This is a genomic window from Flavobacterium sp. FlaQc-48 (genome assembly GCF_044007335.1).
GTDB lineage: Bacteria > Bacteroidota > Bacteroidia > Flavobacteriales > Flavobacteriaceae > Flavobacterium.
Genome location: NZ_JBIPCR010000011.1, coordinates 173,015 through 214,622, shown reverse-complemented (window position 1 = coordinate 214,622; position 41,608 = coordinate 173,015). Strand labels below are relative to the sequence as shown.

Below are 41,608 nucleotides of genomic sequence, written 5' to 3'. Positions count from 1 at the left end.
TCTGAAAAGCTTCAACAGGAATTTTTAATGAATTCGAAATTTGATTTAGTATATTATCTTCAATTACATCTTTTTGCTCCAGCATAGAAATTTTCTTTTGGTTCCAGTCATTTCCCAGATCAAAAGCCAAAGCCTCCTGTTTGATTCCAAGCATTTCTCTGAAACGTTTTACGTTTCTTCCCTGATGTATTTTTTGTTCCATAATGATATATTCCGGAATTATTTATTGATTAATTTTTCAAGTCTTGCCATCATTTCATCTTTCTCTTTCAGCATACGCTCGTATAATGCAATCTTTTCTTCGTGCATCTTTAGGACTTGTTCTATAGGATTAAAAGTAGGATTGTCATTTCTCTGATATCCAATACCGTTATTACCAAAAGTATTTGCAATTACATTCACTGCCTGTTCCTCATCAAAATTCTGAAAAGCTTCAACAGGAATTTTTAATGAATTCGAAATTTGATTTAGTATATTATCTTCAATTACATCTTTTTGCTCCAGCATAGAAATTTTCTTTTGGTTCCAGTCATTTCCCAGATCAAAAGCTAAAGCCTCCTGTTTGATTCCAAGCATTTCTCTGAAACGTTTTACGTTTCTTCCCTGATGTATTTTTTGTTCCATAATGAATATCAATTTTATGAAGGCTCAAAGATAAAGCCATTTGGATGAAAAAGTATGACTTTCAAAGATAAAAAAATATCATGAAAATATCTTTTTTTGTAATAGTAAACTTTCACATAGCTGTTTGCGAATTATTTATGGAGATAGCAATTCAATATAAAACTTAAATCAATAGAATGTATTTGTTGCGGAACATTGATAATAGGTTTTCGAACCAAAGATTCATTAGTCAGATAATAATGTAAGCCGTCCCCGCTCTACGGAAATAGAATAGTTCTATGATTTGATTTTTTGTACAAAAGAATAAAAGGATACTACTGAAACTTAAAAGCTAATTTTTATCTTCGCATTTAAATGTCTCAATTTTGTTGCTATTTGGATATTCCAATCGCAAAGATATTCATGTATTTTACAATTAATAAATCCATCCCATTTATGAAATCAATTTTACCTATAATTCTCTTTTTATTTGGAGTTAATGCAATGGCGCAGGTCCCTAATACAAGTAATCCAAGACGAATATCTGGAGATACACAAGAGGTGCTAACCATAGAAGAAGGTAATGGAACCAATAATGAGTATAACGCTGGCTATTACCAGCAAGATGGAAAGTACGGTTTTGTTTATCCGGAAAATGTCAGACAAAAAACAGTTTATGATATAATTCAGTTTGCTTCCAACAATTTTATTATAAAAAAAGATGGCTTATATGGTCTTGCAGATAGGAAAGGAGCTATTGTAGGAAAAATAGAATTTGACAGTATTGGTACTGTTTCACAAAGCAATGCATTTATTGTGAAGAAGAAAGGAAAATACGGAAGCATAACTCCGGATGGAAAAACGATACTTTCTCTAAAATATGATAAAGTTCTTTATACCGGCAGCCAGAATCCAGTTTCGTTTGTAAAAACTAAAGATGGAAATGTATCCTTAATATTCAACAAGGATGAAAAAACTTTTCCTCAAAAAATTGAATATGCAGAAGTATACGCCAATTTGACGATACTAAAAGTAAATGGAAAATTTGGGGTTGTAAAGGACGAAACAATACTTCCTTTTGAATATGATAGTATATATGTGTCTGTTCCTGAAGGGTATGGCGGTTTTAACAAATCTAAAAAATCTAAAAAAATTAATCCTTTTGTTTTTGAATATTCAAAGCTAAGCAAGACAGTTCGTTTATTGACAGTTCAAAAAGCAGGTAAACTTGGACTTATAGATAGTAATTCAACTGTTATTTATCCGGCAGATAATGATCTTATAAACAATGTCGAAATGAAAAGGTACTATACCATTAAAAAGAATAATCTGTATGGAATTTACTTTATGGATACGGGCAAAAAAACCGAAATTGAATTTGATCGTGTTTATGCTGATGGTACCGGATATGTTATGGCTGATAAAAATAAAAAAGGTGGTGGTTTTAATATAAAAGGAGAACAAATTATACCGTTTGAATATGATCCGGAATTTATTGCTCAATACGGTTTTGGCCTTAAAATTACCAAAGACAAGAAAAAAGGATTTACAGATAAGAGTGGTAAAGTAATCATTCCGCCAATGTATGATGATGTTGACTCATTTTATGAAAATGGGATGGATTATTTTATAAAGGTCAAATTAGGAGATAAGGTAGGGGTTATTAACCTTAAAAATGAGAGCATCATTCCTGTAGATTTTGAATGGATAGGTGAAGAAAATGGATTTTTTAAAGTGGTCACGCCTGATCCTGATAGAAAGTTCGGACTTTATAGTAAAACCGGGAAATTGATTGTTCCTGCTGAATATAGTTGGATAACCAATAGCGAGACTCAAGACAGCAAAATAACTGTTTTAAGAAAAGAGGATCATTCATATAATTTTTTAAATCAGAAATCAGAATTTATTTTTCCTGAAAATATCAGTCAATATGGGTATGTTTTAAATCAGGAAAAATTGCTTAACCCTTTTGATGTAAGAGGAAAATCTTTATTGTTTGTGAAAGGAAAAAATGGCAAGTACGGATTGTTGAATGAAACGACAGAAGTTCTGGACGTACCAATGGTTTATGATCAGATTATTCAACGCTTTCAGAGCGAAAAAAACATTTATTTTAGTGTTAGAAAGGGCAAGAAATACGGCCTTATTAATGCAAAAAATCAGGAAATAATTCCATTTCAGTATGATTTTATCGACGTAAGTTTAATAGGATCTAATTATAATGATTTAAGTGATATCTCGTACAGTGTTGTAGTAGCAAAAGGGAAAAAAATTGGAACAGTAAATTTGAAAAACCAAGTGCAGATTCCTTTTGTTTATGATGATTTGCAGAGAATTTCTGAAAATGGACTTTTTAAAGCTAAAAAAGGAAAAGAATATCAGATTATAAATTCGAAAAATGAAGTGGTCAGCAAAGGTCCGTTTGATGAGGTTGCTAATTTCGAGCAGAATAACGGTCGTGGAACAGCATTGCAGGCGCTAACTTTTCATGACAATAAAATGAAAGTTATAAATGAAAAAGGAAAATTTCTGTCAACTGAAGTTGCCATGACTCCGCACCAGGGATATACCACTTTTGATGAATTAAAAGAAGCATTAATTACAGCGCTTGATAGTCCGGATGATACTTTTTTGAAAGATTTTTCAAATAAAATAGCACCGTCTGATCATCTTTTGTACTTCTTAAAAGATAATTTATTTAACAAGAAATCTTTAGCCATTAAAGATGTAAAATATATCAAAGAAAAGTACTATAACGATTTGTTGGAATTTAAAAGATCACGCTGGAAAAATAAATCTAATTTTGGTTACAACCATAGCTCATTAACAGATGTTGCCGATTATACTTTGGAAAAAGAAGATTATGTAACCAATGCAAGAACTAGAGATCATGCCTTTGGTGATACTCGTTTTATGGAAAAAGTTTTACGAAATGCAGTAAAGGTAAATGGTTTTTGGATTAGTACTTATTTTATGACACGTTCATTTGAAAATCGTTAAAACTTTTTCTTTTAAAAGTCTTACGGTTTTTGCAAATTACTCTAAAATATAACAAGAAAACACTTGGTATGATATGTCATACCATTATTTTAAGTCTATAGACAGCGAAATTCACCTATAAAATGGAACAAAAAAAATATTTAGTTTTTTTAATTTTTATTACACAGTTTACTATAGTAGGTTGCTTTAATAAATCTAAGGAAAAGAGAATAAGCCAAAATAAAACGGAACAACTTATCTGGGGTCAAAAGTGGTTTCCCGATAACTCTGCACGTTTAAAAGGAGCTATTATTATTGATGACAAAGGCACTTTAATTGTAGTTGGGCAGAATTTTACAGCCACTGATTCCATTGATCACCCCACAACTATAGCTAAAATTTCTCCTGATGGGATCATGCTTCAGAATAAACCAATAGGTAAAACAGGACTTTATAAAGGGAAGTACAAAAAAAACAGACCCTATAACGACTTTAATGAAGATAGGCTGGTAGAAATACTTAAAACTAATGATCAGCGTATTCTGCTTTTTGGCTATAAAACTTTTCCTGGTTTTGTGCGAAAGTTATGGATGTTGGAGATCGATAATAATTTAAATATTTTAAAAGATACTGTTTACAAGAATCTTGGCGTAACCGATACCGGAAAGATGAAGGCTTTTAATACTTCAAAAGGCTGGTGTCTTGCTTCAGGAAATTATTTTGAAGAAGCCGGGCTTTCAAGATATCGAGTACCTGTTTATGAATTTAATAATTATTTTGCCTGTACAGATACAAAGTCTTATGTAGCGGACACCGTAAAAGGCGGCTTGTTGAGCATGCGGACTTTAAATAGTGCTATTGATTACAAAGATAACCTGCTTTTATGCGGGACAGGAGCTTTAGGTAGTAGAAAAATCGATGATGACGATTTAAAATCGAAGGGTTGTATTTTTCAATATGATAGAAAGAAGAAGCAAAGTAGACTTCTGCTTCAATTTGAAGAAAATATGTATCCAGTGTATATAAAGCCAAACGCTGGACAATATTGTGTTCTATCCAGGTTCTATGAAAAAATTGATAAAGACAGTACAAATATTTATAATACAATGGTTTGTTATGATTCTGAATTTAAAGAATTGTGGCGTGACAGACAGTTAGTAGGTAAAGGTATGACTCCAAATTATGTTGCTTTTTATAAGGAGCAATGGCATGCTTACGGAACGTGTTTTAGGTCAGGTTTTATGGTTTTCTATGAGCTTATTTATGATGAAAAAGGAAAACTGCTGAATACAAAATATTCTGCCAATTCTCTGGAAGCAGATGCTGTTGGTGAAATTTCTTCTAACGATATGGTTTTTAGGCTGTTTACAGATAATGGCTGGAGAATTGATAAAATAGGATTTACAAACTAAATACTGTTTAAAGTATAGAATAATGGTTAATCGAATTTATAAAGTTTTGAAGATTTAATCTTACGGATCTTGTTAGCTGTGCAAAGATAGGTTCTTGAATCAGAGAAAAAAAACGGCTTACTTAAGACCCGTTTTTTACATTTATTTTGAGTTGAAGGTTAAACAGAATAACGGGCAAATTTAAATATACCTGTAACATTTTAGAATATCTGACGACTGATTTAAAATGTAAACGATTAGTTATGAGTAGTAAAGAAAAAAGTACAGGTGATTTTGAAGATTTTAAAATAAACACCAAAATTAAACTTTCGGCATTGTGGACTTCTGTTATGTTTTGCTATATCTACGGGGATTATTTTTCTCTTTATGTCCCGGGGAAAGTGAAAGATTTCATTACAGGGGAAACTTTGCTTGATTCTCCTTTAAAATTATTTTTAGCGGCAATTTTAATGGCAATTCCGGCTTTAATGATTTTTGCATCAGTCATTTTGAGGCCAGGAATTAACAGAGTGCTGAATATCATTTTTGGTATTATTTATACTGCAATCATGTTGTTGATAGCATGTAGTTCTATTGCGCCCTGGTGGAGTTTTTATGTGTTTTTTGCATTATTAGAAAGTATTCTCACTTTGTTAATTATTTGGTTTGCATTTAAATGGCCCAAAAAATAATAATTTAAAAAAGATACAAGGTATGAAAGCAGAGTCTAAAATGTCATTTCGAAATACAGGAAGAATAGCAGGCTTGTTATATCTGGTAGTTGTTATTACCGGAATTTTTAGTTTAGCATATGTTCCTTCAAAATTAATTGTCTGGAGTGATTCTTCCGTTACGTTTAATAATATTTTGAATTCTCAATTGTTATTTAGGCTGGGGATCATTAGTGGTTTGATTTGTTATACTTTCTTTTTATTTCTGCCTTTGGTTTTATACAAATTATTTAAGACTGTACATAAAACCTATTCCAGATATATGGTTATTTTAGCGATTGTAAGCGTACCAATTTCTTTTGTGAATATGCTTAATAAATTTGCGGTACTTTCTATAATTAACTCAAAAGAACGACAACAGGATCTAATGATGTTTTATTTGGATCAATATGACTACGGAAATTTAATTGTCCAGATATTCTGGGGGCTTTGGTTATTTCCTTTTGGATATTTAGTTGTAAAATCCGGGATTATTCCAAAATTTTTAGGTGTTTTATTAATGTTAGGATGCTGTAGTTATTTAATAAACTTCTTCGGAAATGCATTGTTTTCAAATTATTATAAACTCGGAATATCTTCTTATGTACAGCTTCCTGCTACTATTGGTGAGATCGGAACATGTTTGTGGCTGTTAATTATGGGGGTAAAAAATAAAACTATTACGGAAGATCAAAATAATGACTTAAAATGGAACTCAAATTAAGATAATGTATTTGTTGCGGAACATTGATAATAGGTTTTCGAACCAAAGATTCATTAGTCAGATAATAATGTAAACCGTCTCTGGTTGCAATTCCTTCTATTTGATGAAAAGGAAGTTTAATGTCAATTCTTCGCTTGTTTCCTGATAGAAAATCATGGCTTTTAAAATCATATAAAAGATACAAAAATGGTTTTCCTATTTTAGAGTAGCCGCAAAGTGCAATTAGTTTTTTTGATTCCAAATAAGTGGCGCCCGTTACCAAACCTTTTGTGTCAAACGTATGTTTTAGCTGTGCAACGTGATCACCTGATTTATTAGGCAGGGCGTAAATGCTGGTTTTAGATGATTTCCATTGTTTGGTGAACAGGTAAATACTGTCTTTTAAAACGATAAAAGCTTCACAATCAAAATCAGTTCGATTGGGCTTTTGAGATGAAAAATCAGTTTGATCAGAATAACGAAATGAAATGGTTTCGATATTCGGGTTTCCCTCTAAGAACGATTTTTTTTCGATTTTTAAAATATTCAGATCTTTTCGGTTTCCGGAATAGTTGTTTCCAAAATCGCCCATATATAAATGAGTGCTGTTCTGCGATATTTCTTCCCAGTCGTGATTAACGACTTTGTCTAAAATGATTTTTTTTTGAATCTTTCCCAATGAATCCAACCCGTAAATGGTTTTGTCATGATCATCATTGTGTGTCCACAATAGATGGTCAAAAGCAATTAATCCCGAAGTTTCTTTGAGTGAATCGCTTAATTGAAGTGAATATTCAGGTTTTAACTTTAGATTTTTATAGAGGCAGCTTCCATTGTTTACAGTAGCATTTGGATCATAATTTTTAGAAAGAGGATCTGTACAGCCTGAAATTTGTGCATGGGCAGAAAATGTTGTGAAGCAAAAAAATAAAATCGTTTTAATCATGGTCTGCAATATTAAATTTGCATAACATAAAAGTAAACTTTTAAAGAATAGATTCTAAATAGTATTGAAAAATATAATTTAAATACTACTTTGCGGTACCATTAAGCAGATTCATTTTTTTTAAGATTAAGCATAACGCTCCAATATGAAAATTTTACAAAAACTATCACATTATCGTATTTCGCGCTATTTTAAACTTTTATTTGTTGGTGTGGATGTGATATTGTTAAATCTGGCAATAATCTTGTCTGCATTAGCCAGGTTTGGAAGTTTAGATATACTCTTATTGAAAGAAGAAAAAACGGTTTCATTATTGGCAATTTTAATCTGGATAGCATTATTACTTCAAAATGACTCTAACAGAAGCATCAGGGTAGAAACTATCGAATCAATATTGGTAAGGACTATTAGGAAGTTAATAATTCATGCATCCTTAATTTCAATATTTGTTGTTTACTTAAATTACAATGATATTTCGAGACTTCGATTGCTTTCCTTTTATTTGATTTTCTTCGGATTATTGATGGTTTCTCGTTATTTGTCGATGAAACTTTTAAAATATATACGAGCTCAGGGTTATAATTTTAAAACTTTTATTGTCGTAGGAGCAAACGAATCAGGAGAAAAAATACGCAAAATATTAGCTAAAGACCTAACGTATGGCTATAGGTTTTTAGGTTTTTTTGATGAAAAGGCAGTTGCATCAAGTGTTGATTTAAACGCTGTTTTGGGAGGTTTTGAAACCATTCGAAAATTTGTAGCTGAAAAAAAAGTAGATGAAATGTACGTAGCCTTGCATATTGACAATATTGATGTCATCAATGAACTCACGCGAATTTGCGAGCAAAATATGGTACGGATTAAGTTTATTCCTGATTTTCAGCTGTACACAAAATCAAGCAAAGTTGAAGTTGTTTTTTATGAGAATACACCTGTTTTAATGTTTCGGACAGAACCATTAGAGTTTGCAGTAAACCGACTTGCTAAAAAAACTTTTGATATTTGTTTTTCGGCTTTTGTCATCTTGTTTGTTTTCCCCTGGTTGTTTCCTATTATAATGCTGATTATTAAAATGGAATCTCCCGGGCCTGTTTTCTTTAGACAAGAACGGGCAGGTCGCGACAAGAGGTCTTTTGCATGCCTGAAGTTCAGGAGTATGTATATTAATGATTCTTCAAATTCTAAAATTACGCAAAAAGGAGATAGTCGTATTACCAAATTTGGTGCTTTTATCCGTAAAACAAGTATTGATGAATTGCCTCAGTTTTTTAATGTTTTTTGGGGAGACATGTCTGTCGTAGGACCACGACCGCACATGGTAAATGTAGTTAAGGAATATAGTGATTTGATTGATAATTATTTAGTGCGTCAATATGCAAAACCCGGAATAACAGGATGGGCGCAGGTCAATGGTTATCGTGGTGAAACCAAAGAGTTGATTGATATGGAAAACAGGGTAGAGTATGATATTTGGTATATCGAAAACTGGAGCCTGATCCTGGATATAAAAATTATCATAAAAACCGTTATCAATATATTCAAAGGCGAAGAGAATGCCTATTAAGGCAATCAATTAGAATTTAAAAAACTGATTATTTGCAATTACTTCTTTTAGACAGGAAATGCTGCTTATTTTTATTTTTTGATCAAAAGCCTTTACATGATTGCTATGATGAATATCTGTTCCCGTAAAATCATACCTCCCTTTTTTGAGAAGTTCATCGGCTACTTTACGGATCTTTTCTCCGTAATAGCCAACTACTGACAATAAATTCAGCTGAAATAAACAGCCGGCTTTTTTTAGTTTTTCGTATTCGTCAAAATCCTGATGATAATATAAATAACGTTCCGGATGCGCTAAAACCGGAATGTATCCTGCAACTTGCAATTCAAATAACGTTTTATACAGTTGTAAAGGAGCATTTTGATAGGATATTTCTACTAAGACATAATTGTCTTTTAAGGTCAGTAGTTTTTCATTTTTAAAATGATCTTCAAACCAATCATCAAAAAAGTATTCAGCGGCAGCCTGAAAAGGAATTTTTACATTATGCTCTTCCAGTAAAAGTTTAGTTTCTGCATGTTTGGCAATAATAGTTTCAGCTGAATTATTCCAGACATAATGACTAATGTGCGGAGTAGTAATAAATTGAGAAACTCCAAAGTCCTGGAATGCCTTTCCAAGTCTTATGCTGCTATTGCTGTTTTTTGCTCCGTCATCTATTCCGGGTAATAGATGCGAATGAATGTCAATATAATTTTCTGAAATTAGATCTTTTAAAACCGGCTTTGACTGTAAAAATGATAACATGGTACAAAAGTACAGAAATATACAGGATTTATTGCGGGTAAATAAAATGTAACAAATGCAACCCGACATTTCATAATTATCTTATATTTGAAATGCTAAAAATCTAAATATTTATGAAAATTAAAGAAAACTTATACAATCAAAGGATTATTTCTATTGATGCTTTGCGTGGAATTACCATTTTTGTTATGATTTTTGTAAATGAGCTTGCCAGTATCAAAAAAGTACCACAATGGATGAGACACATGCCTGCTGATGCTGATGCAATGACCTTTGTAGATGTAGTTTTTCCTGCTTTTTTATTTATTGTTGGCATGTCAGTTCCGTTTGCATTTAATGCCAGATTAATTAAGGGAGATAGCGCCAAAACAATTTGGACACATACTTTAAAAAGAGCTTTGGCTCTTATTATTATTGGTGTTTTTATGGTCAATGCCGAGTATGGTTACGATGCTTCAAAAATGATAATCGAACCCGTGTTTTGGGCACTTTTAGCCTACGCAATGCCAATTCCAATCTGGAATAAATATGCCAGAGATTTTCCGGTCTGGTTAAAATATATACTTCAATACGGAGGAATGCTGGTTTTAGTTATACTCTATTTTTTATACATTCAGGAGGATAGCGGCAAAATTGGAATGACTCCAAAATGGTGGGGAATTCTGGGTTTAATTGGCTGGGCGTATCTTTTTACGGTAGTTTATTACTGGATAGCTGGTGGGAGATTAGGTGCAATGATTGCCTTTTTGGCAGTTTGTGTTGCTGCAAATGCTATAAACCTGACCGAAGGAGCTCCGCTGCAGCATTTACCCTGGTTTAATTTTATGGCCGGACATTTAACACATGCAGCTTTGGTTGCTGCCGGAGTCGTAATTTCATTATTGTTTTTCGATCGGAAAGTGGCCGCTAAAATTAATTGGGCTGTCATAGGTTTTGCTGTTTTGTTTTTTGTCACAGGATATTTATTAAGGCCTTATTACGGAATTTCAAAAATAAAAGGAACTCCTTCCTGGACGATGTTTTCGGCTACAATTTGTACTGTTTTATTCTATTTGCTGTATTGGTTAATGGAAATAAAAAAAATAACCAAATGGAGCAATTTCTTTATGCCCGCAGCCGCAAATCCATTGTTGATTTATATTTTACCGGGTGTAATCTATTATTTCTGTAAAGCTTTTAATATCCATATTATTCCGGGATATTTTAGAGTAGGAGTTCCGGGTATTATCTGGTCGCTGGTATTTTCGACCATTATGTTGTTTGTAATGAAATTATGTAATAAGTACAAAATTCAATTGCACTTGTAAAAGTTTTAATTGTTTCAGGTTTCACGTTCCAACAAAACCTGTAACCTGAAACAATTTTTAACGAATCCTCTTAAACGCAATAGGTCCGGTTCTTTTTTTATTGTCAACGAAAGTTCCTTCGAGCGTATTTCCGTCTTCAGATAATGTCAAAGTATGGGTTCCCGCTGTTGCCCAGCCTTTGATAGGTAAAGTAACATCTACGGTATACCCAATTCTATTTCCCATTCGTTTTCCGATACCACTTTCTACAAATTTTTGCCCTTTCCATTCTAAATAATGGGAGAAAATGACTTTTCCGTTTTGTTCAGAGATGATAACAACGGCATTTTTAACATCCGGATTTACATCTTCCCAAACGCCATTAATATCGGTTTTTGGAGCGGTAGATTTTTTTTGGCTATAGCCGAAATTGGAGCTTACTGTGATCACGAAAAATAAAAGAAAAAATTTTGTTTTCATATTTTGATTTTAATTTTGAACGATAACGGATCTTATTTCTAAAAAAGCCCCGGAAACAGGATTATAATTTACAAAATTAAATTTGCAAAGATTATGAATGTTTAGCTGTTTTCCGTCCGGCAATCCGTCTTGTTTAAAATCAGACCACGGAATTTTAATGGTTGTAAATTTATTTGGTGATGCTGCTAAATCAACTCGGGGATGTGAACCTCCATGAACGCAACCAGTTCCTTCTTTATTGCCTTCCCGGGCTTGCAATTTTATAAGTTGTGATGATTTATAAATAATGCTTACAAATTTAGAGTGATCCGATAAGTTGGTGGGAGCACCGTCATTTGAACCGGAGTCCGTAATCAAAACATTCAATTCAATTTCCCCAACAGGATTGTCTTTTGCTGTTACTTTAATTATTCCTGTTTCCTGACGTAAACGATTAAGGGCTTCCTGACTTTCTACAGCCGGGCCGGCAATATACCAGGTTGAGGTTTTGACCAGATTTAGATCTGGATGTATAACTTGTTTTATAGAAGTAAAACCACATAAGCAAATTCCAATGGTAAATAGTAATAGTGAAAAACCAGCTTCAACGAATGATTTATTTCTCATGAAAATGAAATTTTTATTCAAAATCAAAAATATGCTTTTTTATAATTTGTAATGATTTTCTTTTTTTAGTATGTAGTAAATTGCTTCTGTTTTAAAATTAATTCTAAATTTGTAAGAAGTTGTCTATGAAAACTTTACAGAATGAAAAATGTAAAATCCCTACTTATTTTATTTTTCTTTTTTCTGGCACCATTTTGTTATTCGCAAAACGATTCGATTGCAAATAATAAAAAGGATATTTTAGATGTCTTGTATAAGCTTTTTCATAAAAAGGATTCACTTCGGGTAAATCCGGATAAAAAAATAGCTTTTTCGTTACTTCCGGTACCAATAGATGCTAATAAAAATGCAGGATTAGTAGTTTCTTTTTTAACTACATTTTATTTGGGCGACAGCAATACCACAAAAATGTCACAGGTTTCTTTTTCTCCTTATTTTAGCTTTACGAAGCAATATGTTTTTCCTGTTCAATCCTATATTTATACTAAAGATAACGACTGGAACTTTATTGGCGATTATCGTTATATGATTTATCCACAGCCTACTTATGGTTTAGGCGGACATAATACAGATCAGAAAATGTCAACTCTGGATTATCAGCAATGGCGTTTTTATCAATTTGCAACCCGAAAAATAATTGGTGATTTCCGTTTAGGATTAGGATTGCTGTATGATAATTATCAAAATATTTCTGAGGAATCATATATAGACGACGAAACAGATTATTCGAAATATATGAGTGGCGATTTTTCAGATGAAAATTCTTTTGGAGTAGCCATTCAGGCCTTGTACGATTCCCGAAAAAATAATGTGAATCCTGAACAAGGTTTGTATGTAGAGGCCAATTACAGAATCAATACCAGTGGAGTAGATGGAGAAAAATGGAAATCTATTTATTTTGATGCCCGAAAATATTTCTCCTTTAATAAATCCAAACACAGGGTTTTGGCTTCCAGGGCCTTTTATTGGTCTGCTTTTGGAGGAAAACCTCATTATCTTGATTTGCCTAGTATTGGTTGGGACCGTGATGGTAAAACAGGTCGCGGATTTACCCGAAACAGATTTAGAAGTAATGCATTAATGTATTTTGAAACGGAGTATCGGACTGATATTACCCGAAATGGTTTTATCGGAGCTGTTTTTTTTACTAATATTTCTTCGGTGTCCAGGTTAGATACTTATGATTTTAAGAAATGGAACCCTGCTGTCGGAACCGGTTTACGCATCAAATGGAACAAGCAAAACAATAGTAATCTCGTCCTGGATTTTGGAGTTAGTAAAAACGATTGGTCATTACGATTGGGTTTGGCTGAAAATTTCTAACTTCCCCAAAAAATCAATTCCCTTATTTTTCATGCAATTATCCGTAATTATTCTTAATTATAATGTGCGTTACTTTCTGGAGCAATGTGTTTTAAGTGTTCAGGAAGCCATTTCGACACTTGATGCCGAAATCATTGTAGTCGATAATAATTCGTCAGATGAGAGCTGTTTGATGATGAAAACTAAATTTCCGAACGTAAAATTAATTCAGAATACAACCAATTTTGGTTTTCCAAAAGGAAATAATATTGGGGTTGAACAGGCATCAGGAAAATACATTTGCATTTTAAATCCTGATACAGTGGTTGCCGGGGATACATTTATTAAAGTTCTGGCTTTCGCCGAAAGGCAAATCAATTTAGGTATTATTGGTTGTAAGTTAATTGACGGCACCGGAGATTTTCTGCCGGAAAGCAAACGCGGAATTCCAACGCCCTGGGTTGCCTTTACAAAGATTTTCGGATTGTATAAAGTTTTTCCAAGATGGAATCTTTTTAATCAGTATTATGCGCAGCATTTGCGACAAAATGAAACAGGAAAAGTTGAAATCCTGGTAGGTGCTTTTATGCTTATGCAACGTAATTTGTATGTGGAGCTTGATGGTTTTGATGAAGAATGTTTTATGTATGCAGATGATATCGATTTATCATATCGTGTATTACAAAAACAAAAAACAAATTATTACTTTCACGAAACGACCGTTTTACACTATAAAGGTGAAAGCACGGTGAAAGATGAAAAATACATGAAACGCTTTCAGAGCGCCATGAATTTTTTCTACCAAAAACATTTTAAGAAATCCTGGTTTTTTGAGTTTTTTATTCAAATTGGAATCTGGTTTTTCTCTTTTGTAAAAATGTTTCAGGGAAAAACAAAAGTAAATCCTTTGCCTGAAATAGCTGTTTTTTACTCTTCAAATAAAAAAATGTCTGAAAAATTGCCTTCTATTTTAAAAAATAAAGTACTCTTTTGCGATTTCAAAAAAGAAAAAATGGTAAATTCGTGCCTGATTTTTAAGGGTAAAAAGGTTGAGATTATTTTAGATAATCAGTATGTTTCGTTCAAAAAATGTATCAAAATCATAGAAACTCTTAAAGATAAGAACATTACTTTTAAGATTTTCCCCAAAAACACAAATTTTATTATTGGGAGCAATTCCCGAAATGACAGGGGGCAAATTATAAAAATTGAGTAAAAAATTATATTAAGTGTAATTTATATTTAAAATATTCAGTAATTTCGCAATCAGAAAATCAAAATCATCCTTTAGATTAACAATATGGCAAGATTTGAATTAAAGCTTCCTAAAATGGGAGAGAGTGTCGCTGAAGCAACTATTACGAACTGGTTGAAAGAAGTAGGGGACAAAATTGAAGCTGATGAAGCTGTATTAGAAATTGCGACTGATAAAGTTGACAGTGAAGTACCAAGCGAAGTTTCAGGAATTTTAGTTGAACAATTGTTTGGTAAGGACGATTTAGTTCAGGTAGGACAAACCATTGCAATTATTGAAACTGAAGGCGATGCACCGGTTGCAAAAGCGACTGAGGAAGTTGCCGCTCCTGCAGAAGTTGCTGCTATAGAACACACAATCGAAACGGCTAAAGAAACGGTTGCTGCTCCGCAAGACTTTTCAGGATCAGATAAATTCTTTTCTCCATTAGTAAAAAATATTGCGAAAGAAGAAGGTATTTCTGTTGCTGAATTAGAAAATATTTCAGGTTCAGGAAAAGACGGTCGTGTAACAAAAGAAGATATTTTAAAATATATTGAAACCCGTACATCGGGTGCTGAAAGTCAAAAAGCTGTGGTTGCTGCACCAAAAGTGGCAGAGCCGGCAGCTCAGGTAGCTCCGGTTCAAAAAAGCCAGCAAGCGGTTCCGGTTTCTGTAAATGGAGGTGATGAAATCATCGAAATGGACAGAATGCGTAAACTGATTTCAGGATACATGACAGCTTCGGTACAAACATCGGCTCACGTACAATCGTTTATAGAAGTTGATGTAACGAATATTGTCAAATGGAGAGAAAAAGTTAAAACCGCATTCGAGAAAAGAGAAGGTGAGAAATTGACTTTTACACCCATCATGATGGAGGCAGTTGCAAAAGCATTGAAAGATTTTCCGGGAATGAATATTTCTGTTGATGGTGATTATATCATCAAAAAGAAAAATATAAATTTAGGAATGGCTGCGGCTTTACCAAACGGAAACTTAATTGTTCCCGTTATTAAAAATGCAGACCAGTTAAATTTAGTAGGGATGGCAAAGGCAGTGAACGATTTAGGAAACCGTGCAAAAGCAGGAAAACTAAAACCGGACGATACACAAGGCGGAACATATACGGTAACGAATGTGGGGACTTTTGGAAGTGTTTTTGGAACCCCAATTATCAATCAGCCACAAGTTGGGATTCTGGCCCTTGGCGCGATTCGTAAAGTGCCTGCCGTTATTGAAACTCCGGAAGGTGATTTTATAGGAATCCGTCAAAAAATGTTCTTGTCGCATTCTTACGATCACAGAGTAGTGGATGGGGCTTTAGGTGGAAGTTTTGTGAAAAGAGTAGCAGAATATTTAGAAGCGTTTGATGTAGACAGGGATTTCTAAATTTCGTAAAAATAAATTCAAACCCGGAAAATTTTAATAATTTTCCGGGTTTTTTGTTTTGTAAGAAAAGGTTAAGAAAACGGGTGGCAGCTTTCTTCCGTGGCAATTTTAAAAGTTAAAATCTTAAAATTGACCTGATTTTGGGTTAAAAAAATCAAGAATAAAAGAGGAAATTCGGCTTTAAAAATTACATTTGTAATCTTATAAAAATTAAAAATGGAACTCAAACTCAACAAACCAATTTGCTTTTTTGATCTTGAAACAACCGGAATTGATATCGGTAAAGATCGAATTGTAGAAATTTCGATATTCAAAGTTTTTCCCAACGGAAATAAAGAAAGTAAAACCTGGTTAGTGAATCCTACGATTCCAATTCCGCCTCAAACAACCGCCGTACATGGCATTACAGATGAAAAAGTAGCCAATGAACCTACTTTTGCAGAACTGGCACCACAAGTTCATAATATGATAAAAGATAGCGATTTGGGAGGTTTTAATTCAGATCGTTTTGATATTCCGTTGTTAGCAGAAGAATTGCTTCGCGCCGGAGTTGATTTTGATATGAAAAATAAAGTTTCAGTAGATGTGCAGACTATTTTTCATAAAATGGAAGAACGTACTTTAAGTGCTGCATTGAAGTTTTATTGTGGCAAAAGTTTAGAAAATGCCCATTCAGCAGAAGCAGATACCATGGCAACTTATGAAATTTTAAAAGCGCAATTGGATCGTTACCCTGAATTAGAAAATGATATGAAATCATTATCTGAATTTACGACCCGTAAAAAAATTGCTGATTTTGCCGGAATGATTGCTTTTGATAAGGATAATGAGGAAGTTTTTACTTTCGGAAAGCACAAAGGTGCCAAAGTCGATAAAATCCTTGAAACCGAACCGGGATATTTCAGCTGGATTCAAAACGCTGATTTTCCATTGTATACCAAAAAGGTTTTAACAGCAATTAAATTAAGAAAGTTAAATACAAAATAAGGTTCTAAGGCGCTAAGGTTCTAAGGTTCTGAGTTTTTTCTGTTCAGTTTCTTAGCAACTTAGTCACTTAGTAGCTTAGCAACTCATAAAAGAATGAAAATAATCTGTATCGGTAGAAATTATACCAATCATATTGCGGAATTAAAAAACGAACGACCAGCGGAACCCGTAGTCTTTATGAAGCCGGATTCGGCAGTTTTATTAAAGCAGCATCCGTTCGTAATCCCCGAATTTTCTGAAGAAATTCATCACGAAATAGAGATAATTGTTAAAATTAATAAAGTTGGAAAGTATATTGAGCCTAAGTTTGCACATAAGTATTATGATGAGATAAGCGTGGGTATTGATTTTACTGCCAGGGATTTACAAGATAAACTGAAAGCAAAAGGACTGCCCTGGGAAAAGGCAAAAGCTTTTGATGGTTCAGCGGTAATTGGAGACTTTTTACCAAAAACCGATTTTATTTCTATGGAAAATCTTACATTTGAATTAACGAACAATTCTAAAACAGTTCAAAAAGGGAATACAAGTTTGATGCTTTGGAAAATTGATGAGCTTGTTTCATATGTATCGCAATTTTTTACTTTAAAAATTGGGGATATTATTTTTACAGGAACTCCCGAAGGTGTTGCGTCTGTCAAACCAAATGATGTTTTAGAAGGCTTTTTAGAAGATAAAAAATTATTCAGAATACAAGTAAAATAATGGCTTTAAAATACAACCTTTCGAAAGTATATGCACTTTCAGATAATGATCCTGAATTTGTAAACGAAATTCTAAAATTATTTGTTACTGAAGTTCCTGAAGATTTAAAACAAATCAAAGAAGGAATTAAGAAAAAAGATCATAAGTATGCTTATTCGTATGCGCACAAGATAAAACCAACATTAGATTTAATGGGATTAAATGTCGCTTTTGAAGAAATTCTGCAAGTCGAGGCCTGGACAAAGGCCGAAGGCAAGAAAAAAGAAATTATCGAAACTTTTAAGAGTATTAAAGTGCAGGTAAAAGAAGCGATCAAAGAAATTAAAAAAGACTTTGATTTGTAAAATTTGAGCATGCCTCAATTCCTGCTTTTTTTTAAATGAGAGCAGGAATTGAGTTGTCCTGATAAATATTGGGGCACCCTTTCTTTTGTTCCGGGAAAATTTCGTGTAACGAGTTCTTGCCTTTTGTTATAAAAGGATTTCGTTTTCTACCCCTCACGAAAATCGGGACTGCCATAACCTACTTTCTACTAATGTCTTACTAAATAAGTACGTAAAATATTTAATTACTATGAAAGCAACTATCATTACCATTGGAGATGAAATTTTAATTGGCCAGATTGTCGATACAAATTCAGGGTTCATTGCAAAATCACTAGACCGGATCGGGGTCGAAGTTCATGAAATGATTTCGATAAGCGATGATAAAAAACATATTTTAGATACGTTCGCACAATTGCAAAACAAAGTGGATGTTGTAATTGTTACTGGTGGTTTAGGGCCAACCAAAGATGATGTTACTAAAAAAACCTTCTGCGAATATTTCGATGATGAATTAATTGTAAATCCGGATGTTTTGGCCCATGTGACAGAATTGATCGAAGGTTTTTATAAACGTCCAATTTCACAATTAAATAAAGATCAGGCTTTAGTTCCGTCAAAATGTACTGTTTTGCATAATAAAGTAGGAACAGCGCCAGGAATGTGGATGAAAAAAGAAGATACGGTATTTGTTTCGCTTCCGGGAGTTTCGTATGAAATGAAATATCTGGTCGAAGAAGAGATAATTCCTAAAATTGTCAGGGAATATGAACGTCCGTATATCATCCATAAAACCATTTTGACATACGGACAGGGCGAGAGTCTGGTGGCAGAACGTATCGAAGACTGGGAGAATAATTTACCTGAATTTATCAAGTTGGCGTATTTGCCAAATCCCGGCAGAGTACGATTAAGAATGACGGCAAGAGGTACAAATAAAGAAGTGCTGGAAGCTGCAATCGAGGAAAATGTGAAATCTTTAGATGCTATAATTCATGATATTATAGTAGGGTATGAAGAAAATGAAACAATAGAATCTGTAGTTGGGAAAATTTTAACCAGACAAAATAAAACAATTTCGACTGCTGAAAGTTTTACAGGTGGTAAAATTGCTTCGGTTTTGTCAGCGGTTCCCGGAGCTTCTAACTACTTTAAGGGCAGTATAGTTTCGTATGCGACAGAGGCGAAGGTTAATGTTCTCGGTGTCTCGCAGGATTTAGTCGATCAATTTTCAGTAGTTAGTGCAGAGGTTGCCTCGGCTATGGCTTTGAATGTGAAAGAGATACTTAAAACAGACTATGCAATTGCCACAACCGGGAACGCCGGACCTGCAAAAGGAGATTCAGATGCTGAAATTGGAGCTGTTTTTATCGCTTTGGCTACTCCAAATGAGATAATAGTAGAAGAATTCAACTTTGGCCAACCACGTGAAAAAGTGATAGATAGAGCTGTGTTTAAGAGTTTAGAAATATTACAGAAAGAAATTTTAAAAAATGTGCTATAATTTTTTGTTTCAATCGTTTATTTTTCTTTTCTTTGCACCCTGATTTTGAATAACGATAAAAGATAAGTATAATGTCAAGAGTTTGTGACCTTACAGGTAAAAGAGCGATGGTAGGAAATAACGTTTCTCACGCTATGAACAAAACTAAGAGAAAATTTTCTGTAAACTTAGTTAAAAAGCGTTTTTATCTTCCAGAAGAAGATAGATGGATTACTCTTAGAGTAGCAGCATCTACGATAAAAACAATTAATAAAAATGGAATCACTGCTGTTTTGAAAAAAGCACAGTCAGAAGGATTTATCAAATAATCTTTTCCTAAATAAATATATAGCAAGATGGCAAAGAAAGGTAATAGAATCCAGGTAATTTTAGAATGTACTGAGCACAAGACTTCTGGTGTTCCAGGTACTTCAAGATACATTACAACTAAGAACAAAAAAAATACTCCGGACAGATTAGAGATTAAAAAATTTAATCCAATCTTGAAAAGAGTAACTGTTCACAAAGAAATTAAGTAATAATTAGAGATTTTTGTAAATCTTAAAATAATACTGATAATATTAGTAACATTTAAAGATTTATTGAATTTCAATAACATTTGAATCATGGCAAAGAAAACCGTAGCATCGTTACAAACATCTTCTAAGAGATTATCAAAAGCCATCAAAATGGTAAAATCTCCTAAAACTGGTGCATATACATTCGTAGAATCTATTATGGCTCCTGAAGAAGTTGATACTTTCTTGAAAAAGAAATAATTACAATCACATTATATAGAAAAGCTACTTTCATTCGGAAGTAGCTTTTTTATTTTTTATATTTGTCTAAAATTTAGAGAGAAAACTACCCTTTTGTTCTTCTTTAAATAAAATTAAGATTATTTAGATGGTAAAATCGTAATAATCTCGAAAACTAACAACCTATAAAAAATGAGTTTTTTTAAAAAATTATTTTCTACTGATAAAAAAGAGACTTTAGACAAAGGTCTTGAAAAATCAAAAACTACTTTTTTCTCAAAGTTAAGCAAAGCCGTTGCCGGAAAATCTAAAGTCGATGATGATGTTTTAGATGACCTGGAGGAAATTCTTGTGGCTTCTGATGTTGGGGTAAATACGACCCTAAAAATAATTTCAAGAATCGAAAAACGTGTTGCCGAAGATAAATATTTAGGAACAGACGAACTAAACCAGATTCTTCGTGAAGAAATTGGCGCTTTATTGTCTGAGACCAATACAGGTGAAGCAACTGAATTTGAAATTCCGAAAGATAAAAAACCATACGTTTTAATGGTTGTTGGAGTTAATGGAGTGGGTAAAACCACTACAATAGGTAAATTGGCTTACCAGTTTAAAAAAGCAGGTTATAAAGTGGTTTTAGGAGCTGCAGATACTTTTCGTGCTGCTGCTATCGATCAGTTGCAAGTGTGGGCAGATCGTGTAGATGTGCCTATTGTAAGACAAAATATGGGTAGTGACCCTGCTTCGGTAGCTTTTGATACTTTGCAATCTGCCGTAGCTCAAAACGCCGATGTTGTAATTATTGACACTGCCGGACGTTTGCACAATAAAATCAATTTGATGAACGAACTTACGAAAGTAAAGCGTGTCATGCAAAAAGTTGTAGCAGATGCCCCTCATGATGTACTTTTGGTTTTAGATGGTTCTACCGGGCAAAATGCTTTTGAGCAGGCAAAACAGTTTACAGCAGCAACTGAAGTAACATCTCTTGCCGTAACTAAATTAGACGGAACTGCAAAAGGTGGTGTTGTAATTGGTATTTCAGACCAATTTCAAATTCCGGTAAAATATATTGGAGTAGGTGAAGGAATTGAGGATTTACAGGTCTTTAATAAACATGAATTTGTAGATAGTTTTTTTAAATAAACCGTATGAGTTTTTCTTCTTTAAAAAATATAACACCTCTTACTTTTTATTTCGGAAGTGTTATTTGTTTTGTGTTGGCAAATGTATTAAGGGCTAAAATATCTTCTTTTTACTATGTCTTAATTGTTTTAGGAATAGTGTTCTTTTTTATGGGAGTCTTAAAAAGATTAGGTACTAAGCGTTAGTTATTGATACAAAGCATTAATTTTATCCCATAGCGTTTTATCAAAGTCTGATAGTGCCAGGTTGACATCGTCGGCTGCGTCTCCCATTCTTATAATTACCATTTTTTTGCCTGGAACTACATATATTTTCTGATCATTTTTACCCAAGGCCATAAACATATCACTTGGGCCGTTTGGAATTATACTTCCCTGAAATGTAAGCTGTGATTGTGGTAAATGATAATTGGCTTGACCGTTTAGCCACCACAGATATCCATATCCTAAATTGATGTTTTGTGATGTGGTTGTTGCTTCGTTAAAATAAGTTTCATTTAAAATTTGGGTAGTATCCCATTTTCCTTTATTGAGCATTAGGAGCCCAAAACGGGCCATGCTTCTTGAGGTACTGGTGTAAACGCTGTTATTTCCAATTTGAACCCAATTGCCGTTCATGCCAATTTTATCTCTTAATTTGGTGTTGAAATAATTCTCCCAGGTTTGGCCGCTTGCTTTTGCTACAACATCTTGTAATTTTACATATACGTTATGATATGCCCATCGTTTTCCGGCATCGGCTTTGTAGATAAGACTTGCCGGATCTACATCATCTGTAGTGTCGTCTAGCCCTGAGGTCATTGTAAGTAAGTTTTTGCAGGTAATTAGGTTTTCCTGTGTTGGTGTTTCACTTGTCCACCCGGTGCCAATATATTGTGATACCTTATTGTTGATGTTTAGTAAATTTTCCTGTTGGGCAATTCCCGTTACTGTTGATGTTAATGTTTTTCCTGCGCTTGCCCAATACCAATTTGTGGTTGCAGAATGTCCATTAAAGTAATTTTCTAAAACGATTCGGCCATTTATTAAAATGATAAAAGACTTAGAGTGTTTGAGCGCCAGGTAATCTAAAAGGGGCTGAACGGCAGTTTGGTTCCACTTTAGGTCGGCAATAGTTTTTGTTTCCCAAGTATTTCCTGTTAATGGAGGAAAATACATGCTTTCGGTTGGAGTGGTTGTTGGTTCAGTTGGATCTGAGCTGCATGCTGCAAATGCTAAGATGGTCAGGATTGTACAAATAGTTCTGGTCATGTTTTTTTGTTTTTGGTTTAGGGTTTGACCAAAAATATGTAAAATAGTTTAATGGGTTTTGTAAATTTTTATTTCTTTTGAATTTTATAAAGTTAACTTTGTATTACAAAATATTCTTTTAAAAAACGGGAGTCCCAGCCCTGATGGGAGCGGCATCCTTTTGTGGCGGGGTTCGCCACAAAAGATACAGCGGACAGCAGGAATCAGCTCCTTAAAATATGATTACTTATGAGAAACACTTTTATGATGTTGGTTTTATCGCTTTTGTTTGTGAGTTGCAAACAAGAAATTAAACCGGAAGATATTACGAAATTAAATGGTTATTGGGAAATTGAAAAAGTAGTTTTTGATAAAGGTGAAGAGAAGGATTACGGTATGAATGAAAGTTTTGATTATTTTGATGTAAAAAATAATAAAGGAATCCGAAAGAAGGTTATGCCTCAACTTGACGGAACTTTTTTGACCAGTGATTCCTTCGAAAATGTTTCAGTAAGATTTAAAGACGATCAGGTTTTTCTGGATTATAAAACAGATTACGCAAAATGGAGTGAGGAATTGATTTCGATTTCGGATGACAAGTTGGTAGTGAAAAATCAGGAGAAAAAAGAATATCATTATAAAAAAGCAGGACCAGTAAATTTATTAGAAGATGGCAAAAAGACTAAATAATCAAAGTACGATTGGGGCTGTTTTGCAACAGATTATCCAGGTAAACAAGTTACAACCCGGTATGGATCAGATTGACGTAAAAGATGCGTGGAGACAGTTGATGGGGAATGGTGTAAACACATATACGAGAAACGTAGTATTGAAAGGAAGTACGTTGTATGTAGAATTGGCTTCGGCTGTTCTAAGAGAAGAATTGAGTCACGGAAAAACTAAAATCGTGAAAATGATTAACGAAGAGTTAGGACGCGAGGTAGTGAAGGATGTTGTTTTGAGATAGATTAATTTTTTGAGTTACTAATGAAGTTTTTGTTAAGATGAGTATAAAATCTAAATTTAAATTTTGGCCAATTTTTTTAATTTCGATTTTAAGTTTTTTTCCGTTTTTGGCTATTTATATCTATATTACTTCTCCAACAGAAAGTGTGGCTTTTCCTTTAGTAGTATTTATCATTGTTGCTTATTTTTGGTTTGCTTTAGTGAGAACCAGGGTTCATAAAGTAATAATTGAAAAAAACAATATAATAGTTAAACGTTATTATGGATTAGGTAGATCTGCAGCTTATAGCTTTAGCAAATTAGATGGTTTTGTAGTTTTATTTGAAAGTGGAAAACTTGGTATTTCGGAATCTCTTTTTATTCTTGAAAAAGGAAAAAGAGTTGTATGTGTTTGTAGTTATTACCTAAGTAATTTTAATAATTTAAAATTGGTTTTAAAAGAAAATTTGACTGATTTAGGTGAAATAAAAGGACATGATAATATTTCCGACTTTTTAAAAAAATCATAAAAAAATCCCGTTCAACTTGTCGAACGGGATTTTTTATTATTTAATCTAAAATCTAACTTCAGAAATCTAAAATTTAGAATTGCTCTCTTCCAGCAAAGTGAAATGCACCTTCGATAGCTGCGTTTTCGTCGCTATCAGAACCGTGAACTGCATTTTCTCCAATAGAAGTTGCGTATGCTTTACGAATAGTTCCTTCAGCAGCCTCAGCAGGATTTGTAGCTCCAATTAAAGTTCTGAAATCTTCTACTGCGTTGTCTTTTTCTAAAATTGCAGCAACAATTGGTCCGCGAGACATGAATTCAACTAATTCTCCGTAGAAAGGTCTTTCTGCGTGAACTGCGTAAAATGCTTTAGCATCAGCTACAGTTAATTGAGTTAATTTTAATGAAACGATTTTGAAACCTCCATTAGTAATCATTGCTAAGATATTACCGATGTGTCCGTTTTGAACTGCATCTGGCTTAATCATTGTAAAAGTTCTATTTGTTGCCATTTTATTGCTTATTTTTAATTTTGTGCAAAAGTATGCTTTTTTTATGAATTGATTTTAATAAATTCATAATTAAAACACGGTAGAATGATGTTTTAGTAAAGAAATTTGTAAAATATCAATTATAGCAAATAATAAGGCATTATCTTACATAAAAAATACGCACTGCTGTGCATCTCTGCTTATAAGATCATATATGGCTTATACAGTGAAAACTTTTAAACTTTGAAAATGAGTTTGTTTTTATAGAATAGCCATAATATAAAGGTCCAGATCCCAACATAAACTAATGCTCCGGCCAAAGAAGCTGTCATTGGATTGCTGAAAAATGGTGCAATTCCAAAAGTATATAAATAATTTAGAAGATTGATTTGTTGTGCGGGATTATGAGGATTCTGGAATTTAACCATCACCAAAGCCTGTGGAATAATCTGTGAAAAGAAAAATACGATCATTGGATTTACGCCCCAGATTAAAAATAACTTAATCCCTTTTTTGTAGTCTGCAATGTCAATTATATAATATAGGATGGCTAAGCATGTTGCCGCTAATCCTGTTGTATACAAAACATAACTGCTGGTCCAGAGTGATTTGTTGATTGGGAAAAAGATACCCCAAACTAAACCGGCAACGATTAGGGCTACTCCGGCAAGAACTATTTTTTTTGCTTTTTGTGTTTTGCTAGTTTCGCGTTGTAGTATTTGTCCAATTAATAATCCAATAATTCCGTTTACAATGGATGGTAGTGTGCTTAAAATTCCTTCTGGATCCCAGGTTATGGTTTCGCGGTACATGTGTCCTTTTAGTAATACGCTGTCAGCCCACGAAGCGAGATTAGTCCCTTTTTCCAGATTTGCCGCTCCAATTCCCGGAACCGGAATTAAGGTCATTATGGCCCAATATCCCAATAATAGAAGGATACCAGTTATGATTTGTGTTTTTTTGCTTGTTTTTAGATATAAAAGAGAAACTACAAAATAAACAATTGCAATGCGTTGTAAAACTCCCGGCAAACGAACATCATGGTAAGCTTCGATACCGCTGTAAGCTAAAAAAAGATAAATAAACAGAATCGAAAAAGCCAGTATATTTTTGACTTTTGAGCTAAAGTTGCCCATTAGAGCATAGCCAATTGCGATGGTAATAAGTAATCGGCCAATAAGAAGCGGGATTCCATCAAGCCCGAAAAGTTGTATTTTCGAAAAATAATTGAAGAAAATTCCAAGGCAGAACATTCGTAGCGAACGGACCAGAATTTTGTTAAAGGTTGTGCTTTCCCAGGATTTCAAAGGCATTGCTAAAGGTATTGCAACTCCCATAATAAAGATAAAAAACGGAAAAACTAAATCGGTTGGCGTGCAGCCATGCCATTCTGAATGTAATAAAGGTGCGTAAACATGTCCCCAGTCTCCGGGATTATTTACAATTGTCATTAATAAAATTGTTAATCCTCTAAAGACATCTAAAGATATCAGGCGCTCTCTGGTCATAATTTTTGGTAAATAGGTTAATTTTTGTTTTAAAAGTTACTATTTGGTTTAGAGAGGCAATAATTTCAGAAGAGGTGGTTATTTGTTTCTGAGGATTATTACTTTATTTTTTGCTGCTAATTCCACGAATTGATTTGAAATTAGTAACGCATACTTTCATTGTCTTATATCGTTATTATATTAAAATTAGTTTCTAATGGTTTTAATTTTTGAATTAAAAGCGGAATCAGCTGTTCGCCTTTTTCCAGATAAAATTCAGAAAAATTAGTCTGGCGTTCCTGTAAACTTTGATTTGGGAATAACTCGGATTGTAAATCGGCAACGCGTTGTAATTCAGAATCTAGTTTTCGTTTTTGTGCTTTCAATAGTCTTTTCTCCAGATTGTCCAGACCTTTCTTTTGTTTGACTTCCTGCGCCTTTACAGCGCCTGTAAATGATTTGTCAGTTTGCCTTGCTAATTCGTAAAGATATTCAAATTGTTTTTCTAATATTTCTTTTTGAGGCGTTAAATCAATTGGGAAAGTTGATAATTTATGAGTAGTAGCATTAATTAAATCTGCAGGTTTGGTAAATAAAGATGCCCATGTCAGGTGTAATTTATCGGCTTTTTTAGCCTGCTTTTCTGTAGCTAAAAGGACTGAATTACGGACTAAAAGCATCGGAAAAGTTATGTTTACGGCATTAAAGAATGATTTTAATTCCAGCCAGTAAGCAATTTCCCCACCTCCGCCAATGTAACATAAATTAGGCAAAATAACTTCCTGATATAACGGACGCATAATGACATTTGGACTGAATTTCCCGGGATTGCTTGCCAGTACTTTTAGAATTTCTTCTTTTGAAAATGAGATTTTGGTATTGTTGACGAAGTATTTATCGTGTTCAAAAATAATTCGTTCGCGTAAATCATCTTCAATATAAAAAAGATTGATTTCACGAGGATTAACCTGAACCGTATAAGCGGCAAGTTGTTCTATCGTTTTCTGAACTTTTTCGAAAGAAGTTTGTTGCTCTAATTCTTCTCGGATGTAGGGAATAAAGGCCTGTTTTAAATTTGAATCATCGGCATCTAAAATCACCAGGCCATAATTAGAAAATAAACTGTTGGCTAAAAATCGGGTTGCATCTGCAAGATTTTCGTGTTTTAAATAGGCTTCTTCAAATAGTTTTTTGAGAACACCGGCATTTGTACTTGATCCTAATTCTTTTGAATATATTTCGAAGAATTCACTTAGGCCTTCGGTCGAAAGTCTTCCAACAGGACCTGTACTTTCTTTAGTCCATCGAAACTTTTTCCCTTTAAAATTAAAATAATTGATTTCTTCAAAATCATGGTCTTCTGTCGCCATCCAATAGACGGGAACAAAATTACTAGAAGGATATTCTAATTTTAATTCTTTGGTCAGATTAATCGTTGAGATGATCTTATATAAGAAATATAAAGGGCCACTAAATAAATTTAATTGGTGTCCGGTTGTAATGGTAAATGTATTTGAAAGACGTAAAAGCTCAATGTTTTGCTTTGTTGCATCTGAAATTTCGATGTTTTGGTATTGTTTTTTTAGCGTCTCAACCAGAGCAATACGGTTGTTGTTATCAAAGTTGGCTTCCTTTTCAGTAATTTGTTTTTCGAAGTTTTCCAAAGTCGGAAAATGATTGTATAGCGGTTTTAATTCTGATTTTTGATCTAAATAATCTTGCATCAATTTAGAAAAATATCCTGAAGTTTGATAGCTGATACAGTCGGTAGGCATAATTTTGAATTTATTTTTGACAGCTGTAAATTTAATCAAAATATGCAGTTAAAAACGGTTTTAACGATTGCTTATGATTTGATTTTTGATTTTTATTTTAAAGTACCTGTAATCAGGTTTTTAATTTTGATTGAATTGATGTTGTGTAAAATGTAAAACACATGAAATTTGTTAAAAACACAGAGGGGTTTTAAAACTAATTGTTCTAAATGTGAATTATTAATAACGAAACTATATTTTTGTAGCCAAAAAAAAGATATATCTATTTTATATGGAAACTAACCCAAAAAAGAAGAACTCATTAAAACATGTTCTTTTTGGTTCTTTAATTGGAACTACAATTGAATTTTTTGATTTTTATATTTATGCCAATGCAGCCGTGTTGGTTTTTCCGCAATTATTTTTTCCGGGCTCTAATTCGACTATGGCGACTCTGGAATCTTTAGCGACTTTTTCAATTGCGTTTTTATCCCGTCCGTTAGGCTCAGCTTTTTTTGGACATTACGGAGATAAAATTGGACGTAAATTTACTTTAGTTGCGGCTTTATTAACAATGGGTATTTCGACCGTTGCCATTGGATTTTTACCAAGCTATGCCAGTATTGGCGTTGCAGCTCCGCTGTTATTAATGCTTTGCCGATTTGGTCAAGGTGTAGGTTTAGGGGGCGAATGGGGAGGAGCCGTTTTATTGGCTATAGAAAATGCACCACCACATAAACGTGCCTGGTACGGAATGTTTCCTCAATTGGGGGCTCCAATAGGATTATTACTTTCTGGCGGAACTTTTCTATTCTTAACCGATTCGATGAGCAATGAAGATTTTATGGATTATGGGTGGAGAATCCCGTTTATTGCCAGTTCACTATTGGTCATCGTAGGGTTTTATATTCGAACTAAAATTACAGAAACACCTTCTTTCGAAAATTCTAAAAAAGAACAGGAAGAAGTTAAAGTTCCATTTTTAACGCTAATAAAGTCGTATAAAAATCAATTGGTTTTTGGAACGTTTGCTGCTATTACAACTTTTTTGGTTTTTTATTTAATGACAGTTTTTACATTGAGTTGGGCAACTTCAGATTTAGGAATTGTTAAAAGAAACGGATTGTTAATACAGTTATTTTCAGTATTGTTTTTTGCTATTTTTATTCCGGTTTCGGCAGTGGTTGCAGATAAAATTGGCCGTCGTAAAATGCTTATTATTGCTACATCGGCAATTGGAATTTTCGGATTTTTCTTTTCTTATTTTTTAAGTTCCGGAAACATTGTTTTGGTTACCACTTTTGCCTGTATCGGAATGGCTTTAATGGGATTCACTTATGGGCCTTTGGGAACTTTTTTATCTGAGTTGTTTCCAACAAATGTTCGTTATTCCGGGGCATCCTTAACTTTTAATATGGCAGGAATTCTTGGGGCCGCTTTTGCACCAATGATTGCCATTTGGTTAGCCTCTACTTATAGTGTGAGTTATGTAGGGTTGTATTTAACAATAGCGGCATGTATCTCTTTGGTTTCATTTTTGGTGATTAGCAAAGAGGAGCATAAGTTTTAAAGGTTTAATTTGAAATAATTTTATAAAGAGGCTTTAATTTTTAAAATTAGGGTCTCTTTTTTTTGTTAATTAAAAAAGTATTTAGATATTTGTCTAAATATGTAAATGATGAATGATATTTTTAAGGCATTAAACGATGCAACCCGAAGAGAAATTCTGGAACTTTTAAAAGAGAAAGATTTGTCTGCCGGAGAAATTGCTGATGCGTTTAATATTTCAAAACCCAGTATTTCCCATCATTTAGATATTTTGAAACGTGCAGATTTAATTACTTCTGAAAAAAATGGGCAATTCATCATTTACTCTATCAATACCACCATAATGGAAGATGTTTTACAATGGATACTAACTTTTAAAAGATAAAAATGAATTTAGAACTAAAAAAAGAGCTTCCAATAATTGGAATTGTTTTGACGCCTTTTGTGTATTTAGCTATTATTTGGGACAGTCTTCCTCAGAGAGTTCCAATACATTGGAATTATAAGGGAGAAATTGATAATTGGGGCGACAAATTTTCTCTTATTTTAATGTTGTTCCTTTTGCCAGTTTTGATGTATGTTTTGATGACTTTTATTCCAAAAATAGATCCTAAAAAGAGAATTTCTTTAATGGGAGGAAAATTCTATCAGCTTAAGTTTTTTTTGGTACTGTTCATGTCTGTAGTGGCATTATTAATTCTTTATACTACAAAAGAACGATCTGTAAATAACCCTAATTTAGTTTTTGCATTGTTGGGAGTGCTATTAATGATTTTCGGGAATTATTTTAAAGTAATTCAACCTAATTATTTTATAGGAATACGTACGCCATGGACATTGGAAAATAGTGAAGTATGGAAAGCTACTCATGCATTTGCAGGTAAAATTTGGCTTATTGGAGGTTTTGTTCTAATGTTAGGAGGATTAGTTCTAAACAATGCATTCGGTAATGGATTTGTTTTTATCATTCTAATTTTGGCATTAATTCCGATAGTTTATTCTTTTATAAAGTTCAAACAAATACAAAAAAGAGATCATCAATCAAACTAGTTTACTAACACAATCAATCAAAGCAAATGACAAAAATTATACTTATTTTAATAACAGTTTTAAGCTCTTTTATAATGAGGGGACAAGAAATTTCAGGAAAATGGAATGGTGTTTTAAAAGTGCAGGGCACTCAGTTAAGAGTATCATTTAATGTGAATAAAATAGAAAATGGTTATACTGCAACAATGGATAGCCCAGACCAGAAAGTAACTGGAATTCCTTTAGAAAAAACAACATTTGAGAATTCTATTTTAAAATTAGAAATACCAAGTGCTCAAATATCTTATGTTGGAACATTAAATAAAGACAATATTATTGTTGGTACTTTTACCCAAAGGGGGCAGTCTTTCGAGATGAATTTATCAAAAGAAGTAATTCAAAAACAGGTATATGCAAGACCGCAAGAACCGCAAAAACCTTTCCCTTATTATACCGAAGAAGTCAAGTTTGAAAATAAGACAGATCATGTGACTTTAGCAGGAACTTTGTCTTTGCCTAAAAAAGAGGGTAATTTTCCAGCAGTAATTTTAATTACCGGAAGTGGTAAACAAAATAGGGATGAAGAAATACTAAGACATAAACCATTTTTAGTGTTGTCTGATTATTTGACTAAAAAAGGAATCGCTGTTTTACGTTTTGATGATCGTGGTGCGGGCGAATCTACCGGTGATTATACAAAAGCATCAATAATCGATTTTGCCAGAGATGTTCAGGCTGGAGTTGATTATTTAAAAAACAGAAAAGAAATTAATAAAAACAAAATTGGATTAATAGGTCATAGTGAGGGAGGAATAATAGCTCCAATCATTGCAGGAAATTCAAAAGATATTGACTTTATCGTTTTATTAGCCGGTCCGGGTCTTCGTGGTTATAAATTGTTGTTATTACAAAAAGAAATTCTTGAAAGGCAATTTAGAGTTCCTGAAAATGACATTCAAAAAGGTCAGGAAATTTTTAAAGGTGCCTACGAAATTATTCTGGCCTCTTCTGTAAATGATGAAAAGTTAAAAAATAATTTAACTAACTATGCTCAGTCAAAATTTGACGATAAAACTGCAAAATCATTTATAGAACAAATCACAAATGTCTGGTGGTACAATTTTTTAAGAATTGATCCGGCAATAGCTTTAGCAAAAGTTAAATGCCCTGTTTTAGCTCTTAATGGCAGCAAAGATTTACAAGTTCCTGCAACTGTTAATTTAGAAGCGATTAAAAAAGCTTTAATCAAGGCAGGAAATAAAAATGTAACAATCAAAGAACTTCCGGGTTTAAATCATTTGTTTCAGGAATGTAAAACAGGTTCTCCTCAGGAATATGATACGATTGAGCAGACATTTTCTCCTCTAGCTTTAGAAGAAATATCGAATTGGCTTTTAGTACAAACTAAATAAGATCTATAAGTTTTAAATAAAAAATAACCGCAAAATTTACTTTGCGGTTATTTTTTTATCGTTTCAGAGTAAAATGTCCTCTGTATTCTTTTCCGTTTAATCTGGTTGCAGTAAACCAATAATCTGATGCAGGTTCCTGACTGCCCAGATAATTTCCATCCCACTGGGTATTGGGACTTAATTCTTTGATGAATTTTCCGTAACGATCAAATATTTTTATTCCTGTGTTAGGTTTCAGATAAGCGAAGTTTATTGTCCAGGTATCATTATAGCCATCATTATTTGGTGTAAAGAATTTAGGAAAAGGAAGTTCCTCTACAAAATTAATGCAATCTCCTTGTGTTGCTTCAAGAATATTAATGGTAACAGGTATCCTGTCACTTTCGCAATTATTTATGGTTTGTGAAGCATAATAAGTAATTCCATTTTCGAGAGTTGTTGCTTCGGACAATGTGGTATCTGAAGATGTACTTTGGTACCATTTTATATTTTGTCCTATAATGTTGATGTTTTTTATTGAAGTATTTTTTTGAATACAGAATGTTTGAGGTGAATCTGATATTGGAATTTGCGTATCCTGAATTTTTACTGTGACAGCAAATCGCGGGCTTTCACAGTTGTTTAATGTTTGAGTTGCATAATAAACGCTGTTTTGTAATAAAGTTGTTTCGGATAAAATGACTCCATTTGTTGCAGAATCGTACCATTTAATATCGGTTCCTGTTAAATTTAGATTTTCTAAAGTTGCAATTTCATCGATACAGAAATTTTGAATTTTTGAGCCTGTTGGTGATGATGTAAAATTTGTAAACGGAATTATTATAGCCTTAAGAGGCTCAGAAATACAGCCATCTGAGTTTTTAACCTTAATATTATAGTCTCCCGGATTCAGTAAATCTGAAATTTGCGATGTAGTCCATGTCAAACCATTATCAAAACTATATGCTGAGGCAGTAGAAGTTAAGGTTATTTTTCCTTTTAAATTCGAACAATCCGGTTGTGTAATACTTATTGTTGGAGGATTTGGATAATCTGAAGGCGCAGTTATCTGAATTGAAACTTCTTCAGATTCGCACCCAGCCGAATTTTGAATCTTGATCTTATAATTCCCTACAGCTAAATTTCCAGAATCTGAATTTGTTTTCCAGGTTAATCCATTATCAAAACTATATTTTGAAGCTATGGTTGTAATAGTAATTGTTCCAAAAGGATTGGTACAGCTTGTAGGTTGAGAAACTGTATAAGTTGGCGATACTATGGCGTCTAAAGGAGGGTTTATAATTGCTTTTGTTGCAGGAGAAGGACAGCCTGTACTGCTGTTTTTGATTTTTATAAAATAATCACCAGAAATTAAATTTGTTGCAGTAGCATTTGTACCCCATGTTTGTCCGTTGTCAAAGCTGTAAAAAGAAGCATTTGTAGTCACCGAAATACTCCCTTTTCCAGAAGTACAACTGCTTGGTTGCTGAATTGAAACAGTAGGTTTTTGAGCTGGAAGATTTATATTATAAAGAGAAACTGCACTATAATTGGATTCACATCCTAAAGCACTTTTTTTTTTTAAAAGATAATTACCAGTAGTTAAATTAGGAAAAGTAGAGTTAGTTTTCCAGGTATTTCCATTATCTATACTATATTCAGAAGCAGCTGTAGTGAAAGTTATGCTGCCTAAAGATTCACAATTAGGCTGTATTATTGAGTATAAAGGGAGATTAAGGTAAAATTTAGGAATATAAATATTTTGCGGATAGGATTCACACCCTAATTCATTTTTTATCTTTATTGAGTAATATCCTTCATCTAAATTTGCAGCCGTTGGATTAGTTGTCCAATTTACTCCATTATCAAAACTATATGATGCAGCTGGAGTAGTTATTGTAATACTTCCTCCAGTTCCACATACAGGAGGGGTTGTAGTGTAATTTGGTCTGGGTAAATAAAAATCATAAAGTGTTGCAACTCTCCACCAGGACTCACAACCTAAATTATTTTTTACTATTATGGAATAATTACCGGGAGATAAATTTGTGGCTATGTTATATTGACTCCAGGTTCTACCACCATCAAAGCTATATTGATCAAATAGGGGATCTATTGTAATGCTCCCTTTATTCTTTGATTCACAAGTAGGTTGAGTTACCTGGATATTAAAATCAGATAAATATTGTTCATTGAAATTAACAGAATAAAGTGTTTCTGAGATACATCCAGATTCATTTTTTATTTTAGGATAATAAAAACCAAGTGGTAAATTTGTAGCGGTTGGACTTGTACCCCAAGTTTCACCACCATCAAAACTGTAAAATGGTGCTGGTGTCGTAATTGTAATAGAACCTCCTTTACCACAGCTGGGATAAGTAACTTTGTATTCGGCCTCTTTTATTTTAAAAGGAGTGAATTCAATTATAAGGTTTCCTGACTCACATCCTTCTTTGTTTTTAATTTTTAATTGATATTTAAATCCGACAGGAAGATTTGAAGCTGTAGGGTTAGTACTCCAACTTAAACCACCATCAAAACTATATAAGGCGGCCGATGTCGTAATGGTAATACTTCCGGTAGCATTACTGTCACAAGTAGTTGGTTGCACTATTGTATAAGTAGGAGTATTAAGGACATTGAGGTTAAGACTAAACCAATTATGTTCACTTACACAACCTGCCTTATTTTTAATCCTAAGATAGCCACTTACGCCACCATTAGGATATTTAGTAAGATTTGGATTCGTACTCCATGTTGCTCCATCATCAAAACTATAAAATGCAGCAGGAGTGGTTATGGTAACACGTCCTGGAGTGGCACAAGTAGGTTGTACAACTGAAAATTCGGGACTTTCTAAATAATAAGTATTGCGTATATTGGCAACTGCATAATTTGATTCACAGCCTAAAGAATTTTTTATCTTCAAGAAGTAAGTTCCATAATCTAAATTAGAAATGTTTGGGCTTGTACTCCATGTTACGCCCCCATTAAAACTATAAGATGCAGCAGGCGTTGTAATTGAAATACTCCATTTTGATTCCGTTTCACAATTGGGATTTATTATTTTGTATGTAGGCTCATCAAGATGGAAAGCCGGTAAATTGGCATATACAACATCAGATTCACAGCCTAATTCATTTTTAATTTTAATATAATAATAACCGGGAGTTAAATTAGCTGCCGTTGGATTTGTTGTCCATGTTTCTCCATTATCAAAACTATATTCGAATGCGGGGCTAGTAATAGTAATACTGCCGTTTGTCGTACATGCAGGATTTATTGTGGTATAAGTTGGTTTAGATAAATAAAAATTTATTTTAACCTGATAGACTTCGGATTCACAACCTAGTTCATTTTTCGTTTTTATTACGTAATTGCCAGGTTGTAAATTATTAAAATCAGATGTTTCCTTCCATGTTTGTCCGTTGTCAATACTATATTTATTTGAAGACTTTAAAAAAATAATACTTCCGGTATTACTACAAGTATTTGGTTGATTAACTTTAATTTCCGGGTATGATTTAGAAAATGGATTAAAATAAATTTGATTGAAATAAGGTTTCGATTGACATCCAAATTCATCTTTAATTCTAACATTATAATAACCAGGAGATAAATTAGTTGCCGTTGGATTTGTTGTCCATGTTTCTCCATTATCAAAACTATATTCGGATGCGGGGCTGGTAATAGTAATACTGCCACCTTGATTGCAAACAGGTTGGGTTAAAGTATAGTTTGGAGAATTAATATATGACGGAAAAAGCAAGACGCTTTGGGAATAGGATTCGCATCCGCTACTGTTTTTTATTTTAAGTAAATAATTTCCAGCAGGTAAATTTGTTTTGACAGCACTGTTTTCCCAAGTCAAACCATTATCAAAACTAAATTGTGATCCCGGGGTTGTGATAGTAATAGTTCCACCAGAACTACAAGTTGGCTGAATAATCGAAAATGTTGGGCGGTCTAGTAATATTGGGGGATTAATTGTTACAATCGTAGGTGTAGAAATACAGCCCGAAGCGGTTCTTGTCTGAACATAATATTTGCCATATTCTTTTGTGACAAAGTTAGCATCTGTTTGCCATACCAAATCTTTTGTAACATAGTTGTCATCTGAAAGGAAGGCCAGGCCTTTATCAAAACTATATTCTATTCCCGGGTCGTTAACTTTGATATAACCATTTATATCCTGGCACGTAGGCTGAACTACTGTTACAGAAGGATTAAGAATTGAATTGTTTATAGTTAATTTTGAACTTACGAAGCAATCATTTCCATCTGTAACTTTTACAGCATATTCTCCTAAATTTGTTTTAACTGAAGGAATTGGATAAGATTTATTAATTGCTCCATTTATCGCTATTCCGTTTCTATACCATTGAAAAGTTGTGGCTAAACTCATGGTTTTATTCAGATTAGCAGTCAATATTAAGTCATTATTGCAGAAATTGCCGCTTTGAACAATAGTAACACCAAAATTTTCAGCAGTATTTAATCTTAAATTATCATATAAGAAAGAAGGTTCATAATCGGTGTTAAATGATGGAGGCAATATCTTCTCTGGTCCTAGCATTATTGCGTTAATAGCAATATTTGTGGTAAAACTAATTGTTATTTCTCCCCAGTTAGTCTGAGGTTGGTATAAAACTTTTCCAATTTCAATCCAGGATGGGTCAAATGAATTTGGATCTGAATTTGTATATAATGGTAAATTATCTTTATTGGTAGATCCATAAAGTGTTATGTATGTAGGCGCTAAGAAATTAAAATCAAAACGTTTACTTAGGTTATTTGTTTCGATACTCATCAATGTAGCAATATTCAGTGTTAACTGATAGTTTATTCCGCTACTTAATGGGCTTGATAATTTTGTAGCGATATATTCTTTTTTATTGTTTTTGTATACTGCCCTGAAAATTCCTTTACCATCGGGGAAATTTTGAAGATTTTTGCTGTAAATAGTATTATAAAGAGAGCAGTCTTTGTTTAAATAATCCGGGGATGGGATTGTTCCTTTTGTCCAATAAGTGGTTGTTGGAATGTCATCATAATTCTGAGGGCAATTGGTCTTTTCCTCAAAAGAAGAATTTTGTAAAATGGAAATAGTATTATTACAAATACAATCTTCATCATTCAAGTCTATTTTGCTGTCACCATCATCATCAATTCCGTTATTACAATTTTCCTGAGAATAGCAAAATATTGAAAAAAACAAAAAAATAAAAAGTAATTTGTGTTTCATACGTTGGTTTTGAATAGCGACAAATGTAATTAATTATCTACAAAATAAAACTAAAATCAGAACTTGAATCTTTTCCTGAAAAGTCTCTAAATATGCCGTATTTTTGCAAAAAATAATGTTGCTTTGAAAACTAAACTTTTTGTCGTTACGCCGCCTTTTACACAACTGAATACTCCGTATCCGGCGACAGCGTATATAAAAGGATTTCTGAATACGAAAAATATCGAATCAGTTCAGGCAGATTTGGGTATTGATGTGATATTGGAATTGTTTTCGAAAAAAGGATTGATTGATTTGTTTGAAGTTTCAGGTTTCAGGTTTGAAGTTTCAGGTTCTGAAATATCGGATAATTCCAAACGTATTTTTGCTTTACAGGATGAATATATTAAAACAATTGATGCGGTTATTCAGTTTTTGCAGGGCAAAAATCCAACATTGGCTTTGCAAATTTGTCAGGAAGATTTTCTGCCTGAAGCTTCTCGTTTTGCACAATTAGAAGAACTCGATTGGGCTTTTGGTACCATGGGAACTCAGGATAAAGCAAAACATTTAGCCACTTTGTATCTTGAAGATATATCGGATTATATTGTTGAATGTGTCGATGAAAATTTTGGATTTAGCCGATATGCCGAACGTTTAGGACGAAGTGCCAATTCGTTTGATGAATTATACGAAGCTTTACAACAAGACCCTACTTATATAGATGCTATTTTGATTTCGGTTTTAAAAGCGAAGATTGAAACGATTCAACCTACATTTTTTCTGATTTCTGTTCCCTTTCCGGGAAATTTATATAGTGCTTTCAGATGCGCACAATGGATCAAACAGCATCATCCTGAAATTAAGATTTCAATGGGAGGTGGTTTTCCAAATACCGAATTACGCTCGCTTTCTGATGCCCGCGTTTTTGAGTTCTTCGATTTTATTACTTTAGACGATGGTGAAGTTCCAATCGAAGAATTAATATTCAATCTCGAAAACCCAAATGCTAATTCATACAAAAGAACTTTTCTTTTAGAAGAGGGAAAAGTAGTCTACAAAAACAATTCCTTAAAACACGATTATAAACAAGCTTACGTAGGAACTCCGGATTATTCTGATTTGCCTTTGGATAAATACATTTCGGTTATCGAAATCGTAAATCCAATGCACAGAATGTGGAGCGACGGACGTTGGAACAAACTCACCATGGCGCACGGTTGCTATTGGGGGAAATGTACTTTCTGTGATATTTCGTTAGATTATATCAAAGTATATGAACCTGTTGCAGCCAATTTATTGTGCGATCGTATGGAAGATATGATGCTGCAAACCGGACAAAATGGTTTTCATTTTGTCGATGAAGCTGCTCCGCCGGCTTTAATGCGGGCACTGGCGCTGGAAATTTTACGTCGAAAATTAGCGGTAACCTGGTGGACAAACATTCGGTTTGAGAAAAGTTTCTCTAAAGATTTATGTCTATTGCTGAAAGCTTCGGGCTGTATTGCGGTTTCCGGTGGTTTAGAAGTTGCTTCAGACCGATTATTAAAATTAATTGATAAAGGTGTAACGGTAGAACAAGTGGCAAAAGTGACCCGAAACTTTACCGAAGCCGGAATCATGGTTCATGCGTATCTAATGTACGGATATCCTACGCAAACCATTCAGGAAACGGTTGATAGTCTTGAAATGGTGCGCCAGTTGTTTGAAGCCGGAATTCTGCAATCGGGATTTTGGCATCAGTTTGCTATGACAGCACATAGTCCGGTTGGATTGTATCCGGAGAAATTTGGTGTCAAAAAAACAACAGAAACCATTGGCACCTTTGCCAATAATGATATTGATTATACCGATTCGACCGGAATCAATCACGATAAATTTAGTTTCGGATTAAAAAAATCACTCTTTAATTTCATGCACGGAATCTGCTTTGATTATGAATTGCAGGATTGGTTCGATTTTAAAATCCCAAAAACAAAAATAGATCCTGATTTTATTTTTAATGCTCTTGAAGAAGGAAATGACTTCAATACAAAACCAAATGCAAAAGTAGTCTGGTTAGGAGGAAAACCTTTTACAGAATATTTCACGAAATCGAAAAAAGGAAGATCATGGGAAATGATGACTTTTACCTTTCACGATAAAAAAGAAAGCTTCAATATTCAAACCAGTAAAAGTGAAGGGGAGTGGCTGATTGATATTTTGACCAAAATCTCAATTTCAAATGCTAAAAACTATACTTTTCAGGAAGTAAAAGCAGATTTTGAAACAACACTGGAAGATTTTGAATTGTTCTGGTATTCAAAGCCCATTAACACTTTACGTGAATTTGGCTTATTGGTTTTGTAAATTAATACGTTACACTCGTTCCGTCACTTGGAATGGCAACTTTGTCCAGCAGATTATTTTGAGAAAATGCTAATCTCAATTCAGATCTTGTCGTTGGACAATGGTTTAAAGCTTCTAAATGATTAGCGAAAACTTTGCCTGGTGCTAATGCAGTAAATTTCAAAATGTCATTTATTCGCATTAATAGTGGCTGACCAAAATCTAATCGGGCAGTTCCACAGGCTACAACAGCGATGTCTGGCTTAAATTCAATCAATACTTTCTGCACATGTTCTGTAAAAATGGTATCAGAGCTAATGTAAACAGATTTTTCATTTGGAAGTTCAATATGAAAACCCATTACATTTCCCATTAGTTTAGCAATAAATCCGTAACCATGAACAGCCGGAATTCCGGTTATTTTGCCATCTAAAAATTCTTTTGCTTCCCAATAATTTAAACTTTGAAGAATGTTTAACCCTCTTTTAGATAAAGCATTTTCATCTTTTGAACTGCAAATTACCGGAATACTTTTTCGTCTTAAAAAAACTTCACCAGCTTTATCAATATGATCAGGATGCAAATGTGTGATCAGACAAATCGTGACTTTGCTTAAAATATCCCTGCTGTTTTTAGGCAGCGCCACAAGCGGGTTTCTTTTGGGTTTATAACGAAAGAGGGTAAAGGGCGGAATCGTTTTTCTTTTTCCTAACATGGGATCGACCAATATAACATCGGTTTCAGTTTCGATTACTAAAGTAGCATTTCGTAAATGATGTAATTTCATATCGACGGAATTTAGATATTAAAAATACAAAAGTTTTTAAAAGTAGTTTTACAGATTTCCCTCTATTTTTAGCAGAATTGTTATTATTTGAAATAATGATTTGCGTATTTATACAATACTAAATCTAAACCCTATTCCGTGCAGGTTTTCTATAGAAATGCCTTTTTCATTGATTAAGATTTTACGCAGACGCGAAATAAAAACGTCCAGGCTTCTTCCCATAAAATAATCATCCGTTCCCCAAAGCGAAGTTAAAATTTGTTCTCTTTTTAAAACCGAATTTTTATTATCAAGGAACAATTTCAATAATTCGGCTTCACGTTGTGTTAAGCTAATTTTTTCATTTTCATTAAAAAGAATAAAATTATTGATGTCAAACTGATACTTTCCAATTTCATAAACAGCTTTTTCTATTGGAGTATTTTTTTGGGAACGTTTCAGGAAAATCTCAATTTTCAGAAGCAACTCTTCAATGCTAAAAGGCTTCACTAAATAATCATCGGCACCCAGGCGCAAACCCTTAATGCGATCTTCTTTTAATGTTTTAGCCGAAAGGAAAATAATCGGAATATCAATATTGGTCTTTCTAATTTCGGTTGCCAGTTCAAAACCATCCATTTTTGGCATCATAATATCAAGAATACAAATGTCAAAATTTTCTTTTTTAAAGGTTTCCAAACCCAGTTTTCCGTCGCAGCAATGAGTGACTTCATAGTTATTTTGCTCCAGATTATCTTTGGTCAAAAATGCTAAGGTTTCATCATCTTCGGTATAAAGTATTTTGAATTGTTTCATTTTTTATAAGGAATTGACAAAGTTATAGTGATGCCTTTTTCAGCATTGTTTTCGGCTTTTATTTTCCAGTTGTGCAAGTTGCAAATTTCTTTCACATAATACAAGCCAAGTCCAAAACCATTTACTTCATTGCTTTTTTCGTTTTGGGCACGGTAAAATTTATCAAAAATAAAAGAAATATTCTTAGTTGAAATTCCAATTCCGTTATCGGTAAAAAACAATTTTAAAGTATTATTTTCTGCTAAAATACGAATTGTAATTTCTGGTTTTTCAGTACAATATTTAACTGCATTATCCAGTAAATTATAGACCAGATTAGAAAAATGAAAAACATCGGTTTTTATTTGATAAGCTGCTGCGACTGCGTCAATTTTGATAATTGCATCTGGATATTTCAACTGGATATTCTGGATCGTTTCTTCGATAACCGGGACAATTAAAATAGTTTCCTTTTTTAATTCCAACGGTGCGTAATCTGACTTGGCAATGTTTAAAATTTTCTCAATATGATTGTTCAGCTTGTTACTTTGATTGATAATAATATCGGTATAGGTATGAAGTTTTTTATCCTCTTTAATCGGATTTTGTTCAATTAAGTATTTTGAAGCAATTAAAATAGAAGACAGAGGCGTTTTAAATTCATGCGTCATATTATTGATGAAATCCCTTTGCAATTCAGAATATTTTTTTTGTTGCAAAAGTGTAAAAATCGAATATACATAAATCAGCAAAATAAAGATTAGC

39 protein-coding genes (1 of these 39 only partly in view) are annotated in these 41,608 nt (G+C 33.3%); 25 read left to right on the top strand and 14 right to left on the bottom strand.

Going from position 1 to position 41,608, the window contains the following annotated elements; translation table 11 throughout:
• Nucleotides 1-202: helix-turn-helix domain-containing protein (locus ACHRWY_RS17900; protein ID WP_395356499.1), on the bottom strand; the 202-nt coding region annotated here is incomplete at its 3' end.
• 17 nt (nt 203-219) lie between these two features.
• Nucleotides 220-624, bottom strand: a complete 405-nt coding sequence (locus ACHRWY_RS17895; RefSeq protein WP_395356498.1) for a helix-turn-helix domain-containing protein — start codon at nt 622-624, stop codon at nt 220-222.
• Between the two features lie 435 nt (nt 625-1,059).
• Here ACHRWY_RS17895 and ACHRWY_RS17890 point away from each other — a divergent pair, with 435 nt between their 5' ends.
• The 4 genes from ACHRWY_RS17890 (at nt 1,060) to ACHRWY_RS17875 (ending at nt 6,407) form a co-directional block, all read left to right on the top strand.
• Nucleotides 1,060-3,603: a WG repeat-containing protein gene (locus tag ACHRWY_RS17890; protein ID WP_395356496.1), complete on the top strand. Its 2,544-nt coding sequence runs from the start codon at nt 1,060-1,062 to the stop codon at nt 3,601-3,603.
• Between the two features lie 122 nt (nt 3,604-3,725).
• Nucleotides 3,726-4,994 carry a hypothetical protein gene (locus ACHRWY_RS17885; RefSeq protein ID WP_395356495.1) on the top strand — a complete coding sequence of 423 codons (1,269 nt, stop codon included), beginning with the start codon at nt 3,726-3,728 and terminating at the stop codon, nt 4,992-4,994.
• A 242-nt stretch (nt 4,995-5,236) separates the two neighbouring features.
• Entirely contained in the window at nt 5,237-5,665 is a 429-nt protein-coding gene (locus tag ACHRWY_RS17880) for a DUF6326 family protein (protein WP_395356493.1), read from the top strand.
• A 22-nt stretch (nt 5,666-5,687) separates the two neighbouring features.
• The gene (locus ACHRWY_RS17875; protein WP_395356492.1) at nt 5,688-6,407 is read left to right on the top strand and encodes a DUF4386 domain-containing protein; all 720 of its coding nucleotides are present in this window, start codon (nt 5,688-5,690) and stop codon (nt 6,405-6,407) included.
• Here ACHRWY_RS17875 and ACHRWY_RS17870 read toward each other — a convergent pair.
• Nucleotides 6,364-7,332 carry a T9SS C-terminal target domain-containing protein gene (locus ACHRWY_RS17870; RefSeq protein WP_395356490.1) on the bottom strand — a complete coding sequence of 323 codons (969 nt, stop codon included), beginning with the start codon at nt 7,330-7,332 and terminating at the stop codon, nt 6,364-6,366. The genes ACHRWY_RS17875 and ACHRWY_RS17870 overlap by 44 nt on opposite strands.
• Nucleotides 7,333-7,477: 145 nt before the next feature.
• On the opposite strand from ACHRWY_RS17870, the gene ACHRWY_RS17865 reads away from it, so the two are divergent.
• A complete protein-coding gene (locus ACHRWY_RS17865; protein ID WP_395356489.1) occupies nt 7,478-8,896 on the top strand; it encodes an undecaprenyl-phosphate glucose phosphotransferase in 1,419 nt (472 codons plus the stop codon).
• A gap of 9 nt (nt 8,897-8,905) precedes the next feature.
• Here ACHRWY_RS17865 and ACHRWY_RS17860 read toward each other — a convergent pair whose 3' ends face one another.
• Nucleotides 8,906-9,643 (bottom strand): tyrosine-protein phosphatase, encoded by a 738-nt coding sequence (locus ACHRWY_RS17860; RefSeq protein ID WP_395356487.1) that lies wholly within the window; start codon nt 9,641-9,643, stop codon nt 8,906-8,908.
• Between the two features lie 113 nt (nt 9,644-9,756).
• Here ACHRWY_RS17860 and ACHRWY_RS17855 point away from each other — a divergent pair, with 113 nt between their 5' ends.
• Nucleotides 9,757-10,950 carry a DUF5009 domain-containing protein gene (locus tag ACHRWY_RS17855; RefSeq protein WP_395356486.1) on the top strand — a complete coding sequence of 398 codons (1,194 nt, stop codon included), beginning with the start codon at nt 9,757-9,759 and terminating at the stop codon, nt 10,948-10,950.
• 57 nt (nt 10,951-11,007) lie between these two features.
• On the opposite strand, the gene ACHRWY_RS17850 is transcribed toward ACHRWY_RS17855, so the two are convergent.
• Entirely contained in the window at nt 11,008-11,409 is a 402-nt protein-coding gene (locus ACHRWY_RS17850; RefSeq protein WP_395356485.1) for a hypothetical protein, read from the bottom strand.
• Nucleotides 11,410-11,418: 9 nt separating this feature from the next.
• Nucleotides 11,419-12,015 (bottom strand): hypothetical protein, encoded by a 597-nt coding sequence (locus ACHRWY_RS17845; protein ID WP_395356484.1) that lies wholly within the window; start codon nt 12,013-12,015, stop codon nt 11,419-11,421.
• A gap of 141 nt (nt 12,016-12,156) precedes the next feature.
• Between ACHRWY_RS17845 and ACHRWY_RS17840 the strand changes: the two genes are divergently transcribed.
• The 11 genes from ACHRWY_RS17840 (at nt 12,157) to ftsY (ending at nt 21,345) form a co-directional block, all read left to right on the top strand.
• Nucleotides 12,157-13,338 carry a BamA/TamA family outer membrane protein gene (locus ACHRWY_RS17840; RefSeq protein ID WP_395356483.1) on the top strand — a complete coding sequence of 394 codons (1,182 nt, stop codon included), beginning with the start codon at nt 12,157-12,159 and terminating at the stop codon, nt 13,336-13,338.
• A 31-nt stretch (nt 13,339-13,369) separates the two neighbouring features.
• Nucleotides 13,370-14,533: a glycosyltransferase family 2 protein gene (locus ACHRWY_RS17835; RefSeq protein ID WP_395356503.1), complete on the top strand. Its 1,164-nt coding sequence runs from the start codon at nt 13,370-13,372 to the stop codon at nt 14,531-14,533.
• An 84-nt stretch (nt 14,534-14,617) separates the two neighbouring features.
• A complete protein-coding gene (locus tag ACHRWY_RS17830; RefSeq protein WP_395356481.1) occupies nt 14,618-15,943 on the top strand; it encodes a dihydrolipoamide acetyltransferase family protein in 1,326 nt (441 codons plus the stop codon).
• Between the two features lie 216 nt (nt 15,944-16,159).
• On the top strand, nt 16,160-16,930 hold the full coding sequence (locus tag ACHRWY_RS17825) for an exonuclease domain-containing protein (RefSeq protein WP_395356479.1): 771 nt from the start codon (nt 16,160-16,162) through the stop codon (nt 16,928-16,930).
• Between the two features lie 93 nt (nt 16,931-17,023).
• Nucleotides 17,024-17,635, top strand: a complete 612-nt coding sequence (locus ACHRWY_RS17820) for a fumarylacetoacetate hydrolase family protein (protein ID WP_395356478.1) — start codon at nt 17,024-17,026, stop codon at nt 17,633-17,635.
• Nucleotides 17,635-17,979, top strand: coding sequence for an Hpt domain-containing protein (locus tag ACHRWY_RS17815; RefSeq protein ID WP_173966111.1), 345 nt, complete (start codon nt 17,635-17,637; stop codon nt 17,977-17,979). Before ACHRWY_RS17820 ends, ACHRWY_RS17815 begins: the two co-directional genes overlap by 1 nt.
• 229 nt (nt 17,980-18,208) lie before the next feature.
• Complete coding sequence (locus ACHRWY_RS17810) at nt 18,209-19,462, top strand: CinA family nicotinamide mononucleotide deamidase-related protein (protein WP_395356476.1); 1,254 nt, start codon at nt 18,209-18,211, stop codon at nt 19,460-19,462.
• Between the two features lie 71 nt (nt 19,463-19,533).
• A complete protein-coding gene (rpmB, locus tag ACHRWY_RS17805; protein ID WP_008468080.1) occupies nt 19,534-19,770 on the top strand; it encodes a 50S ribosomal protein L28 in 237 nt (78 codons plus the stop codon).
• Nucleotides 19,771-19,797: 27 nt separating this feature from the next.
• Nucleotides 19,798-19,980 carry a 50S ribosomal protein L33 gene (gene rpmG, locus ACHRWY_RS17800; RefSeq protein ID WP_008253902.1) on the top strand — a complete coding sequence of 61 codons (183 nt, stop codon included), beginning with the start codon at nt 19,798-19,800 and terminating at the stop codon, nt 19,978-19,980.
• An 87-nt stretch (nt 19,981-20,067) separates the two neighbouring features.
• Nucleotides 20,068-20,220 (top strand): DUF4295 domain-containing protein, encoded by a 153-nt coding sequence (locus ACHRWY_RS17795; RefSeq protein WP_007805819.1) that lies wholly within the window; start codon nt 20,068-20,070, stop codon nt 20,218-20,220.
• Nucleotides 20,221-20,391: 171 nt separating this feature from the next.
• The gene (gene ftsY / locus ACHRWY_RS17790) at nt 20,392-21,345 is read left to right on the top strand and encodes a signal recognition particle-docking protein FtsY (protein ID WP_395356474.1); all 954 of its coding nucleotides are present in this window, start codon (nt 20,392-20,394) and stop codon (nt 21,343-21,345) included.
• 185 nt (nt 21,346-21,530) lie between these two features.
• Here ftsY and ACHRWY_RS17785 read toward each other — a convergent pair whose 3' ends face one another.
• Nucleotides 21,531-22,595, bottom strand: coding sequence for a serine hydrolase domain-containing protein (locus tag ACHRWY_RS17785; RefSeq protein ID WP_395356472.1), 1,065 nt, complete (start codon nt 22,593-22,595; stop codon nt 21,531-21,533).
• A 228-nt stretch (nt 22,596-22,823) separates the two neighbouring features.
• On the opposite strand from ACHRWY_RS17785, the gene ACHRWY_RS17780 reads away from it, so the two are divergent.
• The 3 genes from ACHRWY_RS17780 to ACHRWY_RS17770 are packed head-to-tail and all read left to right on the top strand — an operon-like array spanning nt 22,824 to nt 24,049.
• The gene (locus ACHRWY_RS17780) at nt 22,824-23,264 is read left to right on the top strand and encodes a lipocalin family protein (protein WP_395356470.1); all 441 of its coding nucleotides are present in this window, start codon (nt 22,824-22,826) and stop codon (nt 23,262-23,264) included.
• The gene (locus ACHRWY_RS17775) at nt 23,245-23,541 is read left to right on the top strand and encodes a DUF721 domain-containing protein (protein ID WP_395356469.1); all 297 of its coding nucleotides are present in this window, start codon (nt 23,245-23,247) and stop codon (nt 23,539-23,541) included. The genes ACHRWY_RS17780 and ACHRWY_RS17775 overlap by 20 nt, the downstream gene beginning before the upstream one ends.
• 37 nt (nt 23,542-23,578) lie before the next feature.
• Complete coding sequence (locus tag ACHRWY_RS17770) at nt 23,579-24,049, top strand: hypothetical protein (RefSeq protein WP_395356467.1); 471 nt, start codon at nt 23,579-23,581, stop codon at nt 24,047-24,049.
• 73 nt (nt 24,050-24,122) lie between these two features.
• Here ACHRWY_RS17770 and ACHRWY_RS17765 read toward each other — a convergent pair whose 3' ends face one another.
• From ACHRWY_RS17765 to bshC, 3 genes are all read right to left on the bottom strand, one after another.
• Entirely contained in the window at nt 24,123-24,542 is a 420-nt protein-coding gene (locus tag ACHRWY_RS17765) for a nucleoside-diphosphate kinase (protein ID WP_055095565.1), read from the bottom strand.
• A 215-nt stretch (nt 24,543-24,757) separates the two neighbouring features.
• Nucleotides 24,758-26,029 (bottom strand): acyltransferase family protein, encoded by a 1,272-nt coding sequence (locus ACHRWY_RS17760; RefSeq protein WP_395356465.1) that lies wholly within the window; start codon nt 26,027-26,029, stop codon nt 24,758-24,760.
• Nucleotides 26,030-26,193: 164 nt separating this feature from the next.
• Complete coding sequence (gene bshC, locus ACHRWY_RS17755) at nt 26,194-27,783, bottom strand: bacillithiol biosynthesis cysteine-adding enzyme BshC (RefSeq protein WP_395356463.1); 1,590 nt, start codon at nt 27,781-27,783, stop codon at nt 26,194-26,196.
• Nucleotides 27,784-28,054: 271 nt separating this feature from the next.
• Here bshC and ACHRWY_RS17750 point away from each other — a divergent pair, with 271 nt between their 5' ends.
• The 4 genes from ACHRWY_RS17750 to ACHRWY_RS17735 all read left to right on the top strand — a co-directional run bounded on the left by ACHRWY_RS17750 (nt 28,055) and on the right by ACHRWY_RS17735 (nt 31,751).
• Complete coding sequence (locus tag ACHRWY_RS17750) at nt 28,055-29,332, top strand: MFS transporter (RefSeq protein ID WP_395356461.1); 1,278 nt, start codon at nt 28,055-28,057, stop codon at nt 29,330-29,332.
• Nucleotides 29,333-29,440: 108 nt separating this feature from the next.
• Entirely contained in the window at nt 29,441-29,695 is a 255-nt protein-coding gene (locus ACHRWY_RS17745; protein ID WP_395356502.1) for an autorepressor SdpR family transcription factor, read from the top strand.
• 2 nt (nt 29,696-29,697) lie between these two features.
• Nucleotides 29,698-30,360, top strand: coding sequence for an SdpI family protein (locus ACHRWY_RS17740; protein ID WP_395356460.1), 663 nt, complete (start codon nt 29,698-29,700; stop codon nt 30,358-30,360).
• Between the two features lie 74 nt (nt 30,361-30,434).
• Nucleotides 30,435-31,751, top strand: coding sequence for an alpha/beta hydrolase family protein (locus ACHRWY_RS17735; protein ID WP_395356458.1), 1,317 nt, complete (start codon nt 30,435-30,437; stop codon nt 31,749-31,751).
• A gap of 55 nt (nt 31,752-31,806) precedes the next feature.
• Here ACHRWY_RS17735 and ACHRWY_RS17730 read toward each other — a convergent pair whose 3' ends face one another.
• A complete protein-coding gene (locus tag ACHRWY_RS17730) occupies nt 31,807-36,975 on the bottom strand; it encodes a T9SS type B sorting domain-containing protein (protein ID WP_395356457.1) in 5,169 nt (1,722 codons plus the stop codon).
• 123 nt (nt 36,976-37,098) lie between these two features.
• On the opposite strand from ACHRWY_RS17730, the gene ACHRWY_RS17725 reads away from it, so the two are divergent.
• Nucleotides 37,099-39,303, top strand: coding sequence for a B12-binding domain-containing radical SAM protein (locus tag ACHRWY_RS17725; RefSeq protein WP_395356455.1), 2,205 nt, complete (start codon nt 37,099-37,101; stop codon nt 39,301-39,303).
• Between the two features lies 1 nt (nt 39,304).
• Here ACHRWY_RS17725 and ACHRWY_RS17720 read toward each other — a convergent pair whose 3' ends face one another.
• The 3 genes from ACHRWY_RS17720 to ACHRWY_RS17710 all read right to left on the bottom strand — a co-directional run.
• On the bottom strand, nt 39,305-40,069 hold the full coding sequence (locus ACHRWY_RS17720; RefSeq protein ID WP_395356454.1) for an MBL fold metallo-hydrolase: 765 nt from the start codon (nt 40,067-40,069) through the stop codon (nt 39,305-39,307).
• 108 nt (nt 40,070-40,177) lie between these two features.
• Nucleotides 40,178-40,864 carry a response regulator transcription factor gene (locus ACHRWY_RS17715; RefSeq protein ID WP_395356453.1) on the bottom strand — a complete coding sequence of 229 codons (687 nt, stop codon included), beginning with the start codon at nt 40,862-40,864 and terminating at the stop codon, nt 40,178-40,180.
• On the bottom strand, nt 40,861-41,608 hold the 3' portion of the coding sequence (locus tag ACHRWY_RS17710) for a sensor histidine kinase (protein WP_395356452.1). It continues 515 nt past the right edge of the window; 748 of the gene's 1,263 nt are visible here — the last part of the coding sequence; its start codon lies beyond the right edge, outside the window — the gene reads right to left on this strand; it ends in the stop codon at nt 40,861-40,863. Before ACHRWY_RS17710 ends, ACHRWY_RS17715 begins: the two co-directional genes overlap by 4 nt.

What these genes read in the sequence shown, in the direction of transcription:
- ACHRWY_RS17895 (WP_395356498.1), bottom strand. Translation starts at nt 624, where the DNA reads ATGGAACAAAAAATACATCAGGGAAGAAACGTAAAACGTTTCAGAGAA.
- ACHRWY_RS17890 (WP_395356496.1), top strand. Translation starts at nt 1,060, where the DNA reads ATGAAATCAATTTTACCTATAATTCTCTTTTTATTTGGAGTTAATGCA.
- ACHRWY_RS17885 (WP_395356495.1), top strand. Translation starts at nt 3,726, where the DNA reads ATGGAACAAAAAAAATATTTAGTTTTTTTAATTTTTATTACACAGTTT.
- ACHRWY_RS17880 (WP_395356493.1), top strand. Translation starts at nt 5,237, where the DNA reads ATGAGTAGTAAAGAAAAAAGTACAGGTGATTTTGAAGATTTTAAAATA.
- ACHRWY_RS17875 (WP_395356492.1), top strand. Translation starts at nt 5,688, where the DNA reads ATGAAAGCAGAGTCTAAAATGTCATTTCGAAATACAGGAAGAATAGCA.
- ACHRWY_RS17870 (WP_395356490.1), bottom strand. Translation starts at nt 7,332, where the DNA reads ATGATTAAAACGATTTTATTTTTTTGCTTCACAACATTTTCTGCCCAT.
- ACHRWY_RS17865 (WP_395356489.1), top strand. Translation starts at nt 7,478, where the DNA reads ATGAAAATTTTACAAAAACTATCACATTATCGTATTTCGCGCTATTTT.
- ACHRWY_RS17860 (WP_395356487.1), bottom strand. Translation starts at nt 9,643, where the DNA reads ATGTTATCATTTTTACAGTCAAAGCCGGTTTTAAAAGATCTAATTTCA.
- ACHRWY_RS17855 (WP_395356486.1), top strand. Translation starts at nt 9,757, where the DNA reads ATGAAAATTAAAGAAAACTTATACAATCAAAGGATTATTTCTATTGAT.
- ACHRWY_RS17850 (WP_395356485.1), bottom strand. Translation starts at nt 11,409, where the DNA reads ATGAAAACAAAATTTTTTCTTTTATTTTTCGTGATCACAGTAAGCTCC.
- ACHRWY_RS17845 (WP_395356484.1), bottom strand. Translation starts at nt 12,015, where the DNA reads ATGAGAAATAAATCATTCGTTGAAGCTGGTTTTTCACTATTACTATTT.
- ACHRWY_RS17840 (WP_395356483.1), top strand. Translation starts at nt 12,157, where the DNA reads ATGAAAAATGTAAAATCCCTACTTATTTTATTTTTCTTTTTTCTGGCA.
- ACHRWY_RS17835 (WP_395356503.1), top strand. Translation starts at nt 13,370, where the DNA reads ATGCAATTATCCGTAATTATTCTTAATTATAATGTGCGTTACTTTCTG.
- ACHRWY_RS17830 (WP_395356481.1), top strand. Translation starts at nt 14,618, where the DNA reads ATGGCAAGATTTGAATTAAAGCTTCCTAAAATGGGAGAGAGTGTCGCT.
- ACHRWY_RS17825 (WP_395356479.1), top strand. Translation starts at nt 16,160, where the DNA reads ATGGAACTCAAACTCAACAAACCAATTTGCTTTTTTGATCTTGAAACA.
- ACHRWY_RS17820 (WP_395356478.1), top strand. Translation starts at nt 17,024, where the DNA reads ATGAAAATAATCTGTATCGGTAGAAATTATACCAATCATATTGCGGAA.
- ACHRWY_RS17815 (WP_173966111.1), top strand. Translation starts at nt 17,635, where the DNA reads ATGGCTTTAAAATACAACCTTTCGAAAGTATATGCACTTTCAGATAAT.
- ACHRWY_RS17810 (WP_395356476.1), top strand. Translation starts at nt 18,209, where the DNA reads ATGAAAGCAACTATCATTACCATTGGAGATGAAATTTTAATTGGCCAG.
- rpmB (WP_008468080.1), top strand. Translation starts at nt 19,534, where the DNA reads ATGTCAAGAGTTTGTGACCTTACAGGTAAAAGAGCGATGGTAGGAAAT.
- rpmG (WP_008253902.1), top strand. Translation starts at nt 19,798, where the DNA reads ATGGCAAAGAAAGGTAATAGAATCCAGGTAATTTTAGAATGTACTGAG.
- ACHRWY_RS17795 (WP_007805819.1), top strand. Translation starts at nt 20,068, where the DNA reads ATGGCAAAGAAAACCGTAGCATCGTTACAAACATCTTCTAAGAGATTA.
- ftsY (WP_395356474.1), top strand. Translation starts at nt 20,392, where the DNA reads ATGAGTTTTTTTAAAAAATTATTTTCTACTGATAAAAAAGAGACTTTA.
- ACHRWY_RS17785 (WP_395356472.1), bottom strand. Translation starts at nt 22,595, where the DNA reads ATGACCAGAACTATTTGTACAATCCTGACCATCTTAGCATTTGCAGCA.
- ACHRWY_RS17780 (WP_395356470.1), top strand. Translation starts at nt 22,824, where the DNA reads ATGAGAAACACTTTTATGATGTTGGTTTTATCGCTTTTGTTTGTGAGT.
- ACHRWY_RS17775 (WP_395356469.1), top strand. Translation starts at nt 23,245, where the DNA reads ATGGCAAAAAGACTAAATAATCAAAGTACGATTGGGGCTGTTTTGCAA.
- ACHRWY_RS17770 (WP_395356467.1), top strand. Translation starts at nt 23,579, where the DNA reads ATGAGTATAAAATCTAAATTTAAATTTTGGCCAATTTTTTTAATTTCG.
- ACHRWY_RS17765 (WP_055095565.1), bottom strand. Translation starts at nt 24,542, where the DNA reads ATGGCAACAAATAGAACTTTTACAATGATTAAGCCAGATGCAGTTCAA.
- ACHRWY_RS17760 (WP_395356465.1), bottom strand. Translation starts at nt 26,029, where the DNA reads ATGACCAGAGAGCGCCTGATATCTTTAGATGTCTTTAGAGGATTAACA.
- bshC (WP_395356463.1), bottom strand. Translation starts at nt 27,783, where the DNA reads ATGCCTACCGACTGTATCAGCTATCAAACTTCAGGATATTTTTCTAAA.
- ACHRWY_RS17750 (WP_395356461.1), top strand. Translation starts at nt 28,055, where the DNA reads ATGGAAACTAACCCAAAAAAGAAGAACTCATTAAAACATGTTCTTTTT.
- ACHRWY_RS17745 (WP_395356502.1), top strand. Translation starts at nt 29,441, where the DNA reads ATGAATGATATTTTTAAGGCATTAAACGATGCAACCCGAAGAGAAATT.
- ACHRWY_RS17740 (WP_395356460.1), top strand. Translation starts at nt 29,698, where the DNA reads ATGAATTTAGAACTAAAAAAAGAGCTTCCAATAATTGGAATTGTTTTG.
- ACHRWY_RS17735 (WP_395356458.1), top strand. Translation starts at nt 30,435, where the DNA reads ATGAGGGGACAAGAAATTTCAGGAAAATGGAATGGTGTTTTAAAAGTG.
- ACHRWY_RS17730 (WP_395356457.1), bottom strand. Translation starts at nt 36,975, where the DNA reads ATGAAACACAAATTACTTTTTATTTTTTTGTTTTTTTCAATATTTTGC.
- ACHRWY_RS17720 (WP_395356454.1), bottom strand. Translation starts at nt 40,069, where the DNA reads ATGAAATTACATCATTTACGAAATGCTACTTTAGTAATCGAAACTGAA.
- ACHRWY_RS17715 (WP_395356453.1), bottom strand. Translation starts at nt 40,864, where the DNA reads ATGAAACAATTCAAAATACTTTATACCGAAGATGATGAAACCTTAGCA.